The organism is Candidatus Limnocylindrales bacterium (genome assembly GCA_035626395.1).
Classification (GTDB): Bacteria; Desulfobacterota; Binatia; order UBA1149; family CAITLU01; genus DASPNH01.
On record DASPNR010000042.1, the window covers coordinates 1 to 57,671 of the forward strand.

Annotated in this window: 44 protein-coding genes (1 of these 44 running past the window's edge); 23 read left to right on the forward strand and 21 right to left on the reverse strand. The window is 68.6% G+C overall.

Translation table 11 applies throughout. The features are described 5' to 3' along the window. From VEC57_15865 to VEC57_15925, 13 genes are all read right to left on the reverse strand, one after another. The coding region (locus tag VEC57_15865) for a hypothetical protein (protein HYC00611.1) at positions 1 to 1,231 on the reverse strand (1,231 nt) is incomplete at its 3' end. A gap of 414 nt (positions 1,232 to 1,645) precedes the next feature. After that, positions 1,646 to 2,458: a hypothetical protein gene (locus tag VEC57_15870; protein ID HYC00612.1), complete on the reverse strand. Its 813-nt coding sequence runs from the start codon at positions 2,456 to 2,458 to the stop codon at positions 1,646 to 1,648. A gap of 106 nt (positions 2,459 to 2,564) precedes the next feature. Continuing rightward, a complete protein-coding gene (locus VEC57_15875) occupies positions 2,565 to 2,978 on the reverse strand; it encodes a PPOX class F420-dependent oxidoreductase (protein ID HYC00613.1) in 414 nt (137 codons plus the stop codon). Between the two features lie 166 nt (positions 2,979 to 3,144). Continuing rightward, the gene (locus VEC57_15880; protein ID HYC00614.1) at positions 3,145 to 4,080 is read right to left on the reverse strand and encodes a GTP-binding protein; all 936 of its coding nucleotides are present in this window, start codon (positions 4,078 to 4,080) and stop codon (positions 3,145 to 3,147) included. Beyond that, positions 4,071 to 4,943 (reverse strand): MBL fold metallo-hydrolase, encoded by an 873-nt coding sequence (locus tag VEC57_15885; protein HYC00615.1) that lies wholly within the window; start codon positions 4,941 to 4,943, stop codon positions 4,071 to 4,073. The genes VEC57_15880 and VEC57_15885 overlap by 10 nt, the downstream gene beginning before the upstream one ends. 120 nt (positions 4,944 to 5,063) lie before the next feature. After that, on the reverse strand, positions 5,064 to 8,981 hold the full coding sequence (locus tag VEC57_15890) for an FG-GAP-like repeat-containing protein (protein HYC00616.1): 3,918 nt from the start codon (positions 8,979 to 8,981) through the stop codon (positions 5,064 to 5,066). Positions 8,982 to 9,102: 121 nt separating this feature from the next. Next, on the reverse strand, positions 9,103 to 11,475 hold the full coding sequence (locus VEC57_15895) for a hypothetical protein (protein ID HYC00617.1): 2,373 nt from the start codon (positions 11,473 to 11,475) through the stop codon (positions 9,103 to 9,105). A gap of 168 nt (positions 11,476 to 11,643) precedes the next feature. Next, positions 11,644 to 14,277 (reverse strand): ATP-dependent helicase C-terminal domain-containing protein, encoded by a 2,634-nt coding sequence (locus VEC57_15900; protein HYC00618.1) that lies wholly within the window; start codon positions 14,275 to 14,277, stop codon positions 11,644 to 11,646. A 9-nt stretch (positions 14,278 to 14,286) separates the two neighbouring features. Continuing rightward, entirely contained in the window at positions 14,287 to 16,035 is a 1,749-nt protein-coding gene (locus tag VEC57_15905) for a DUF4153 domain-containing protein (GenBank protein HYC00619.1), read from the reverse strand. Between the two features lie 10 nt (positions 16,036 to 16,045). Next, positions 16,046 to 17,113 (reverse strand): SDR family oxidoreductase, encoded by a 1,068-nt coding sequence (locus VEC57_15910; GenBank protein ID HYC00620.1) that lies wholly within the window; start codon positions 17,111 to 17,113, stop codon positions 16,046 to 16,048. Between the two features lie 23 nt (positions 17,114 to 17,136). Beyond that, a complete protein-coding gene (locus tag VEC57_15915; GenBank protein ID HYC00621.1) occupies positions 17,137 to 18,033 on the reverse strand; it encodes an ABC transporter permease in 897 nt (298 codons plus the stop codon). A 33-nt stretch (positions 18,034 to 18,066) separates the two neighbouring features. After that, entirely contained in the window at positions 18,067 to 19,104 is a 1,038-nt protein-coding gene (locus VEC57_15920; protein HYC00622.1) for a spermidine/putrescine ABC transporter substrate-binding protein, read from the reverse strand. After that, positions 19,101 to 19,859: an ABC transporter permease gene (locus VEC57_15925; GenBank protein ID HYC00623.1), complete on the reverse strand. Its 759-nt coding sequence runs from the start codon at positions 19,857 to 19,859 to the stop codon at positions 19,101 to 19,103. The genes VEC57_15920 and VEC57_15925 overlap by 4 nt, the downstream gene beginning before the upstream one ends. Here VEC57_15925 and VEC57_15930 point away from each other — a divergent pair. Then, complete coding sequence (locus tag VEC57_15930) at positions 19,746 to 21,140, forward strand: ABC transporter ATP-binding protein (protein ID HYC00624.1); 1,395 nt, start codon at positions 19,746 to 19,748, stop codon at positions 21,138 to 21,140. The two genes, VEC57_15925 and VEC57_15930, sit on opposite strands and share 114 nt — an antisense overlap. Positions 21,141 to 21,255: 115 nt before the next feature. Here the strand turns inward: VEC57_15930 and VEC57_15935 are convergent, their stop codons facing one another. Further along, the gene (locus VEC57_15935; protein ID HYC00625.1) at positions 21,256 to 22,557 is read right to left on the reverse strand and encodes a cytochrome c peroxidase; all 1,302 of its coding nucleotides are present in this window, start codon (positions 22,555 to 22,557) and stop codon (positions 21,256 to 21,258) included. Positions 22,558 to 22,651: 94 nt separating this feature from the next. Between VEC57_15935 and VEC57_15940 the strand changes: the two genes are divergently transcribed. From VEC57_15940 to VEC57_15965, 6 genes are all read left to right on the forward strand, one after another. Next, a complete protein-coding gene (locus VEC57_15940; protein ID HYC00626.1) occupies positions 22,652 to 23,110 on the forward strand; it encodes a hypothetical protein in 459 nt (152 codons plus the stop codon). Between the two features lie 846 nt (positions 23,111 to 23,956). Further along, the gene (locus VEC57_15945) at positions 23,957 to 25,006 is read left to right on the forward strand and encodes a sulfate ABC transporter substrate-binding protein (protein ID HYC00627.1); all 1,050 of its coding nucleotides are present in this window, start codon (positions 23,957 to 23,959) and stop codon (positions 25,004 to 25,006) included. Between the two features lie 35 nt (positions 25,007 to 25,041). Next, positions 25,042 to 25,869, forward strand: a complete 828-nt coding sequence (gene cysT / locus VEC57_15950; protein ID HYC00628.1) for a sulfate ABC transporter permease subunit CysT — start codon at positions 25,042 to 25,044, stop codon at positions 25,867 to 25,869. Then, positions 25,856 to 28,093 carry a sulfate ABC transporter permease subunit CysW gene (cysW, locus tag VEC57_15955; GenBank protein ID HYC00629.1) on the forward strand — a complete coding sequence of 746 codons (2,238 nt, stop codon included), beginning with the start codon at positions 25,856 to 25,858 and terminating at the stop codon, positions 28,091 to 28,093. The genes cysT and cysW overlap by 14 nt, the downstream gene beginning before the upstream one ends. Before the next feature lie 65 nt (positions 28,094 to 28,158). After that, positions 28,159 to 29,616, forward strand: coding sequence for a porin (locus VEC57_15960; GenBank protein HYC00630.1), 1,458 nt, complete (start codon positions 28,159 to 28,161; stop codon positions 29,614 to 29,616). Positions 29,617 to 30,002: 386 nt separating this feature from the next. Further along, a complete protein-coding gene (locus VEC57_15965; protein ID HYC00631.1) occupies positions 30,003 to 31,208 on the forward strand; it encodes a hypothetical protein in 1,206 nt (401 codons plus the stop codon). Between the two features lie 79 nt (positions 31,209 to 31,287). Here the strand turns inward: VEC57_15965 and VEC57_15970 are convergent, their stop codons facing one another. Continuing rightward, complete coding sequence (locus tag VEC57_15970) at positions 31,288 to 33,486, reverse strand: amidohydrolase family protein (protein ID HYC00632.1); 2,199 nt, start codon at positions 33,484 to 33,486, stop codon at positions 31,288 to 31,290. 403 nt (positions 33,487 to 33,889) lie between these two features. Between VEC57_15970 and VEC57_15975 the strand changes: the two genes are divergently transcribed. Further along, positions 33,890 to 35,401, forward strand: a complete 1,512-nt coding sequence (locus tag VEC57_15975; GenBank protein ID HYC00633.1) for a porin — start codon at positions 33,890 to 33,892, stop codon at positions 35,399 to 35,401. 65 nt (positions 35,402 to 35,466) lie between these two features. Here the strand turns inward: VEC57_15975 and VEC57_15980 are convergent, their stop codons facing one another. From VEC57_15980 to VEC57_16005, 6 genes are all read right to left on the reverse strand, one after another. Beyond that, positions 35,467 to 38,016: a nitrilase-related carbon-nitrogen hydrolase gene (locus VEC57_15980; GenBank protein HYC00634.1), complete on the reverse strand. Its 2,550-nt coding sequence runs from the start codon at positions 38,014 to 38,016 to the stop codon at positions 35,467 to 35,469. A 71-nt stretch (positions 38,017 to 38,087) separates the two neighbouring features. After that, complete coding sequence (locus VEC57_15985; protein ID HYC00635.1) at positions 38,088 to 40,160, reverse strand: ATP-binding protein; 2,073 nt, start codon at positions 40,158 to 40,160, stop codon at positions 38,088 to 38,090. Positions 40,161 to 40,323: 163 nt separating this feature from the next. Further along, entirely contained in the window at positions 40,324 to 41,052 is a 729-nt protein-coding gene (locus VEC57_15990; GenBank protein ID HYC00636.1) for a nitroreductase family protein, read from the reverse strand. Positions 41,053 to 41,271: 219 nt separating this feature from the next. Beyond that, positions 41,272 to 42,750, reverse strand: a complete 1,479-nt coding sequence (locus VEC57_15995) for a hypothetical protein (GenBank protein HYC00637.1) — start codon at positions 42,748 to 42,750, stop codon at positions 41,272 to 41,274. Between the two features lie 25 nt (positions 42,751 to 42,775). Next, on the reverse strand, positions 42,776 to 43,246 hold the full coding sequence (locus VEC57_16000; protein HYC00638.1) for an ankyrin repeat domain-containing protein: 471 nt from the start codon (positions 43,244 to 43,246) through the stop codon (positions 42,776 to 42,778). A 217-nt stretch (positions 43,247 to 43,463) separates the two neighbouring features. Beyond that, a complete protein-coding gene (locus VEC57_16005) occupies positions 43,464 to 44,186 on the reverse strand; it encodes an alpha/beta fold hydrolase (protein ID HYC00639.1) in 723 nt (240 codons plus the stop codon). A 101-nt stretch (positions 44,187 to 44,287) separates the two neighbouring features. Here VEC57_16005 and VEC57_16010 point away from each other — a divergent pair, with 101 nt between their 5' ends. The 15 genes from VEC57_16010 to VEC57_16080 all read left to right on the forward strand — a co-directional run. Next, positions 44,288 to 45,274: a hypothetical protein gene (locus VEC57_16010; GenBank protein HYC00640.1), complete on the forward strand. Its 987-nt coding sequence runs from the start codon at positions 44,288 to 44,290 to the stop codon at positions 45,272 to 45,274. An 87-nt stretch (positions 45,275 to 45,361) separates the two neighbouring features. Then, positions 45,362 to 45,643: a pyrimidine/purine nucleoside phosphorylase gene (locus VEC57_16015; protein HYC00641.1), complete on the forward strand. Its 282-nt coding sequence runs from the start codon at positions 45,362 to 45,364 to the stop codon at positions 45,641 to 45,643. 142 nt (positions 45,644 to 45,785) lie between these two features. Continuing rightward, positions 45,786 to 46,205 (forward strand): secondary thiamine-phosphate synthase enzyme YjbQ, encoded by a 420-nt coding sequence (locus VEC57_16020; protein ID HYC00642.1) that lies wholly within the window; start codon positions 45,786 to 45,788, stop codon positions 46,203 to 46,205. Positions 46,206 to 46,243: 38 nt separating this feature from the next. Continuing rightward, entirely contained in the window at positions 46,244 to 47,452 is a 1,209-nt protein-coding gene (locus VEC57_16025) for an FAD-dependent oxidoreductase (protein HYC00643.1), read from the forward strand. An 86-nt stretch (positions 47,453 to 47,538) separates the two neighbouring features. Further along, positions 47,539 to 48,354, forward strand: a complete 816-nt coding sequence (locus VEC57_16030; GenBank protein ID HYC00644.1) for a prolipoprotein diacylglyceryl transferase — start codon at positions 47,539 to 47,541, stop codon at positions 48,352 to 48,354. Further along, on the forward strand, positions 48,351 to 48,953 hold the full coding sequence (locus VEC57_16035; protein ID HYC00645.1) for a TlpA disulfide reductase family protein: 603 nt from the start codon (positions 48,351 to 48,353) through the stop codon (positions 48,951 to 48,953). The genes VEC57_16030 and VEC57_16035 overlap by 4 nt, the downstream gene beginning before the upstream one ends. A 112-nt stretch (positions 48,954 to 49,065) precedes the next feature. Beyond that, positions 49,066 to 49,728, forward strand: coding sequence for an ABC transporter ATP-binding protein (locus VEC57_16040; protein HYC00646.1), 663 nt, complete (start codon positions 49,066 to 49,068; stop codon positions 49,726 to 49,728). Positions 49,729 to 49,734: 6 nt separating this feature from the next. Continuing rightward, the gene (locus VEC57_16045; GenBank protein HYC00647.1) at positions 49,735 to 50,613 is read left to right on the forward strand and encodes a permease-like cell division protein FtsX; all 879 of its coding nucleotides are present in this window, start codon (positions 49,735 to 49,737) and stop codon (positions 50,611 to 50,613) included. Then, positions 50,604 to 52,091, forward strand: coding sequence for a peptidoglycan DD-metalloendopeptidase family protein (locus VEC57_16050; protein ID HYC00648.1), 1,488 nt, complete (start codon positions 50,604 to 50,606; stop codon positions 52,089 to 52,091). Before VEC57_16045 ends, VEC57_16050 begins: the two co-directional genes overlap by 10 nt. A 230-nt stretch (positions 52,092 to 52,321) precedes the next feature. Beyond that, entirely contained in the window at positions 52,322 to 53,683 is a 1,362-nt protein-coding gene (locus VEC57_16055) for a S41 family peptidase (GenBank protein ID HYC00649.1), read from the forward strand. Positions 53,684 to 53,699: 16 nt separating this feature from the next. Continuing rightward, positions 53,700 to 55,070, forward strand: a complete 1,371-nt coding sequence (gene xseA, locus VEC57_16060; protein ID HYC00650.1) for an exodeoxyribonuclease VII large subunit — start codon at positions 53,700 to 53,702, stop codon at positions 55,068 to 55,070. Between the two features lie 35 nt (positions 55,071 to 55,105). Further along, the gene (locus tag VEC57_16065; GenBank protein HYC00651.1) at positions 55,106 to 55,978 is read left to right on the forward strand and encodes a M23 family metallopeptidase; all 873 of its coding nucleotides are present in this window, start codon (positions 55,106 to 55,108) and stop codon (positions 55,976 to 55,978) included. Beyond that, the gene (locus tag VEC57_16070) at positions 55,962 to 56,600 is read left to right on the forward strand and encodes a molybdenum cofactor guanylyltransferase (GenBank protein HYC00652.1); all 639 of its coding nucleotides are present in this window, start codon (positions 55,962 to 55,964) and stop codon (positions 56,598 to 56,600) included. The genes VEC57_16065 and VEC57_16070 overlap by 17 nt, the downstream gene beginning before the upstream one ends. 93 nt (positions 56,601 to 56,693) lie before the next feature. Next, positions 56,694 to 56,975: an exodeoxyribonuclease VII small subunit gene (locus tag VEC57_16075; GenBank protein HYC00653.1), complete on the forward strand. Its 282-nt coding sequence runs from the start codon at positions 56,694 to 56,696 to the stop codon at positions 56,973 to 56,975. Beyond that, positions 56,972 to 57,671, forward strand: the 5' portion of a protein-coding gene (locus VEC57_16080) for a farnesyl diphosphate synthase (protein HYC00654.1). The gene runs 302 nt beyond the window's last position; 700 of the gene's 1,002 nt are visible here — the first part of the coding sequence; its start codon is at positions 56,972 to 56,974; its stop codon lies beyond the right edge, outside the window. Before VEC57_16075 ends, VEC57_16080 begins: the two co-directional genes overlap by 4 nt.

Below are 57,671 nucleotides of genomic sequence, written 5' to 3' on the forward strand. Positions count from 1 at the left end.
CTTCGAAGGCACGCACCAGGATCTCCTCGGATCGGCGGGGGTGTTTCGCCGGCTGCGGCTGCGAGCCTGGCGGATCGCAGTGCGGCCAGCTGAGCGCTTCTGCAGCAACCGTCTCGATGACACGGGCAGGCGGCACGTCGGAGCCGCACATGCGTGAGGCCAGCTCCCGCACCGCGCGCCAGAGCTGACGGCCGAACCGGGTCATGACGATGCGGAAGCAGACGAGCGGCTCTTCGGCATCGGTGGATGGGGCGGCGGATGCGGTGGCGTCGGCGGATGCGGTGGCATCGGCGGATGCCGCGCCAGTGGATACCGCAGCGGCAGGACCGTCGCGATCCGAGCCCGTACCGGACGCGCACGCATTTGGACCCGCCCCTTCATCGCTCACGCCACTGCTCGACGCGCACGCATTTGGACCCGTCCTTTCATCGCTCACGCCACTGCTCGACGCGCACGCATTTGGACCCGTCCCTTCATCGCTCACGCCACTGCTCGACGCGCACGCATTTGGACCCGTCCCTTCACCGCTCACGCCACTGCTCGACGCGCACGCATCTGGACTCGCCGCTGCGCCGCCCGCGCCCGCATCCCCCGGCGCGCCCGCATCCCCCGGCGCGCCCGCATCCCCCGGCGCGCCCGCATCCGCATCGCCCGGCCCTGCCGCATCGCCCGGAGCGCGATCTCCGCGCCGCGCGGTCTTCGCAAGCTCCGCAAGCGCCCGCGTCGTCGACGTCAGCGCAACGCGCAGCCAGCCGCGCTCGGTCTCTGTCGTCGCAACGCCAGCGAGCGATCGCGCGTGCGTCCAGCGGATCACACCCGCCTCGAACGCCTGCTGGATCAGCGGCAGCGATGCCAGCGCCGTCACCACGCGCGCGTCCTCCTCCAGGCTGCGCCCACTGACACCGAGGCGCTCGGCGGCGTAATCGGAAAGACGCGTGAAGCCGAGCGGGCCCCACAGCTTGCGCTTGAGCAGCTCGGCGACGATCTGCGCCTGAATCAATCGGTAGCGTGAAACGAGTGCGGCGGCCGGCCCGGCTTCGCCGTCCAGCGCGATAGGGTCCGGCAGTACGCCGCGGCTGATGCGGCGAGGTCGTTCGGAGGCGGCGCGCTCACCGGGCGCCGGTTCCGGCCGCCATCCACACCTCTCGGCCGTGATGCGGGTGCCGGCCAGCGGCAGGCGCACGAAGCGGCTGGAGACGTCGTCACGAATGGCAGCGGAGACCTCGATCATCGAGGCGAACATAGTACGAAAACAATGCGGCTGGCAAGCGAGCTGAGGGCCTTTTTCATGCCGTTTCCGTCATTTTCGCGGCAGCAGGCGTTGCGATGCCGCAACGGTCGACGTCCCTCAGAAGAAGAGGGCTTGGTCAGCTTGCTCTGGCAGGCGAAGTCGTCGAGTCCGACGGCAGACGAAGGGGAAGGAGCGCCCGCGCGGCGCCAGGCATCGTGCCACCGAACACGTGGTGTCGCACGGACACTCGATGTCGCACCGGACACTCGATGTCGCACCGGACACGTGATGTCGCACCGGACACAGATCGGGCCACATCGGATGCGGGAAGGGTGAGGGTGTCGAGCCGTAAAAAAAGAAGGGCCGCTCCGTCGTCCGGAGCGGCCCTTCACGAACCGCGGCTGCTGGCGGCCTCTACTCGAACGCCGAGAACTCCACGATGCCGACGTGACCACCGTTGTTCGTCAGCGTATCGGTGTCGCCGGCTCCGGTGATCTTGGCCTTGACGCCGACGTCGATGGTTCCGGCGGTGACGAGGTCGTTGCCCGTTCCCGCGTTGATCAGCATTTTGCCTTCCCAGTCGGCGTTGGTGATCTCGATGTCGTCCTGATCGTTGCCCGTCTTCACCACCAGCTTGCCCTTGGGATCGACGTGGTGGGAATTGAGAATCGTGACGATGTCGTTGCCGTCCTTGGTGAAGATGCCGCCGCGGAACTCGACGTTGTCGAACTCGATGGTGTCCATTCCGTCGTCGGTCGTGATCTTGCTCGGCTCGGTGATCTCGGTGTCGACGAAATTGATGCTGTTGGTGCCGAGGCCCATGATGAGCTTGAGATTCTTGTTCATCACCACGTTGTTCATCGAGAGGGAATTGGTGCCGTTGCCGAACGTGATCTCGACGGTGCGCGTGATCGTGGCGTTGACGATGCTGACGGTATCGCTTCCAGACAGCATCTCGATGAAAACTTCGCGATTGGCCACGTCGGTCGTGACAGGTGCGCCCATGCCGTTGACCGTGGTGCCGTTGTTCCCCGTCACCAGGTAACGAGAGGGAGATGCCGTGCCGCTGATGGTGACGTCGTTGTCGGCCGAATCGCCGCTGATCGTCAGCTGCCCCTGGAACACGGAAACATTGACGTTCCCCGCTGCCATGGCTCCCGACGCGGTCGCAGCCACGACGGCGATGCCGGCAACTGCCTTGAAAATGAAACTCGTGCGATGAGCCATGGACGTTCCTCCCTGTCTTGAAGCCCCAAAGTGACGAAGGCGCGGCAGTCTCGCCTGGGACACGCCGGTCTGTCAAGCCGAGAAGGCTGCGAACCCGGCAAAATCATTAGGCTTCCTCGCCATCAAGGTCGATCTCCAGAATCGCCCGCGCATGGTATCGGCCGGCCAGCTTGGAGAGGCCGTCGACGATCCATTTCTGCCAACCATACTTTCGATCGAGAGCCTCATATGCTCGTGCGACGACGGCGGGATCGTCGACGACACGGCCCTTCCCCGACCACCTCGGTTCGCGGACCTCGCCTCGCCAGTTGCAGGGTGCCAGTGTCACGCGCGGATCACGCCGCAGCCTCTTGACCTTGACCGAGGCGGCTTCCGTGAACATGTAGATCCTGCCGTCGGCAACCGCGTGCCAGATCGGCACCGCCACCGGCGTGCCGTCGCGTTTGAACGTGGCCAGGCTCGAATACGGTTCCTCGGCCAGGCGCGTCAGCGCAGCGCTTTTGTCTCGTGGATCCGCCATCAGCCCTCCCCGAACGCGCACGCGCACGCGCGCGGCTCTCGCGGCGACAGTTCGTGTCGCACATTGCAGCGGTGAACCGGGTACGGCCTGCGCGCGCAGTATCCGCTCGACGGGCGCGCCCAGGACCGGAGCGTCGCTCTGCGCGGCGGCATGAAGCACGTCACGCTCAGTCTTCCGTCTCCGCTCGCTCGATCACGACCAGGCGGCCGATCAGCGCATCGGGCGGCGTGGCGATGGGCGGTGCGATGTCGATGCGGCCGGCCACGCCCTGCACGACCCGCACGCCCTGATCGGTCCGTACGAAGCCCTTGATGCGAAGAGCGTCGCGCGCACGCAGGTCCCGCTCCAGCTCGGCGGCCGTCACGCCGGCAGCAACGCTGATCTCGAACGACCGGAATCGGTCGTGCTCGTGCTCGCGCGGCTCGAGCGGCTGGCGGTGCCGGCCATGCGACCATGGCGCGGTCTCTTCGGTGACCCGCTCGGCCGCGTCGGCCTCCTGGACTTCGGGCGGAAACAGCAGCAGGGGATCGACCTGGCCGTGCGACGCGTGAATCACCGGCACGTCCGGCGCCAGCTCGCGCAGCACGCGCTCAACCCGCGCGACATCATCCGCATCGACCAGATCGAGCTTGCTCAGGATCAGCAGGTCGGCCGAGCAGACCTGGTCGGCGAACGTGCCGTCGAGGTCGCGGCCCGATGCCACCTGTTCGGCGCTCACGACACACACCGCAATCTCGTCCGATACCCACTGCCGCACCGGATCGCGCCAGAAGTTGAGCAGCGTGTCGTACGGGAGAGCCAGGCCGGACGTCTCCACGATCACCCGCTGCGGATGCACGCGCTCCCACAGCATCTGCAGCGTGCGCAGAAGATCGTCCGAGAGACGGCAGCAGACGCAGCCGCCAGACAGCTCGACGTATTCGGCGCCGGCGCCGGCCAGCAGCGCCTCGTCGATGCCGAGCTCGCCGAACTCATTCGAGACCACCGCCGTGCGAATGCCGTCGCGCTGTCCCGCTTCCAGAAGCCGCCGGACGAGGGTCGTCTTGCCGGCGCCGAGGAAGCCGGAGACGACCAGGGCCTGCGCGCGGTCGCTCACGGCCACGCCAGGATCGAGAAGCCCTCGCCGCCGGGATAGCGGGCGACCAGCCCGCCGAGCCACCAGACGCGGCTGCCCTGCACGCGCTTCTCGATGATCGCCGTCAGCGCCTCTTCCAGCGTCACCAGCGCATCGCGCGGCAGGGCGGCGCCGATGTGCGCGCACAACACCGTGCGGATCTCGGGCACTTCGAGCAGCTTGCGCGTGGAGTCGCGATACGCGACCAGGTCGGAGCCGGGAAGGAACGCGTACAGCTCGCCGGGATAGACGTGATCGCCGACGAAGGCCTGGCCGCGGTCGCGATCGATGAGCGCGATGGCGTCGGGCGCATGCCCCGGAATGTGCATGACTTCGAGGACGCGGCCGCCGATATCGATCTTTTCGCCCGGCCGCCACCATTCGGTGACGTAGAAGCTCCCCAGCATCGGGAGCAGCGAGCTGGCCAGCTGGGGATAATAGCGGTTCTCGTCGATGCGCTCGCGCAGCTCGGGCAGGTCGGCCATGGCTACGTGGTCGAAGGCCGCATGGCTGCCGATGTGGTCGTAGTGCACGTGCGACGCGACTGCCGTCAGCGGTTTTCTCGTCACGTTGCCGGCGATGAATCGGATGTCGCGCGTGCCCGAGCCGCTGTCGAAGAGGATCGCGCGCTTCTCGCCCTTGAGCACGTAGGCGATGTTCTTCTGCCAGTACTGCGGCTCCGAGATCGCGAAGGTGGCATCGTCGATGCGCAGGACCTCGAAGTAGCCATCGGTGGCCACCACCGCCTCGGCCTTCTGCTGCGCCGGAGCGAGCGTGACGGCCAGGACCAGGAGGCACAGCGCGAGCGCGAGCGGCCGCATGAGGTGGGCGCCAGGATTCCCGTATCGCACGCGATGCCTTCTAGGCGGAACCAGAGGACAGGTACAATTTTGACGCGCGCGACCGACCGTGTCGGGCGCGACGGGTACGAGAGGCGGGCACGCCTCCTCGTACCTGTCCGCACGGCCCGGCTACGGCGTGCGCAGATGGCGCTGCAGGATGCGGCGGTACGCCACCGGCGTCTCTGCATGGTCGTTGCCGATGTCGACGCCGACCGTGATCGTGCGATCGTCCGTCCCGTGGAACTCGGACAGATCGAGGTTCCTGCCCCTGACCACGATGCGAACCGAGCCGTCCGCGCTGCGACGCAGCACCATCCTGGTCATGCCGGCGGGCAGCGATCCGGCGCCGTCGGAATCGCTGAAGCGCCACGCGTTGTCGCCGCGCTGCTCGATCGCGCCGGGCGGCAGCGTGAAGCGCTCGTCGTCGAGAGTCAGCGAGAAGCCTTCGCTGTCGGGATCGATGCCGTCGCCCTCCGCCGAAGGCGTCAGCACGGCCTTCATGGTCAGCGCATCGCGCCCCGTCTCCTGCGGACGCAGGCTCAGATTGCTCCTGAGGACGGCCAGCGCGCCTTCATCCAGCTCGGTTGCCACCGTGCCCTGCGGCTCCTCGTAGTTGCCGGTGTTGCGCAGGTCGTGGCGCTTCTTCGGCCACTGCGTCGCCGCGTTCACCGGCGCCGTCGTCTCCCACACGAACAGGTTGCCTTCGCGCACCGAGGCTACGACTTCGGCCAGTCCGTCGCCGTCGATGTCGCCGACCGCCGGATTGGCGACGTGCCAGCCACCGGTGAACTTCGGCCAGCCAAGCGGCGCCGTGCCGGCGCCGTCGAACGCCTGCACGAAGTATCCGGCGCTGCCCATGATCACCTCGGGCAGCGGCGTGCCTCCCACGTCGGCGATCGAAGGCCCGGTCAGGAACTGCAGATCGTCCTGGTGCTGCGGGAACGCCGGCTCGAACGCGCCGGTCTGCGCGTTCCATGCCGCGATGTGGTCCTCGGCGCTGACCTGCTGCTCGGGCAGCGCCACGGCGAGCAGGCGGGCCAGGCCGCCGGCAGGCGCGGCGAACGACAGCGCGCCGGTTCCGTTCAGGTCGCCGAACGCGCCTTCGCCGAGGTTTGGAAACGAGGGCGTGTCGGCACTGTTCGCCGGCGGGTAGCCTTCGGTCGCCATGACGTTGTAGTTGCCCTGCGAGTCTGTGCCGTAGAACGAGGTGCCGTCGTGGCGCAGCAGATAGGCGGGGCCGGCCGCCGAGAAGATGCCGACTTCGAGCTTGCCGTCGCCATCGACGTCGGCAAGCGCCGGCGATCCGTGCACGCCTTCGCCGACGTTGGGAAGCAGCTCGGGCAGCAGCATCGTGATCCTGGCCGGCCAGCCCGGCAGGAACGGCGACGGCGCGTGCGCCGAGCCGTCCTTGTGAATCGCATAGACGCGGCTGTTGCCGGGGCTGATCAGACCCGACTGCGCGATCGCCTGCGACGTCGCACTGGTGAACGCGACGTTCGGCGTCTCGTCGTAGCACTCGTTGGTGCCCACGACGATGTCCAGACTGCCGTCGCCGTCGATGTCGCCGACGGCGGGCGAGGAGATGATCTTGCTGCCGCGGAACGCGCCCGGCAGCGGCACGACCTTGTGCGTGTTCGGATCGACCGATGCCATGCGCGAGGCATCGACGACCAGCAGCGGGAACCCGTTTCGCAAGGCGCCGGCGTGATCCCACACGTAGACGTGGCGGTCGTTGGCCGCTGCGATGACGTCGAGCGTGCCGTCGGCGTCGAGGTCGGCCAGCACCGGCGAGCCGATGAAGGCGACGTCGACGGTGTTGGACGGATCCAGCACCGCGCTGCTCGAGTAGACGGGATTGACCGAGACGGGGAATCCGCCGCGGCGCTGGCCGAGGCGGTTCCACGCGTAGAGCTTGCCCTCGAGGTCGGCGGCAACGACGTCGAGCTGACCGTCGCCGTCCAGATCACCGATGGCCACGCTCGCCAGGATCGGGCCGTAGACGGGCGCGCTGATCGCGCCGCTGGCGAAGCCGGCCGAACCGATGTTGAGCGGCAACGGATCGGCGGTCACCGGCCAGCCCGGCAGCTCGCTGCCGTCGGCGCGCAGCGCGTGCACGTAGCCGTCGGACGTGGCCACGACGATCTCGCGGGCGCCGTCGCCATCCAGATCCGCGATCGCGGGTGAGGACGCGCCGTCGCCGATGGCGACGGGGAAGCCGGCCTTCAGATCCTCGTCGTGATGCACGAAGATCGTACGGCGGTCTTCGCCGAGAAGTCCGCCCGGCTCATCGAGGACCTGCACGCGGATGGTGTACGTGAACTCGTCGTAGTCCGACGACAGATCCGGGAGCTGCGCCAGGCGCCGCGAGATCTGCTCGGGCGTGGGCGCCGGGATCTGCTCGGGCGTGATCGTGGCGAGCACGCCTTCGAGCGGCGAGCTCCTGGTGGCGCCGTAGGAAACGATGTCGACGAAGTCGCTCTCGCGCGGCTGCACGCCATAGCCGATCTGCACGCGGTAGGAGTAGCGCTGCGCCCGCTCGGCCGCCACGCGCCCGACCACCGGAAAGGCGCCGTCGCGCTCGGCGTCGATGTAGGAGAACCACACCGGCGAATCGATCTCCGCCTCGGGTGGAATGACGCCGGCGAGAATGTCCTCGACGGCGCTGCGCGCATTGACGCGGCCGTAGCCGGTGAACTGATCGAACCCCGCCTGCGTGGCGTAACGGACCGTGTCGGGGAAGCCGACGACGCGGTTGTTCTCGAAGTCGATGTCGTCGGCCGTGCGCGTGAACAGCTGGCGGATTTCGTTGGCCGTCAGCGGGTAGTCCAGCGTGCCGGCGTCGACCGCGTCGCGGCCCGCCGATACCAGCAGCCCGGCCACGCCGGAGCTGCGTCCCACGGCTTCGGACGAGCACGACGTGGATGGCACGGCCACCGAGATGTTGCCGCCGAAGTTGGTGCAGCCGTTGAAGTAGAGCCAGGAGTCCGGGAAGACGCCGTCCTGCCCGAAGTTGCGGATCGAGTTGGTGACGATCGTGTGGACGTAGTTGGACGGGTAGTTGTGATGCCAGGCGTCCTCGTCGGCCGCCGACGCCATCACCGGCACGTTGTTCCGGTACGCGTACGTGACCGCTTCCTGGCCGAGGCGCGTGTTGTTGTAGGTGCCGAGCGCCTCCTGAACCACTGCCGCGCCCGTATCGACGGCGAAGATCACCGCCTGCGCGAAGCCGTTGACGTCGGCGACGAAGCTGTCGCCCACGCGCAGCGGCATCGACATGCAGTTGGGGCACGCGCCGGCGTCGCCGCCGTTGTCGGCTTCGGCTGCCGAGTCCCGCGACTCGCCGGTGCCGTGGCCGTACTGCACGTCGTCGTACGGGTCGTTGTCGTACTGGAAGAAGTCCCAGCCGCTGATGTTGTCGACGTAGCCGTCGGCATCGTCGTCGACGCCGTCGGAGAACAGGTTGATGAGGTCCTGTGGGTCGGTGGCGCCGTTGCCGTTGGTGTCGATGACGGCGGCGTCGCCGTCGTAGTCGGGCATGTTGAAGACGCCGTCGCCGTTGCAGTCGCGCGGATCGGTCGGCGGAGCGCCGCTGCACGGCCCGGCCGGTGCGGGCAGCTCGCCGCGGTTGATGTACCACTTGCGGCGAAGATCGGAGACCGCGCCGCCGTCGTTCCACTCGATGCCGGAGTCCAGCACCGCGATCACGACGTCGGAGCGGCCGGTGGTGCTGCGCCACGCGGTGTCGACGCTCATGCCGCTGACGCCGAAGAACTCGTTCGGGTTGGCGAGCACGGCCGGATCCGTCGTGCACGCTGCCGTGCTGCCGTACTTCCAGTTCAGGCCGCCGCAGCTTGCGGGGCCGCCGAGCTCATTCGGCAGCGGCGTGCACGCCAGCGGCATGCCCGCGTTGTCGCAGCGGTTGGCATCGGCGGGGTAGGGGAACAGCGCGTGTGCGGACGGCGCCGTCACGAGGACCGCCAGGAAGGCAGCGCCCGCCGCGACGGCGTGCAAGGCTCGTCGGCTCTCCATGTACTCGGCTGTGGTCATGATCCCTCCTCGAGGTGCGGCGATCCTTCTGCCGCCCTGGTCGCTCGCGTGCGGCGTGCGCCGCTTCGTCTGTTGCGGCCGCGTTCGCACGGGCCGCGAAAGGCGCGACGTCGCCGCCGCTTCACTCGATCCGGCAGCCGCCTCCCTTCATGTCGCCGCTCTGCTGGCCGGCGACGTGGTAGCGCGAGCACCAGATGTCGGAGAGGTGGACGTGGCTCATCTTCAGGCGCTCCTCGGCGCTGAAGCAGTCGGCGCCGCCGGTGCACTCGGCATAGTCGGTATAGCGGCCAACGCTCTGAATGACGTTGCCGGAGACGTTGGCCATGCGGCGGCGGATGTTGCCGTTGAGGTACAGGTCGAACCACGCCAGCGTGTAGTGGTACTCGACGTCCTCGTCCCAGATCGGCGTGTAGGCGTACGGCACCTTGGACCAGTCCAGGTGCGTTCCCGCCTCCGTCATCACGATCTGGCGATCGTGCGCGACGAAATCGACGTTGCCGTCCAGGTCGCGATCGCCGCCGAGCCGGTCGTAACGGCGCTCCATGTCGGGGCAGCGGTTGTCGTCGCTCGGCGGCTGGATGAAGCCGTTGTCGTTGTCGCCGGATTGAAGCTGGATCGGAACGTTGCCGATGGTTCCGGTGGCATCGAAGTGCGACCACGCCACGACCGCGCGCGCTCGCACCGGATAGGCCGCCTCCGTCGACTGCTGATAGGCGATGGCCGCGGTGGCGCCCGCCGAGTGGCCGGCAAGCCCCAGCACGTAGCTCTCGAGATGGTCGGGGCCGCCGGGCGCCTGGTTGACGATCACCATCGGATCGACGCGGATCAGATGACGCAGCGGGTTGGCCGCGCTCGCCAGGAAGTTCATCGCCGCGCCGATGTCGCGCGAGAAGCCGCCGCCGACGCTGCCGCCGACGCCGCTGGCGATTCCGCTGTCGCCGTTGGGGAACCTTCCTTCCGACAGCCCTTGTCCGGAGACGTCGAACGTCATCGCCACGTAGCCCTGCTCGGCCAGGCGCTGGCCGGCCCAGTAGTACATGCGCTGCGAGCCCATGAAGCCGTCGCTGATGGCCACGGCGGGATAGGTCTTCGCGCTGCTGCTCGTGCACGTGACCGCGTCGGTGACGCCGTCGCACGTGGCCGCGCTGCCGCTGCAGGTGACGTCGGGCGGCAGGAAGATCGTCGCGTGCAGGTTGTTGCCGCTCTCGTCGGGGAAGATCACCTCGACACTGTGACCGGCGGTGTACTTGCCGTAGTCGGGCACGCCGCTCCACGGCCACACGCCGAGACATGCCTGCTGCGATCCGATCTCGGGATGGGAGGCGCAATAGGCCGAGCAGTCGGCGAGGTTCTGCGCGATCAGCACGTTGAGGGCGGCGTGGTAGGTCGGGTCCGTCTGGCGGTTGGTGCGGCCCCAGGAGTCGCCGAGCGTGTCGGAGAAGATCGTCTGGTTGGTGCAGAGGCTGTCGTCGTTGACCGGCGTGCTGGCTGCATCGGCCGGATTCGAGCATGCGGCCAGCTCGACGTTGTTGGCGAAGCCGTCGCCGTCGGCGTCGCCGTAGGGCGCGATGACGTCGGTGAGGCCGTCGAGCGTCGGCAGCGTGGTCGTGGTGGTGCTCGACGTGGTCGTCGTATCCGTCGTCGTCGTGGCGCCGGCGGTCGTCGTGGTGGTGTCGAGCGTCGTCGTGGTGCTCGTGGTGGTGGTGGGCTCGGGCCGCGGATGCTGCGCATCGAGCATGGAGCGCGCGATCGCGTCGTGCATGGTGACGATGCAGTCGCCGAGGTCGCTGCTGTCGAAGGGCGCGCCGTCGCCGTCGTCGCAGGCGCCGGGGAAGCCGAGGGCGGCGAGATCGCCGCCGCCGCAGCTCCTGTCCAGCGCGGCCGCGAGCTCGGCGGCCGCGGCGCTCAGCGCCTCGTCGGTAGCCGCATCGCCGGTGGCGTCGCCTTCGCTGCGGCAGTCGGCGTCGGTGCCCGATGCCAGGCACGTCTGGCGAGCTGCCAGGTTGTCGGTGAGGAAGGCCTGTCCGCTCCTGCTCACCGTCTTCTGGCACGCGGCCGCAGCGCCTCCGGCAGGCTCGGCGGCGCCGGGAAACTCGACATCGATCGCGGCATCGATCGCCGCTTCGTGCGTGAACGCGATGCACTTTGCCACATCGGCAGAGGTGAAAGGCGCGGCGTCGTCGTCGCATTCGGCGGGGAAGCCGAGCGAGGCAAGGTCGGCGTCGGTGCACGAGGAAGCGAGACGCGATGCGAGCGCGGCGCGCGCCTTCTCGATGCTCCTGTCGCGCTTGTCGGCGTTGCACTCGCGGCCGGTGGCCTGACGCAGCTCGCACGCCGCGGTCGCCTTGTGGACCCGGGCCTGGAACGGAAGGGCGCTGCGGTCGATGGCTTCCGAGCAGCTCATGGCTGCGGCGGCCGGGGCCAGCGCGCCGGGACCACCGATTGCAAGGAGAAGGAAGGAGAACGCGCAGAGCAGCAAGGGTTCGCGTCGCATGGGGTTCCTCCGCCCGAGCGGAGCTCCGCCTGAAAAGCCTGCGTTACCGCGAGCTTGGAGAAGCCCAGGTTGGACAGTCGTAGGCTCGGCGTGCCGCCTCCAGCACGCGCTGCCTTTCGCCCTTAGTCAGCGGCCTTTTTACATGCCCGTCAATATGGGTCGGCGAAATTACTCGGGTGGGCGCCGCGGCCGCCTCTGCGGCTGCGCCGTCAGTGGGTCCTCGGGCCACGCATGTTTGGAGTATCGCGCGCGAAGCTGCTTGCGCACCTCCGCGTAGGTGTTGCGCCAGAAGCTGGCAAGGTCGTCGGTGACCTGTTGCGGCCGGCCATTGGGCGCCAGCAGATGGACCAGGACCGGCACGCGGCCAGCGGCTATGCGCGGCGTCTCGCGCATGCCGAACATCTCCTGGATGCGTGCGGCCAGAACAGGCGGACGCCCCGCTTCATAGAGCAGACGGATGCTGCTGCCGCTGGGAATCTCGATCCGCTCGGGCGCATGGCGGTCGAGCAGGCGGCGCTGCTCGTAGGTCAGCCGCGCCTGCAGCGCCTCGAGCAGCGGCGCCTTGCGCATCTCTTCGAACGATCGGCAGCCGGCGGCCAGCTCACGCGCGACCTCCGACAGCATTGCTTCGTCGCAGGCCGGCAGATCGAGCTCGGGCATCCACTGCGCCAGCGATCGCACGCGCGCCAGGTACTGCTCGACGTTCCCGTCGTCGAGCGCGAGAGCGCGGCGCGGTGCCGCGGCGGCACGCTCGGCGAGAACCGCAGCGGCCGGCTCGCGCGGCGCCAGCACCGTCTTCTCCTCCAGAACCAGGTCGCGATACATGCGGCGCTGCCGGCCCACGACGCGCTGCGCCTGTTCGTCGAACTCCACGACCACGCTCGCCGCGGTCTGCGGCAGCCACTCGGCCTCGATCGCGGATGCCTGCCGCACCAGCGCTTCGGAACGCTCGCCGCGCCGTCCGGCGTCGATGTCGATGCACACGAACAGCTCGGCGGTGTGGACGAGGCTGTCGCCCGCAAGGCGCACGCCGCGGCCACCGGCCATGACGGCGCGGTCGCTGCCGCGCTCGCGGCGCCGCGCGACGCGGTCGCGGTAGGCGGCGAGTAGTGCGCGCAGGAAAGCTTCCTCGGAGGGCATGGTGCGGCGCGTGGCATCGCTGTCGCCGCCGGCGCCGCGCGAAGAACGGCCGCCGTCGACACGGGCAACGGCTGCCGGCACGCCGTCATCGCGCACTGCCGCCGCCGCAGGCGCGTGCATCGCGCGGTGCAGATCGCGGGCGACTCGCAGCACGCTGCGCGCGGCACCGAGGTTCAGCTCCGGCCACGCGGCCGAAGCCGGCGCGGCGGCGAAGCCTTCGAGCAGGAGCACGCGCTCGAGCAGATCCGATTCCCACGCGGTCGTCGCCGGCAGCGGCAGGGCTTCCCGCGCGCGTCGCAGCGGATCGCGCTCGCTCAGGATCGCTGCGGCGATCGACGCCCGGTGCAGGCATCCCAGCCGCTGCGCCTCGATCAGGAGACGGGCGATGCGCGGCGGCAGCGGCAGAGCCGCCATCGTTCGACCGATAGCCGTCAGACCCTGCTCGTCCAGAGCGTCGAGGTCACGCAGCAACGCTTCGGCCGAATCGAGCGCGGCCGGCGGCGGAGGCTCCAGCCACGGAAAGCTCCGAACGTCGCGCTCGCCCCACGCGCGCAGTTCGAGGACGGCGCGAGAGAGGTCGACGCGCGCGATCTCCGGCTCTTCGGCCGGCCGCAGCGCGCGGTCCTCGTGCGCGCTCCACAGCCGCACGCACAGCCCCGGCGCGGTGCGCCCCGCGCGTCCGGCGCGCTGATCGGCCGACGCCTTCGAAATGCGCGTGACCTCGAGCCGGTCCAATCCGACGCCCGCATCGAAGCGAAGCACGCGTGCCAGACCGCTGTCGACGACGGCCGTGATGTTTTCGATCGTGACCGAAGACTCGGCGACGTTGGTTGCCAGCACCACCTTGCGCCAGCCGCTGCGCCGCAGCACCGCATCCTGCTCTTCGGCAGGCAGATCGCCATACAGCTCCATCACCGCCAGCGATTCGCGCTCCGCCAGCGGCGCCAGCGCCGACGCCGCGCGGCGGATCTCCGCCAGGCCCGGCAGGAACACGAGCACGTCGCCGGATGTCTCGCCGAGCACCGCACGCACGGAGGCCGCCACCGCCTGGTGCAGCTCGCGCTGCGCGGGCGCCGGCTCGTGGCGGATGTCGATGGGGAAGCTGCGCCCGGCGCTGTCGATGGTGGCGGCATTGCCCAGGAATCCTGCCAGCGGCGCGAGGTCGAGGGTTGCCGACATCGCAAGCAGGTGCAGATCCGCCCTCGCCTCGCGCTGCGCCTTGCGGGCCATCGCCAGCGCCAGGTCGGCGTCGAGGCTGCGCTCATGGATCTCGTCGAACATCACGGCGCCGACGCCGTCGAGGAACGGATCCTCCTGGATGCGCCGCAGAAAGATGCCGTAGGTCATGACCACGATGCGCGTGCGCGCAGTCGTCCGGTTGTCGAACCGCACCTGATAGCCGACCTCGTCGCCGCCGAGCGCAGCGCCGCGCTCGATGGCGATACGGCGTGCGGCGGCGCGCGCCGCCACCCGGCGGGGTTCCAGCAGCAGAACGCTGCCACGGGCGACGCCGAAATCGGCCAGCGCCGGCGCGACTCGTGTCGTCTTGCCGGCGCCGGTTGGCGCGCGCAGGACCAGGTTGGGCGAACGGCGTAGGGCCTCGACGATCCGCGGCAGCACCTCGTCGATGGGCAGGAGCTCGAGATCCGAAGGTCGCGCCACGGGCGCCGCTCACTCCGGATGCAGAAGGTAGCGGCGCTCGCCCACCATCAGATCTCCGAACAGCGGCTCGACCACGCGCAGCTTTCCCTCGCGCACCGAGCGCGCCCATCCCTCCAGGTCCAACGGCATGTCGGAGCGGGAATGGCGCAGCCCGAACGTGCCGAGGCGTTTCCAGGCCTCGCCGCCGTCCTTTCTGAACACCTGCATCGAGTGCATGGCGGTGGAGGATACGACCAGCGCCTCCAGCTTTCCGTCCAGATCGACGTCGCCGTCGATGACATAGCAAGGTTGATCGTCCGTGCAGCGGATGCGCTCGTCGGCGACGTACTCGCGCTGCAGCACCGGCTCCAGGCCGTCCGGCCACGGCGACTCGGGCGGCACGCGCCAGAAGACGCGCGCCTCGCCGACCGCACCCTCCACGCGCTGCCACTCCCAGTAGCTGCTCACCTGCAATGCCTGCGCGACTCTTGCACGTCCCGTGTCGGTAGCGGCGGCCTCGGCAAGGTCCTGCAGCGCTGCATTGCCGCGCTGGCCCAGGGAAAATCGCAAAGCCGCATAGTCGAACCTGTCTTCGGTCACCCGGCCGCCGGAAAGGCGCGCGAGCTGGTTGCCCAGGCTGAGCGCGAGCGGATCGAGCAGCGGCGTATGCAGCGCCAGGCCGACGACGATGACCACCGCCGACATGCCGACGTTGGCACCGCGAAGTCGCGGCAGCCACGGCTGGCCGCGCGCGATGACCGCAGCCGCATAGGAGATCGAGTACATCGACAGCACGAACAGAAGCGCGGCGGCGAAGACGCGGTCGGGTGTCAGGCCGTATTCGTCGATCCGCAGCCACAGCGCATGACCAGCGATGGCGGCGAGAACCGTCAGCAGCAGCGTTGCCGTCTCGACGAGAACGCGCAGCGGCGCCGAGTAGGGCGGCTGCTGCGAGCCGTCGAGGTAGACGCCGTTGAGCAGCAGGATGTACACCGCGATCCATGCCTGCAGCAGCGTGGCCGTGCGCTGGGTCGCGAACAGAAGGTCCAGGCCGGTGAAGCACAATGTGGTCAGGAATCCGATCGTGACGAGCGCCGCCAGCGGCAGGATCGCCCGCAGCAGCGCCTGCGTGATGCCACGAAGGGAGTCGAGCAGACGCTCGTTCTCGCGCGCAGCCGCCAGCCCATAGCCGAGCGCGGCGCCGGTGACGGTGAAGAGAAAGACCTTCTCGTGAAAGAGATCGCCGAAGACCTTGATGCCGAGCAGACGGAAGAGGCCCGCCCACAGCTCGAGGACCAGCCACAGCACGCCAACGTGAAGCTGCGCCAGCGCGACGATGAACGCGTTGCTCCAGGCGTGACGGTAGAGGTCGGAATAGGCGAACCGGGCCACGCCCGTGCGCTGCCATATCTGCAGGTACGGGCCGCTGACGTACAGAAGGATCGCCAGCACGAACAGCCAGCTGATCACCAGCGTCTCGTCGCCTTGCGCAAGGACGGTGCCGGTCGGCGGCAGTCCCGAGGCGACAGAGAACGTCACCGCTGCGGCAACGCCACCGACAACGGCCGACGTCGCGGCGAGGCGGCCGAAGGCCTGGCCCGTCCACGCCATGTGCATCACCAGCGATGCAACGCCGATGAATGCGCAGGCCGCGGCGAACCCCGCCGCCGCCATGACTTGCTGCGGCCAGCTCTCGAAGAGCAGCCAGAGCGCCAGCCCCTGGACGGCACCCGCCGCCGCCAACCACCGCCGCCCGCCCGCCACGAACGCAATCGCCAAGCGCTATCCTCTATCCGGCAAGGCCAACGAGCCGCCGGCTCTCCTCGCTCAATTTCCTTGCCAGCTCCGCATCGCGCGCGTGCGGGTTCGGCGAGGGCATCGGCCAGCCGCCGCCGCGGTTCCTCTTGTCGGGATACAGGATGCTGTTCTGGCTGTAGTACTCGCCGCTGTGGCGAGGCACGTCGTCGTCGAGCAGGCAGTGCAGCGTCGTCTGCGCGCCGTCCTCCGCCGACATCATCGTGAGCAGACCGCTGAACGGCTTGAGCAGCACGTTCTGCACCCACGTCGGCGCCGTGTGCTTGATCAGATTCGAGCGGATCCAGCCGGGATGCACCGAAACCGCCGTCACTCCCGTTCCCTCCAGGCGCCGGGACAGATCGAGCGCGTGCAGGACGTTGGCCAGCTTCGACTGGGAATACGCCTCCACGCCGTCATACTTGCGCTTCTGATAGTTGAGATCGTCGAGGAAGATCTCGCCGCCCTTGCCGCTCCGGGGAACGTGCGCGACGCTGGATACGCATACGATGCGCGAGGGGGCGCTGCCCTTGAGCACGTCGAGCAGCAGCTCGGTCAGCAGGAAGTGCCCGAGGTGGTTGGTGCCGAACTGGGTCTCGAAGCCGTCGGCGGTGCGGCCTTCGGGGCAGTTCATGACGCCGGCGTTGTTGACCAGACCATCGAGCCGCGAATGCCTGGCCACAAACGCCTTCGCGAACGCGCGCACCGAGGCCAGGCTTCCAAGGTCGAGCTCCATCACTTCCACCGAGCCCGCCGCGCCGGCCAGCGGCCTGACGGCTTCCTCGCCGGCAGCCACGCGCCGGCAGGCGGCCACGACGTGCGCGCCCTGGCGCACGAGCTGGCTGGTCGTCGCGAGCCCTGCGCCGGAGTTGGCGCCGGTGACGATGTAGGTACGTCCTTTCAGGTTCTTCGCGAACAGCTTCGGGTCGCATCGCAGTGTCGGGTACATGGCGGCCTCCACGTCATCGGCTGTGAGGCGAAGAGCGTATTCGACGGACGCGGCGTTGGAAAGGCGCGGCCGCAGCCTGCGATCCGAGATGGCGGCGGGCGCCGACGTCATCATCGCCTGCAGCAACGCGATCGTACTCAGGGCGCGGCTTCGCGCGCCCGCCCCCGCCGCTCCCCCAGGACCATCGCCGCGACGAACGCCGCCATCAGCACCGTTCCCAGCGCCGCGCCGAAGGGCCAGTTGCGCGCGCCGCCCTTGAACTGGTTCTCGATCACGTTGCCGATCATGTCCGCGCTGCCGCCGCCAAGAATGTCGTTGACCGCGTAGAGCCCGAGTGCGGGAACGAATACGAGCAGGACGCCGGCGCCGATGCCTGGACCGGTCAGCGGCAGGATCACGCGCGCGAAAGTGCGCAGCGGCCGCGCGCCGAGGTCGAACGCGGCATCGACCAGAGCGCGGTCGAGCCTTTCCACCGACGTGTAGATCGGCAGGATCATGAACGGCAGGAATGTGTAGACGAGGCCGACGAGTACGGCGCCCGGCGTGTAGAGCAGCTCCAGCGGTGCCTCGATGACCCCGAGCTGCACGAGAGCGGCATTGAGCACGCCTTCGCTCTTGAGGATCGTCACCCACGCATGGGTCCGGATGAGGAAACTCGTCCAGAACGGGATCATCACCAGCATGAGCAGAAGACGTTGGCGCTGCGGCGCAGCCTGCCCGATGAAGAATGCGGTGGGGTAGGCGAGGATCAGGCAGGCGAGCGTGGTCAGCCCGGCGTAGAGCACCGAGCGTGCGAGGATGCGCAGATACAGCGGACTGAAGACCGCGGCGTAGTTGTCGAGCGTGAAGCGGAAGACGACGCCGCCGAGGCTCCCGCGCTCGCAGAAGCCGTAGACGAGCATGATGAGCGCCGGCGCAACGACGAACGCGGCGATCCACAGAAGAAGCGGGGAGACCAGCAGCCAGGCCCGCGGCCCAGGCGTGTGCTGGCGCGGGGCAGCGACGCCGGCGAAGGTCGTCAGCTCCTGCCGCACCTCAAGCCTCGCTGCCGCACATCGCCGGCATCTTCAGATGCCGGCCTTGATGTCCGTGACGAGCTCATCGATCTGCGCGGCCATCTCGCCTATGTCGCGGAACGTCTCGAGCTTGGGATCACCGGGCGGGTAGCTCGCCGGATTGGCCCGCTGCTCCTCCGACAGAAGCTCGCGCGCCTTCAGGTTCGGGTTGGTGTACGGGAATTCGTCGGAGATGAGCTTGCCGACCTCGGGCCGCAGCGCGTAGTTCATGAACGCCATCGCGCCCTCCGGGTTGGCCGCGTCCTTCGGGATCGCCAGGCTGTCGAGAAACTGATGCGCGCCTTCGGAGGGAAGCACGTAGCGGAACTTCGGGTCCTCCTGGTACAGCAGCGCCGCCTCGCCAGACCAGACGATTCCGAGATCGACGTCGCCGTTGAGCAGCGCGGTCTTGGGACTGTCGCCGTCGTAGACCTTCACCAGCGGCAGCCACTTCTCGAGCACCGGCCGCACCGCCGCCAGTGTCTGCGGCGTTACGTCGTTGGCTCCCTTGCCGAGCGATGCCAGCGCCCAGCTGACGATCTCACGCGTGTCGTCGACGATGACGATGCGGCCGCGATGCTTCTCCTGGAAGAGATCGCCGTAGCCGCGGATCGGCTCGCGCACCTTCTCGGTGTTGACGACGATGCCGACCGAGCCGGCCATCCACGGCACCGAGAGCTTCTGCTCCGGGTCGTGCGGCAGGTTCCTGTATTGCGCGCCGATGTTGGCGATGTTCGGCACCTTGCTCCAGTCGACCGGCAGCAGCGCGCGCTCCTTCGCCAGCGCTTCGACCACGTACTCGGACGGCTGGATGAGGTCGTACTTCTGGGCGCCCGAGACGAGCTTGGCCAGCATCTCCTCGTTGGAGGAGTAGGTCTCGTAGTTGACCCGGATCCCCGTCTCCCGCGTGAACCCGTCGATCACCGCCTGCGGCACGTATTCCGACCACGCGAACAGATTGATCTCGCCCGTCGGCGTTCCGCCGCCAGTGCATGCCGTCATGGAGATGCACGCGGCGAGAGATGCGATGACGGCTTTTCCTCTGCTCATGGCTGCTCCTGGGCTCGAACGGCTCGGTCGCGGTCTCGGCGACGAAGAAGCTCGGTGGCGACAGCGAACCCGGCGGTGACGACGATGAAGACGGTGGAGATCGCGTTCAGGCTCGGATCGAGGCCCTTCCGGACGCGGCCGAAGATCTCCAGAGGCAGCGTGCGCGTTCCGGCACTGGCGGTGAAGTAGGTGACGATCAGCTCATCGAGCGACAGCGAGAACGACATCAGCACCCCCGCGGCCAGCGCCGGCGTCAGATAGGGCAGCAGGATGCGGCGAAATGCGATCGATGGCGTGGCGCCCAGATCCAGCGCCGCTTCCTCGAGCGCGGGATCGAGACCGGCAAGACGCGCCTGCACGGCCACCAGCACGAACGGAAAACAGAAGGTGACGTGCGAGATGACGATCGTGGCGAAGCCCAGCTCGAGCCGCAGCGCCACGAACAGGATCAGCAGGCTGACGCCCATGATCACTTCCGGCACCAGCATCGGGACGTAGATGAGCGTCTGCCACAGCCGCCGGGCCGGAAAGCGGTAGCGGTAGAGCATCCACGCGCCGGCCGTGCCGAGCGCGACCGACAGCAGAGTCGAGAAGCCGGCGACGATCAGGCTGTTGACGAGCGCGCGCGCGAGCGCCGTGTCGTGCAGCAGCCCCTCGTACCAGCGCAGCGTGAAGCCCTCCCACAGGATGTTGAGCCGCGACGTGTTGAAGGAGAAAACGATGAGGATGGCGATGGGCGCGTACAGGAAGACCATCGTCGCCATGGTCCATGCGCCAAGAGCCGTCTTCACTGCTTTCATGGCCGCGCCGGCACCTTGCCACCGGCGAGGCCTTCTGCCAAAAGCGCCAAGACCTCAGCGGCCATGAACGAACAGCCGCCGCCACATCGCGAGCGACATGCGGCCATGCCCGCGAGCCCACATCACGCGCCCGCCATCTCGCTCCGCGACGTCACCAAACGCTTCGGCTCCACCACCGTCGTCCGCGACGTGACGTTCGACGTCGAGCGCGGCGAGCTCTTCTCGCTGCTGGGGCCGTCAGGCTGCGGCAAGACGACGCTGCTGCGTCTGATCGCCGGGTTCGACGACGTCAGCAGCGGCAGCGTCATGCTGGGCGGTCGCGACGTCTCCGCCGACCCGCCGTACCGCCGCGACGTCAACACGGTCTTCCAGCAGTACGCGCTCTTCCCGCACCTCGACGTGTTCGAGAACGTGGCGTTCGGCCCGCGTGCCAGAGGCATGGCCGATGCCGAAGTACGGACGCGCGTCGAGGAGATCCTTGCCGTCGTGCGAATGGCGGAGCTGGCGCGTCGGCGCCCGCATCAACTCTCGGGCGGACAGCGGCAGCGCGCGGCGCTGGCGCGCGCGCTCGTCAACCGGCCGAGCGCCCTGCTGCTGGATGAGCCGCTCGGCGCGCTCGATCTGCAGCTGCGGCAGGCCATGCAGCTCGAACTGCGGCGCATCCAGCGCGAAACCGGCATTGCCTTCCTCTTCGTCACCCACGACCAGGAGGAGGCGATGGCACTGTCGGACCGGATGGCCGTGATGAACCAAGGTTGCATCGAACAGACCGGTACGCCGCAGGAGGTGTACGATGCGCCGGCGACGGCCTTCGCCGCGCGGTTTCTCGGGGCAGCGAATCTGCTGCCGGTGCGGGTGGTCTCCGGGGACGGTACGACGGCAATCGTGGAGCTGGAGGATGCTCTCACGATCCCGGTCAACGCGGCCGCCGAAGCGGTCGCCACGGAGGAAAGGGCGCAAGCCCGTGCGCAAGTCACCGCGTTGCTGATGGTGCGGCCGGAGCGCGTCGGCATCGCCATGACGCGTGAAGCCGTTCCCGCACGGCATTGCGCCGCGGCAGTGACGGTCACGGATACGATGTTTCAAGGCGCAGTGCTGCGCTGCGTGACTCGCGACCGTCGCGGTCGGGAGATCGTCGCCGTCCTCGGTGCGGGCGGCGATGCAAGCAAGCTGCGGCGGGGCCTGGCCGCATTCGCGCACTGGCACATCGCCGCGGCTCGACTTCTCGCGTCGTAGCGACCGGCGCCTCCGGCCGCGCGGCTCAGGAACCTGCGCGCTCGGCTCGATTCCATTTGCATATACGACGACGGCTGCCGCCGCGGCTCACCAATTCGCCGCGACCGTTCGCGCGTCAGGGGAACTCCGGCAACGGCGTATTGCGAAACGGGGAGCGCGTCCCCGGCGGCACCAGCGGATCGTTTCCCCACTCCGGGTAGCCGTCGGTCAGAGTTTCCAGGAACGCCACCAGCGCGTCTTCTTCCGCCGGCGTCAGGCCGAGCGATCCGAGCTCGGTGACGTTGACGTTCTGCGAGATCTCGGGCGGCGGCCAGCCGGTCTTGCCGAAACCGGGACGGTTGTTGTCGGCGACCGTGCCGAGCGTGTCGCGCGTGTTGTAGAAGTGGACGATCTGCTCGAGCGTGGCGAAGACGCCGTTGTGTCCGTAGGGCGGCGTGATCGCGATGTTGCGCAGGCTCATCACCTTGTGCTTGCCGCGCTCGAGCCCCTCCGGATCCACCTCCGCGATGTCGGCGCGGCCGCCGAGGCCCGCGTCGGGAGCGGGATCGCCTGGAATGTTCACGTTGCGCGGAAGCCCGAGGTTGTCGTAGCGGAAGTCGGTGAAAAGCGGCGGGAACAGGCTGCCGTCGCTGGCGGTGCCGGGAGTGCTCGGATGGCAGGCCGAGCAGTTGCCCTTGCTGCCAAGCTCGAACACCTCCAGGCCTTCGGCCTCCTGCGCCGTCAGCTCGGTCATGCCCGCAAGGTAGAAGTCGAACTTGGATGTGAAGCGCGCGAAGCGGCGGCTCTTCTCGAATGCGGCGATCGCACGTGTCATTCGATCGTAAGCGTCGTCGACGCCGCCCGGCGCGGTCGCTTCCGCCGGCGCAAGCTCCTGCTGCGGGATCGTCGAGAGGTCGATCCCGTAGACGGCCTCGAAGCGCTCCACATAGCCGTTGTTCTGCGCCAGCCGCGTGACGACGGCCCACTTGCTCGGCATCGCCATCTCGGCCGGATTCAGGAACGGCGCCGCTGCCTGCTCGGCAAGGGTGCTGGCGCGCCCGTTCCAGAACTGGCCGCCGACGTACGTCTGCTGATCCTCGTTCCAGTGGAAGGCGGGGCTGAAGGCGGCGTAGCCGGCGCTCGGGCTGTTGAGCGTGCCAAAGCGTCCCGCCACCGAGCCCCTGGAGACTGCGCTGCCGGTTCGCACGTTGGCGCCATCCACGAACCCCGGCGCCGGCAGGCGCATGCCGTCTTCGTTGCGTACCTTGCCGAGCCGGTGACAGCTCGCGCACGCCTGGTTGCGCCCGACCGACAGATCACGGTCCTTGTAGAGGAGGCGGCCTAGGCGCTGCTCTTCGTCCAGGCGAACGCCCGCCGCGGCCGCGGCAGGCAGAAGCAGCAGGAGAACGAGCGTGGCTGACCTGGACCGGTGAGGCATGTGCGCGCTGCCGCGACACTAGCAGGCGGCCGGGCTGAAACCGAGAGGTCTGATGAACGACGCGCTCCGGCCCCACCCGTGATAGTCTGCGGCCATGCGATGGATCGACGCATTGGCGGGTGCTGCAGCCTCGGCGTCTCTTGCTGCACTCCTCGGCTGCACGACCCCGCCCACGAGCGAACAGGCGCGCGAAGAGGCGGCAGCAATGCTCGAGCAGGCCGCAGCCGCCGTCGCCTCCGGCCTGGTCGTCTCCGAGCGCAGCGATCGCGACGAGATCGTGGATTGCGCATGGCTGCCGGGATGGCCGACATCGGAGCGTGCCTGGGAGATGTGGCGGCGGTACGAGCTCGGCGGCGGCGACCGCGGCGCACGCGTGCAGCGTCTTCTCGATTTTGCCGCGTCCCGAAAGGGCCGCGTGATCTATCATCAGGACGACCCTCGCGGCGGACGAGGCGCACGCGTCGATATCGACGGACTCGACGTCTTCGCGACTGCGACGCAGCAGCTCGAGGTCAAGGTGCGCAGCCGTTGCTTCGTGGCGAAGTCTCCCTGACGGACTCGTCAGCGTTGCGATGCCGCTCGCGCTCTTCGCCGGTAACGATCACCAGCCTTGGATCCACCGGCGGATCGCAGCGCGCTGGTGAAAAAAACCGAATGAATGCTTGACTGCCGCCACCTCGGCCGGCATAACCGCCCGCGATGAAGGCGTTCGGCGCGACCGGCATGTGTTGTTGTCAGGCCCGGGGAACCTCCCGCGGTCGAGGTCGCGCTGTATCCAGGCTCTCATAACGAGACACTGGTTCACGCCGCGAGGCTCGAAAGGCCCGGGAGGACGCATCCTCCCGGGCCTTTTTCGTTTCGGGCTTCGCATCATCGATCGGCAGCAAACGACGCGGCCAGGGCCGCCAAGAGAGAGAGAAGGAACATGATCGGCACAACCCAACGCAGTCCCGGCACCGGCGCATCGGCACGCGACGCCGGCCGTCCGGAGCGGCCTGGCGCCGCACCGGCCGCTCGTCTGGAAGCGGCCGCCGCTGCGCGCGGCGTCGCTTTGCGCAATCGCGTAGCCGGCATTTCGCACCGCGCCACCGGCGCAACGTTCATTGGTCGTCGGACGGCCGCCGTCGCCTCCACGCTACCTTCCTATGCGGCGCTTCGCGCCTATGGCCCCATCGTCGTTTCCATGTCGATGGGCTGTCTTTGTTGTCGCTAGACACGCTCCGCGGCCCTCGCGCCGCACAGCCACCCTATTCTTCGAAAACCTGATTTCGCGACGCCGGGCCCTCCCGGCGCCGCATGAACACCGGCCGGCGGCCTGACCCGACGGCCCAGTCAACGTCGCCGGCAGGCGCACGTCCGCAACACGTGCGTCCGCTCGGCGGCGCGAGGAGATGCAACAATGAAGCCTGTACCGTTCACGAGTAAGACGCGCGCCGTTCTCGGCCGTCATTTTGCCCTCACCGCCATCGCCGCCGGCCTCGTGCTGACCGGCGCCTCCTGGTCCTCGCTGGCGCGCGCCGAAGAGAAGGAGATGCTCAACGTCTCCTACGATCCGACGCGCGAGCTGTGGAAGGAGATCAACTCCGCGTTCATCCCGCAGGCCGAGAAGGACTTCGGCGTCACGCTCGACGTCAAGCAGTCCCACGGCGGCTCCTCCTCGCAGGCGCGCGCCGTCAACGACGGCCTCGGCGCCGACGTGGTCACGCTGGCGATGTGGCCGGACACCGATGCGATCCGCAGGACCGGCCTCATCGACGCCGGCTGGGAGAACGAGTTCCCGCATCGCTCGCTGCCGTACGTGTCGACGATCGTGTTCGTGGTGCGCAAGGGCAACCCCAAGGGCATCAAGGACTGGAACGACATCGTTCAGCCCGGCGTGGAGATCATCACGCCCAACCCCAAGACCTCCGGCAACGGAAAGCTGAGCTTCCTGGCCGCCTGGGGCGCGGTGATCAAGCGCGGCGGAAGCGAGGACGACGCCAAGACGTTCGTGACCAGGCTCTACAAGCAGGCGCCGGTGCTCGACACCGGTGCGCGCGGCGCGACGACGACGTTCGCGCAGAAGGGCATCGGCGACGTGCAGCTGGCGTGGGAGAACGAGGCGTACCTGGCCACGGAAGAGTCCGGAGGCGAGCTCGAGATCGTCTATCCGTCGATCAGCATACTCGCGGAGCCGCACGTGGCGGTGGTGGATCGCAACGCCGACCGCCACGGCACGCGCAAGATTGCCGAGGCCTACCTGGGCTTTCTCTACACGCCGCGTGGCCAGGAGATCATCGCCAGGCACCACTACCGTCCGACCACGGAAGGTGCGGCGGCGCTGGCGGCGAAGTTTCCGCCGGTCTCGCTCTTTCCGGTGACCGACATCGTCGAGAGCTTCGATGCGGCCAACGACAAGTTCTTCAACGAAGGCAAGATCTTCGACCAGATCTACACGAGCGGCCGCTGAAGGTTTCGAACCACTCGGATCGTTGGAGGAGCACCATGATCGCAACCAATCATCGCATCCTGCCTGGCTTCCGGCTCAGCGTCGGCTACACGATGACGTACCTGAGCCTGCTGGTCCTGATTCCGCTCGCGGCGTGTCTGCTCAAGGCCGGCTCGCTGCCCTGGGAGGAGTTCCTCGGCGCAGTCTGGACGCCTCGCGCACGCGCGGCGTACGGACTTACCGTCGGCGCATCGCTCGTCGCCGCGATCGCCAACATCCCGCTTGGCGTGCTGGTGGCCTGGGTGCTGGTTCGCTACCGCTTCCCCGGCAAGCGCTTCGTCGATGCCCTCGTCGATCTGCCGTTCGCGCTGCCCACTGCCGTAGCCGGCCTCGTCTACTCGAGCCTGTACGTGCAGAAGGGCTGGCTCGGTCAATACCTGGTTCCGATGGGCATTCACGGCTCGTACTCGCGCCTTGCCGTCGTGCTGGTCCTTCTCTTCATCGGTCTGCCGTTCGTCGTGCGAACGGTGCAGCCGATCCTCGAGGACTTCGACGCCGAGATGGAGGAGGCCGCGGCCTGTCTCGGAGCTTCGCGGCCACAGACGTTCGCGCGCGTGATCGCGCCGACGCTCCTGCCGGCCATCACCACGGGTTTCGCTCTCGCCTTCGCGCGAGGGCTCGGGGAGTACGGCTCGGTCGTCTTCGTCTCGGGCAACATCCCGTTGAAGACGGAGATCGCTCCGATCCTGATCGTCTCGGCTCTGGAGAGCTTCCGCTACGGCGAGGCCGCGGCCATCGCCGTCGTGCTGATGACGATCTCCCTGTCCCTGCTGGTGCTGATCAACCTGATGGAACGATGGAGCAAGCGTCATGGCTACGTTTGAGCGCACAGCGCCGCAAGGCGCGTACGATGGCAACCAAAGAAGAGCGCAGCAGGACTCGGCACTGGTGCGATATCCGTTGATCGCGGCGGCGCTGGTGCTGCTCGCATGGCTGATCGTCATTCCGGTCGTCAACGTCTTCTACGAGGCGCTGAAGAACGGTCCTGCGACATACTGGGACACGCTCGTCGGCGACCCCGACACGCTGGCGGCGATCAAGCTGACGCTGACGGTGGCGCCGGTAGCGGTGCTGCTCAACATTCTGTTCGGCATCGCCGCGGCGTGGGCCATTGCACGCTTCCGCTTTCGCGGACGTGCGCTGCTGACGTCAATGATCGATTTGCCGTTCGCGATCTCTCCGGTGGTGGCCGGCCTGATCTTCGTGCTGCTCTTCGGGCTGCAGGGGTATTTCGGCGAGTGGCTGCGCGAACACGACATCAAGATCCTGTTCGCGACGCCCGGGCTGATCATCGTCACTTCCTTCGTGACGCTGCCGTTCGTGGCACGTGAGCTGATCCCGCTGATGGAAGCGATCGGCGACGAGGAAGAGACGGCCGCCGTCTCTCTCGGTGCCCGCGCCTGGCAGCTCTTCTGGCGGGTGACGCTGCCGAACATCAAGTGGGGCCTGCTGTACGGAACGATCCTGTGCAACGCCCGCGCGATGGGCGAGTTCGGCGCTGTCTATGTCGTTTCGGGCCGCGTCACCGGGCAGACCGACACGCTTCCGCTGCGCGTCGAGAAGCTGTTTCAGGAGTACGACCAGCCGGCCTCCTTCGTGGTCGCTTCGCTGCTGTGCTCGCTGGCGCTGGTGACGCTGGGTGCCAAGACGTTCCTCGAATGGCGCACGCGCCGCGAGCTGGCAGCGCGCCTGGAGGTTCCCGAAGACGATGTCGTCAGCGAGGGGATGGCGCCGGGGTTGGTGCCGGCGCTGGCCGGCGTGGCCGGCGGCGTGATGCCTTCCTTCACTGCGCTGCCGCTTCGCGTCGGCGGCGGACATGCTCCCACGACGGCTCTTCGCACTGTGGCCGGCGGCGGCGGCGGCGGTAGTGCAAGCGGCGGCGGCGGTAGTGCAAGCGGCGGCGGCGGCGGCGCAAGCGGCAGTGGCAGTGCAGGCGGCGGCGGCGCAAGCGGCGGCGGCGCAAGCGGCGGCGAGGAAGCGCACGCGGGCGTTGGCATCTCGGTGCGCGGCGTCACCAAACGCTTCGGCAACTTCACGGCGCTGAGCAACATCAACCTGGACGTCCCCGACGGGACCCTGCTGGCGCTGCTCGGGCCCTCGGGCTCGGGCAAGACGACGCTGCTGCGCATCATTGCGGGCCTGGAGCTGGCCGACGAGGGGACGATCTACTATCGCGACGAGGACGCGACCGACAAGTCGCCGCGTAACCGCAACGTCGGCTTCGTCTTCCAGCACTACGCGCTGTTCCGGCACATGTCCGTGTTCGAGAACGTCGCCTTCGGCCTGCGGGTGCGCAAATGGCCGGAGGACCGGATCCGGAAGCGCGTGCGCGAGCTGCTCGACCTGGTGCAGCTGGCCAGCCTCGAGAAGCAGTCGCCGGCGCAGCTGTCGGGCGGGCAGCGTCAGCGCATAGCGCTTGCGCGTGCACTCGCGCCCGATCCCAAGCTGCTGCTGCTGGACGAGCCGTTCGGCGCCTTGGATGCGCGCGTGCGGACGGAGCTTCGCACGTGGCTGCGCAAGCTCCATCACGAGATCGGGCTAACGAGCGTCCTGGTTACGCACGACCAGGAAGAGGCGTTCGAGGTGGCCGACCGCGTGGTCGTGATGAACCACGGACGGATCGAGCAGGCCGGGACGGCGGGCGAGATCTTCGAGCACCCGGCGAACTCGTTCGTCCTGGACTTCCTCGGCAACGTCAACGTCTTCCACGGCCGCGTCGAAGCGGGACGTGCACACGTGGGAGGTCTCGAGCTGTCCTATCCCGACTATCCGCACGAGGTGTCGCGACCGGCCAAGGCGTACGTGCGGCCGCACGAGCTCGAAATCGACCGCATCCCGCGCGGAGGCTCGTGTCTGCGCGGTACCCTGACGCGCGTCGGACGCAGCGGCGCCGTCATCAAGGCCGAAGTGCTGTCGGAGGAGTTCGGGATCCCGCTGGCCGTTGAGGTCGCGCAGGACCGGTGGAACGAGCTGGCGCTCGAGCAGGGCACCACCGTCTACGTCTTCCCCAAACGTCTTCGGGTGTTCGTCCACGACTACCAGATCTGAGGATCAACCGTCAGTGCCGAACGCAGCGGCGTTCGGGCACCTGACCGAGAAGAAAGGATAATGCCATGTTCCCGCAGAATCGTTTCATTTCCCGCCGCCGCGGCGCGGCCGCCACCGCTGTCGCCGCAAGCGTGCTGATAGCAGGCATGCTTGCGCCGCCGGCCGCGTCCGCCGGCTCTGCCACGGCCAGCGAGGCCGACGAAGTTCGCGAGCTTCGCGAGCGCGTCGAGCAGCTCGAGAAGTTGCTCCAACAGGTCCAGAAGGACACGCGCACGCTCGAAGTCGCCGAAGAGGTTCGCACCAAGGCCAAGCCCAATGCGGGCTACAAGGACGGCTTCTTCCTCAACTCGGACGACGGCAGGTACAAGCTCAAAGTCGGCGGCTACGGCCATCTCGACAGCCGCTGGGCGCTCGATCACCACAGCCGCGACATCACCGACGGCTTCAGCATCCGCCGTGCGCGGCTCGACATCCGGGGAACGCTGGCCGAGCGCTTCGAGTTCCGGCTGATGCCGGACTTCGCCGGCAGCACGCTGGTGCTGCAGGACGCGTACGTGGACGGGAAGCTCGCGCTTCCGGTGATCCTGCGCGTGGGCAAGATGAAGACGCCGTTCGGCATCGAGCGTCTGCAATCGGCCACCGCTCTGCAGTTCATGGAGCGCGCGCTGACCGACAATCTGGTGCCCAATCGCGATCTCGGCGTCCAGTTCCATGGCGACGTTGCTCAGGGCGTGTTGAGCTACCAGGCCGGCGTCTTCAACGGCGTCGTCGACGGCGGCAGCACCGACGTCAACGTCAACGATGCCGTCGACTTCGTCGGGCGCGTGTTCTCCCAGCCCTTTCGCAACACCGCGTGGACGTTCGGGCAGGGCGTGGGCCTGGGCATTGCGGGAAGCTGGGGCGAGCATCAGGGCAGCGCCACCAATCCGCAGCTGCCGCAGTTCCGTACTTCCAGCCGCTCGGCGTTCTTCCGCTATCGCAGCGACGACACCGCCACGGCCGGCGTGGACGAGACGACGTTCGCCGACGGGGCGCACTGGCGCCTCTCGCCGCAGGCCTGCTACTACTACGGGGCGTTCAGCGCGCTCGGCGAGTACGTCTTGTCGTCGCAGAAGCTGAAGAACGCGTCGGCTGCCGCAACGACGCAGAACGAAGCCTGGCAGGCGCGCGTCGGCTACGTGCTGACGGGCGAGGACGCTTCCTACAAGGGCGTAGTGCCGGAGAATCCGTTCAACTTCGGCAACGGCGGCTGGGGCGCATGGGAGCTCGCGGTCCGCGCGGCGGCGCTCGACGTCGACGACGACACGTTCCGTCGCGGCTTTGCGAGCCACAGCCAGGCGGCGACGGAGGCGCAGTCGTACACGCTGGCGCTCAACTGGTACGTCAACAGGAACATCGCCGTCTACTTCAACTACGAACATTCCGAGTTCAAGGCGGGCCGCAGCGCCACCGCACCGCGTGTGGCGCCCCAAAACCGCAACGACGAAGACGTGTTCCTGACCAGGGTGCAGTTCGTGTTCTGATCTCGCGGGTCTCTTTCGCGCGGCAACGGCGGCCCGTGCCGTGACGGCGTGATGTCACGCCGCGTGTACGGGCACGTCGTTGGCCGTGCGGCCTGGCCTCGTGAGAGCTCCTCTCAGCAGCGTGAGGCGACGGGAGCAGGTGCCCCGAAGCGGCGTGCCTTCGTCCGCACCGTCTTGACAGGCGGCGACACGCGGCATCATACCGGCTCCATGGTGTGCAGCTGGCACACCATCGACGTCCGAAGCGGCGTGCATGGCCGCAGGACCCTGATCAGCGAACAAAGCGGGGGGCGCTGCGTACGCGACGCCTGTGATGCGGGCCGAAGATGGTCTCATTCAATCTTCTGTCGCCGGCGACAGTACAAACTCAAAAAAGGACGGAACCAATGAAACGGATCGGTACGTTGCTGACGTGCGGTTGCGCAGGCCTTCTTGCGCTCGCGCTCGTGCCATCGACGGCGGGCGCGCAACTCGACCATCTGGTCTGCTACAAGGCTGTCGACAAACTCCAAGTGGCCGTCGCCTTCGACCTTTTCGCGGAGCTGCAGCCGGAGTTTTCGGCGAAGGGATGTCGAATCGTCAAGGTCGACGACTTCTGCGTCCCTGCAACGAAGGTCAACGTGGAGCCGGCCGAAGCGGACGAGCGGGCCGACATCGTGGGCCCGCCGCTGCACGTCGATTACATCGGCTACCTCGTCAAGTGCGAGCAGCAGGGCGCGCCGACGAGCAAGATCGTCGTCGACCAGTTCGGCAATCATCGCCAGCGCCGTTACAGGATCCAGAAGGTCTACATTCCGGCGAAAAAGGGTCCGCCCCCATGCGGAACCGTCGACGGCAAGCAGTGTGGAGGCGTTTGTCCCGAATCCTCCGATCAATGCCGCATCGTCGCCGACGGCACGTGCCGGTGCGCGCCCGCGATCAATGACGTCTGCGGCGGCAAGCCGGACAAGCAGGGATTCTGCGGTGGCCCCTGTCCCGACCCTGACAAGCCCCAGTGCCAGGTGGTCGTCACCGCGGCGGGCGACAAGGCGTGCGAATGCGGCCCACCGCCTCCGCCGATCTGCGGCATCAACACCGCCACCGGAACCTGCGGCGGCGAATGTCCGAACAAGGCGGACAAATGCGTCTTCACCAGCGCCAACGAGTGCCGCTGCGTACCTGCCTCGACGCCATGCGGGCTCATCGCCGGAACGGACACGTGCGGCGGCGACTGCCCTATTGCCGGAGACGTCTGCGCGCGGGATGCCAACGATCAATGCCGCTGCGGCGCGCCCGATCCGATGCCATGTCAGCAGAATCCGTTCACTGGCGCGTGCGGCGGCGAGTGTCCGACCGGTCAGGAATGCCTGCTCGATGCCAACGGCACGTGCAGCTGCGGCCCGACGCCGTGCGGAAGCGACGCCAACGGCCAGTGCGGCGGCGCCTGCCCCGACCCGGACGCTCAGACGTGCAAGGTAGACTCCAGCGGCGCATGCAACTGCGACCCGCCGTCGTGCGGCGTCATGAACGACCAGTGCGGCGGTCTGTGCCCGCCGAATCGGGAGTGCCGGCCGGTGAACATCGCAAACGAGTTCCGTTGCGCATGCCAATGAGACCCTGAGCTTGCGCGGATGCAGTTCCTCTGCGCGTCGTCGGGCCCCGAGCGCATGCAGCGCTCGGGGCCGCCGACGCTCAGCAGCCGGCTGACAGCGGGCACAGGTCGCAGGCGTCGCCCTCTCCGTCGCCGTCGGCGTCCCGCTGCACTCCATCGTCGACCGGCATCACGGGGTTGAAAACCTGCACGCAGTTGTCGCTTCCGTCGGAGATGCCGTCGCCGTCGACGTCGCCGAGGACGGTGGAGCCGTCGTAGACGCTCGAGCCGTTGACGCTGACCGAACGTGAGGGCGTGCAGGTGGGCTCGTCCGGCGGCACGCCGCACGCGAAGGCCGGATAGATGGCTCCGACGGCGGCGCTCAGCTGCGCCAGAGTCATGCCCGTTTCCGACATCATGCACACGCGCTTTTCCTGCCCGCACACGTCCAGCGCATCGCAGCCAGAAGCCAGCGCGTTGACAACGGAGCTGTCGCCATAGAGTGCCGTGCCCGAACGCAGCACGAGCAGGACATCCTTGGGCTCGGCATCGACGACCGCGTCGTAGCCATCGCCTGCATCCGACGAGAAGATGGAGATGTCGGCCTCCCTGCCGATGCGAAGCGACCCCACCACGTCGTTCACACCGGCTGCTGCGGCGGCCGAGATCGTCGCCATTTCCCAGAGATCGCGGCTGGAGAAGTACGAGTCGAGATAAACGTCGTTGTAGTCGGCGGCGCAGCGCAGCTCGCGCAGCATGTTCATCGAACCGCTGGGGGTCCAGTCGGTGCCGAGGGCAACCTGCACGCCCAGGCGCTTCATGACCTGCGGCTGCGCGGTGTTGCCGTACAGGCGGATGTTGGAGCGCGGCGACCAGATCAGCGCCGTGCCCTGCGCGGCCATGAGCGCTGCCGAGTCGGCATCCACGGCAAGCGCGTGGATGAACGCGCTTTGCGGCTCCAGCACGTCCTCGGCCGAGCCCTCGTCGGTGGACAGACAGGAGAACTCGTTGGCGGCGAACGCATCGATGCCCTCGGCGACGTGCGCCGCGTAGGCGTCCTCGGATGCGATCGATGCGTCGTCGACGATGGAGGGATAGCCGTCGCAGCCGCTGGCAACCTGCGGGCCACTGTTGTCGCCGAGCGGAAACGTGTCGTATTCGACGCTGTCCTGCTCGAGGCCGCCTTGGTTGGTCAGCGAGTCGAGATTGCGCAGCAGACCGGCAGCGCCATTGCTGCCGCCGACGATCGACGTGGCGCCGCCGAGCAGATGGCGCAGCTCGCCCCAGCGAATCTGATTGATGCTGGCGCCACCGGGCGTGCTGATCTGCGTGTGTCCGTTCAGACCGAGCCGCCAGTCGTGACGGTGCTCGTAGCGCTCGCCGGTGTCGGCCGCCGGAGAATTGTGCGCGAAGCCGAGATGCTCGTGCGGATTGACGAGAGCGGGCGAGATTGCAGCTCCCGGACAGCTGACGCGCGTTGCACCGGGCGCCTGGTCCGCACAGTCGCAGCCGACGCAGGCGATGAGCCCGGTCGCATCGACGAGCACCTGGCCTCCGCGATAGACCACCAGCGGCGCCAGCACGTCGCCCAGCAGCAGTGTGCTGTCGTCGCCTGCTGTGACCTCGCATGGTCCCGAGGGCGGTTCGGGCAGATCGGCACAGGCGACATCGGAGCCCGCAGCGGGAATGGCCGCGCATGCCGGGTCGGCAACTCCGCCCTTGCAGCTGAGCTTCGCCCCGCTGCCGGTTTCCTTCCACTTGCAGGTCTGGGCGGTGGCGCAGTGGCAGATCTCCTCGCCGCCGTTGGCGATGCAGACGGCCACGGAGACACCGGCGGTGGGCGCGCCTTCCCCCGCTACATCGAGCGACTGCCCGACCTCACCGGTCGCCGACGCGGCAAGCTTGATCAGCGAGCCGGTGCGTACCTGCAGCGAACGGACGCGCGTCGGCCCGTCGGGCGCGTCGCGGTTGAGAAAGCGCGCGGAGGTCGCATCGTTGGAGATCCAGCCGAAGACATTGTTGAACGCGCCCGCGGGCACCTCGAAGCTGGTCGAAGCACCGTCGTAGGCGACGTAGGTCGCGGAGGCGATGGTGGCCGGCTCGGGCGCATCGCCCTTGTCGATTGCCCCGTCCGCCAGCATGAGCTTGAGCTTGCCGGCGCCGCCGCCCTGGTCGGTGATGGAGAGTTTCTTGGGAAGCACGCCAACGAAGACCGGCTCTGCCAGAGCCGTCGCCAGCGACAGTGGAACCGAAAGCGCCACCGCGATCAGCCACGGGAACAGCGAACTCGAACGTGCCATGCTGGCCTCCTGCAACGCTGCCGCGCATTTATCACGGCGATATCGCTTCGCGCCACAAGTGCGGAGCTTTTTTTCGCGAGTCGCCGCGGCCGCTTGCTCAGCTTCCGCTCCGAGTATCCCTCGGTGCTTTCGCGGCCTTTCGAGAACAAGTGGCTGAACCTGGCGATCGCTTGGGAGCTGGTGCTGCTCGGCCTCGTCATCTACGTGCCGCTGCTGCAGCAGCCGTTCGCAACCTACGCAGGGCCAGAGCACCTGCGCGCGTTCGGAGCTCCATTGTCCGATCTGCGCGCGGCGCACGTACCGCCGCACATCGGCGGCATTTCGGACGCGCGGACGCAACATGTATGTGCTGGCAAAAGCCGGTGCCGTTGCCATGCCACCGGCTGGAAAGGAAGGACAGCGCATGACGAAGAACGTACGCCGCACCGACGTTGCCCGCGCCGCCATTGCAGCCTCGCTCCTCGTGACGCTGCTGGCGCCCGCCGCCACGCATGCCGAAGATGCTTCGCAGGCCGAAGAGATACGCGCCCTCCGGCAGCGGGTGGAGCAGCTCGAGAAGGCGCTGCTGGAGCTGCAAAGGGACCGTGAACGTCCCGCGACCGATGCGACCACGTCTTCCGATGCGGCAGCCGGAGGCGCGGCGGACGAAGGCGCGGGCGAGGCCTCGGCTGCTAGCCAGAAGAAATCCGCGACGCACAAGACGGCGGCCGCCGAGGACAAACCCAACGTCACCGCCGGCTACAAGGACGGCTTCTTCCTGGGCACCGGCGACGGCGGGTACAAGCTGCAGATCGGCGGCTACGGTCAGGTCGACAGCCGCTGGGCCCTCGACCACCACGGCCGCGACATCAACGACGGCTTCTTCATCCGCCGCGCACGCATCGACGTCCGGGGCACGCTGGCCGAGCACTGGGACTTCCGCATCCGGCCTGACTTTGCCGGCAGCAGCCTGACGCTGCTGGAGACGTACGTCGATACGAAGTTCTCGCCGGCGGCGGTGCTGCGCATCGGCAAGACGACCACGCCCTTCGGCCTCGAGCGGCTGCAGTCGGGCTCGCACCTACCGATCATGGAGCGCTCGCTCGCCGACAACCTCGTGCCCAACCGCGACATCGGCGCGCACTTCTTCGGCGACGTCGCCGACGAGGTCTTCAGCTACCAGGCCGGCGTCTTCAACGGTGCGCCCGACGGCGGCAGCGCCGAAGCCAACTTCAACGACGGCGTCGACGTCGTCGCGCGCGTGTTCGCGCACCCTTGGAAGGCAACGCCGGTGGAAGCCCTGCACGGCTTCGGCCTCGGTCTGGCCGGCACCTACGGCGAGCACCAGGGCACGACGAGCAGTCCGCAGCTGCCGCAGTTTCGCACTTCCAGCCGTTCGGCCTTCTTCCGGTATCGCAGCGACGACGCCACCTTCGCCGACGGCACGCACTGGCGCGTCTCGCCGCAGGCTTATTATTATTTCGGCCCCTTCGGCGCGATGGGCGAGTACGTCCATTCGTCACAGGAGCTGCGTCGCGGCGCCGTTCACGGCACCACCGCCAACGATGCGTGGCAGGCGCGCGTCAGTTACGTGCTGACGGGAGAGGACGCATCCTACAAGGCCGTCGTTCCCGCCCAACCGTTCGACTTCGGCCGCGGCGGCTGGGGTGCGTGGGAAATCGCTGCGCGCATCTCCAGCCTCGACGTCGATGACGATGCGTTCCGCCTCGGCTTCGCCGACCCCGAGGCCGCTGCCACCCAAGCCGACGCCTACACGCTGGCGCTGAACTGGTACCTCAACAAGAACGTCGCGTTCTACCTCGACTACGAGCACAGCGAGTTCAAAGGCGGGCGCGGCGCAATTGCACCGCGCGTCGCCCCTGCCAACCGGCGCGATGAAGACGTCTTCCTGACGCGCATGCAGTTCGTGTTCTGAGGAGCAGCCAAGAAGTGTCGCTCGCGCAGATCGACACCCTCACGTCGAACGTCGTGACCAGCTCGTCATCGTAGATCGGCAAGGTCGCCGCTGGCGACGCGGATCTGCTCCGTGCCGGATCGGTCATCTTCCCAGGCGACGCTCCATGCAAGGCGATCGTACGCCTGAATGACCGGCAATCTGGCTGCAGTCGCGTTCGGATCGTCATCGACGCGCTTCACGATCCTCGCCTCGCCACGCGACCGCAGTCGCGCGATCAGAACGTCCGGATCGCCTGCGCGGTCGTCCTGCCATGCGGCCAGCAGGCGGGAGCCGGCAAAGGCGAGCGAGGGCCGCGCCTGACGCGTGCCTTGCGGCGCCGCGGCATCGACCACCGCGGTGCGCACGGCTCCTCGCCGGCTGATGGTGGCTGCATGCACGCGCGAGCCGCCGTCGCCGTCGCTCTGGCTCCAGGCCACGGCAAACCGGCCGCGCAAGCTGGCGGCGACCGCCGGCTGCCACTGGTCCGTCGGCGACGGTGCCAGCGGCGCCGCCGCCTCGAAGGTCATGCCGCCGTCGAGTGACAGCGCGGTGTAGATCCGCGCGATGCCGTCGCGGTGATCCTGCCAGGCCACGAGCACGCGGCCGTCGCCGGCGGCGGCGACCGCCGGTGCGAACTGCTCGCTTTCGACGTCGCCGGTGCCGTCGACGAAGACGTCGGGACCGAAGGTCGCGCCGTCGCTGGAGCGCGCGCACACGATTCCGGCATCGGTGCGCATGCCGCGAACGTCGGCCCAGCACACGATCACCGATCCGTCGGCGAATGCGGCGACGGTGGGGTCACGGTGGATGTTCTCGGCCGGGAAGCCTTCGGCGCTGCTCGGCGAGCCGTCGACGCGGCTGCTGGCCGGCCAGGTCGCGCCGCCGTTGCTGCTGCGCGCGCCGTAGATGTCCCAGGACTGGTTGCGGAAATCGGACCACACCATCTGCAGCGAGCCGTCGGCGACCGCCGCGATGCGCGCGTCGTACTGATTGTCCTGCTGATCGAACTCGCGGAAAACGGCGTCGCCGGCGCGCACGGCTGGCGTCCACGTCGCGCCGGCGTCGTTGGAGCGCGCGAAGTAGGGCTGCTCGTGCCCGTCGCGCAGGTCCGTCCACGCAAGCTGCAACGCGCCGTCGGCGTTGACGGCCAGCGACGGCGACCACTGCGCCGCGCTCGTCGGCGACACCGCAACCGATGCAATGCCGAGGCCGTCTACGGGCGCGCCGCGAACGCCGCGATCGGGCAGCGTGATGTCGGCCACGACGAAGCCTGCGGCCTGTCCGTTCTCGAGCGCATCGCCCGAGCCCGGCGCAAGACGCGCGCCCTGCTCGTCGAGAAACTCGCGCCGCGCTGTGATGTCGTCGAGCATCACGCCCGGCGGCGGATCCGGGAACACCCACGGCGCGCGCGCCTCGATCCCGGGCTGCGGCGCGCGGCCGAGCAGATACTGCGTGGCGAGCTCATCGAAGACGGCGTCGCGCGTGATGGTGGCGGTGCCGTCGAAGTAGAGGTCCCCGAGGTTGCCGGTAAGGTTCGACAGCGCGCCCCACTGCGTCTCGGCCTGCCACTGCACCATCGACCAGATCGCGCGCGCCATCGCATCCGGCGGCCAGTCCGGAAGACCGCCACCGTGCCCGGCCCACGCTCCCGCTTCGGGCTGAAGGAAGACGTCCATGCCGTCGATCTCCAGGCGCTCGACGACGTCGGGCATCCACGCATCCTTGCTGGTGAGGATCCCGAGCCGCGCAAAGCCGGTGTCGATCGCGCGGGCGTTGGCCGGCGACTCCGAGCTCAGCGTCAGGCCCACCGCCTGCTCGCGCTCGATCGGCACGAGGTAGACCTTCTTCTGCTCGCCGTAGAGGACGTTGGCGGGATCGGCCGCGCCGTCGGGATCGAGCTGCGCCTGCGGCGAGATCACGACCGCGTTGTTCCATGCCTGGCAGCTCGCTTCGTAGGCGTAGCCGCTGTCGACCTCGTCGGGATCTGCCAGCGCGGCAACTGTCAGCGGATCGCGCGTGACGGTGACGTCGGCGGTGTTCAGGCCCGCGACGATCCACACGCCGTGCTGCGCCGCCATCGCCGCCAGCTTCTCCATCAGAGCGCGCCAGGCGGTGTCGGTCAGCGCCAGGATCAGCGCGCGCGCGGGCGTGATGCCCGGGCACTTGTTCTGGTAGTAGGCAATCGGCGTCGAGTAGCCGGGGCCGAGCGAGGCGATCGCCGCTGCCGAACTGTCGGGCTGTCCGGACGCGGCTGCCTCGCGCGCCGCCTCGCCGCGCGGGCCGACGAACCAGGCCATGAGCCCCGTGTTCTCGGGAAGGAAGAGAAGGCGCGGCGCGGGGCCGCAGCAAATTTCGGAGGCCGCGGCAAGGATCTGCGTCTCGAGGTTGGCGTGGTAGGCGGCGTAGCTGACGGTGTCTTCGGGGCGCTGCTTGTAGTCGTACGCGATCAGGCGAAACGCGCGCGGCCCGCTGTCCAGCGCCGCGGCCGGCGACGGCGAGGTCAGCACCGCCAGCGCGGCGATGGCCGAGGCGGCAGCCGTGCCTGCAGCGCGAGTGAATGGATGGGTGAGGGGACGTCGAGCCGTTCTTGTCACGATCAGGCGAGGTTAAGCCCGCCTGCGCCGAGGCAGCAAGACCGGCCGCGGCAAAATCGGCCGCGACTCCGCTACAGCAGCGAGCTGATCGTCGAGAGAAGCGCGGCCGGCTCCACCGGCTTGGGAACGTGGCACTGAAAGCCGCACTCCAGGGCTCGCTGCCGGTCTTCGGGCCGTGCGTACGCAGACAGCGCAACGGCCGGAATGATCTGGCCGTCGGCGCGCAGCTCGCGCATCAGCTCGTAGCCATTCTTTTCGGGCAGTCCGATGTCGCTGACGAAGACGTCGAAGCGGCGCGACCGCAGATGACGAAGCGCCTCGTCAGCGTCACGCGCGCAGGTGACGTCGGCGCCGCAGTCGGTGAGGAGGCGGCGCACGACGTCGAGCGTATCGGCTTCGTCATCGAGCACGAGCGTGGAGATGCCGGCCAGCTTCGGGAACGCGATTCGCGCCGTCTTGGCGGCGGGATCGGCTGCGGGAGCGCGCACCACCATTCCGTCGTACGCGACCGCCTGCTGGGCCAGCGGAAGCTGGACGGTGAAGCACGCACCCTTGCCGGCGCCGTCGCTTTGCACGGCCACTCGCCCGTCGTGCATCTCGACGAGCTGCTTGACGATGGAGAGGCCGATGCCGAGGCCGCCGTGCTCGCGGGTGATCGAGGAGTTGGCCTGACGGAAGCGGTCGAACACGTGAGGGAGGAAGTCCTCGGCAATCCCTTGCCCGGTGTCGGCGACGGTGAGCGTGGCGCGCGTGTCGCTGCAGTCGAGGCGCACGCGGACGGTTCCGCCTTCGGGCGTGAACTTCACCGCGTTGACCAGCAGGTTCCACACCACCTGCTGGAGCCGCGTGGGATCGCCGATCAGCGACTGCTCCTGGCGCGCCAGGTCGCATTCGATCTGCACGTTCTTCCTTTCCGCCAGCGGGCGGACCACCTGAATGGCCGCCTCCACCACCGCCGGCAGCTCCACCGCCTGCATGTGCAGGTGCATCTTGCCCGAGACGATGCGGCTCATGTCGAGGAGGTCCTCGATGAGCTGCGACTGGTGACGGGCATTGCGCTCGATGACCTCGATGCCTTTAGCCAGCGTGTCGTGGTCACCCGGCTTCTGTCCGAGCAGAAAGGACCAGCCCAGGATGGCGCTGAGCGGAGTGCGAAGCTCGTGCGAGAGCGTGGCGAGAAATTCGTCCTTGAGTCTGGCGGAGCGCTCCATCTCCACGCGCGCGTGGCGCTCGCCCTCGAGCAGCAGCTCGCGCTCCTGCTCCGCCTGCAGGCGCTGAAGGCTGACGTCGTTCAGAGCGCGCCCGTTGCGTGCCGCCGTCGCCACCAGAAGCACCGTCAGCGCGACCGCCAGCACGGCAAAGCCGAAGGGAGCATCGAAGAGGCCATGCTGCATCGCCTGGACGCACAGCCAGCCGAGCATTGCCGGCGCGACGAGCGCCGGAACGACGAGCCGGCGCAGAAACACGCCGCCCGGAAGAGGCGACGTGAACGTTCGCACCGGGCCTTCATCCGGCCGCGCGCACAGCACGCCGACGGCCTGGACGAACAGCGCCAGCGCCGTCTGGCGCGAGATGCCGGTGTAGTGCGCAACGGCGTAGAGCTGGGCCGCGCCGTGCAGGTTGCCGACCACGCTGAGCAGCGCGATCACGGTGACGGTGAAAGCGAGCGCGGCGCGGGTGAGGGCAGCGCCGCTCCAGCTCGAATGCAGCAGCAGCAATGCCGTGCCAAGCAGCGTAAAGCTCATCGACGCCGGCGGGCCCATGCGGCCGGGGCTGACGGTGGCGGCCTGCCCAGCCGGCTCGGCGGCGATGAGCTGATCGATGCCGAGGTCCCAGCCAACGACGTGCTCGCTCAGCGTCAACGCGCCGATGGTAAGGACGACCGCCGCAGCGACGGAGCCGACGCCGCGGCGCAACGAGCTGACGCGCGCGGGCAGAAGAAGCAGCAACGACAGCCCCGACAGACCCAGCGCGAGCGCCGCGTTGGCCTTCATGCGGATGCCGTCGAAGGTCAGGTCGGAGAGACGCTCGATTCCGAGAAGCCAGCCGACCAGCACGACCGAGCCGAGGACGAGGTTGGCGAGCGCCGCCGCGCGCGCGGCCGTTCGGTACGACTGGTCGCTTCCGCGAAGCGCGGCGTGCACGAAGGCTGTGGGATCCGTGGATGGCGTGCCACGGCTTTACCGGCGTGACGCGGGGCGTGCAACACTGCGCTGCTTCCATTCCCGCCGGCCGCATCGCCAGCGGCCAGCGGGTCCCTGCTTACCCGCCGTAGCGGTCCCACGAGATGGGCGCGCGGCTCGCTGTTCAGCCGCCGTAGCGGTCCCAGGAGATGACGTCGCGCGGGCTCGGCCGGCGCACGGGTCCGAACTTTCCCTTCGGGTATCCCACCGGGACGATCGCCGCCAGGGTCACCGAGCCGGGCAGCCCGAGCACCGCCTCGAACTGCCCCGGCACGAAAAAGTGCTGCGTCGTCAGCACCGCGCCAAGGCCGAGAGCGCGCGCCGCGAGCAGCAGGTTCTGCACCGCCGGATAAGCGGTGGAGCCGTCGGCCATGCCGCCGATTCGCATGCCCGCGGCCGCGAATTTCACGGCGCCGCCGACGCCGAAGTGCGAGACGACCTTTTGAATGGTGGCCGGTGAGGCCAGCGCCTTGGCCAGCTGCTCGTCGCGCGCGACGCAGACGCAGATCAGCGCCGGCACGTCGGGAAGGCTTTCGAGAAGATCGGTGCCGGCCTTGGTTCCCTTTGCGCGATCTTCGGGTGACTCGCCAGGCCGAAGGTCCGCCTTCGCAAACGTCTCCTGGTAGAAACCCCAGGTCTTTCGCCAGATCGCCTGGATGCGCTGCTTCTGCGCGCGGTCGCGGACGATGACGAACCGCCAGTTCTGCGCGTTGCTGCCGCTCGGCGCGTGCAGCGCAGCCTCCACGAGCTGCTCGAGAATCTCCTGCGGCACGGGATCGGGCTTGAGCCGCCGCATCGCGCGGCACGTGTACATGATCTCGAAGAGCCTGGCGTCGGACGTCGGAATGGGCATCGCGGCGGTACCTCCGGAGCAGCGCGTAGCAGGGATGGGTGGGGGAGGCGAGGGCCGGTTTTCTTGCGGCGATGGTGCTGGGGCACCGCGCGGGCGTAGGTGGTTTCCGTCCCTTTGTCGTTGGACGAGGGTTCGCGCCTGCTCGTGCGGATGGCGGGCGCGGACCTCCTCGCCGGTATTTCCCGCCGGGCTGCGCCGTCGCCGCGGTTGCGTCCTCGGCTACTTCGCCAGGGCGAAGTCTGCAACGCGCGGCGCATCCCGCCGCACGAAGACGCGCAGCCCGTGCCGCTCCAGCGCCGGGATCGCTGCGGCAGCGTACTGCCGCTGAAAGCTCGGCGGCCCCGGCAGCGATTGGCCGCGCACGATCACGTCGGGGAGCCTGCCATCGATGACGGGAGTGAAGGCCTTTTTGTCGATATATCGTCCCAGGTCGTCGCCGAAGTACGACAGCGGGTGGTAGTTGGTAACATGCGCCAGGCCGAGCAGGTGCGCGGCTCCTAGAACCCACACGCTGCCCATCTCGTTCATGATGCTGATGACGCTGGCCGCCTGGCGCTGATCGGCCAGCGTGATCTGGTTCTTGCGCCCGTGCACGGTGCCGGTCATCCGTGTGAGCAGCAGCAGTGCCGCGATCGCCACCACAAGCTCCGCTCGCACGGCCGCGTACGTTGATCCGACCATCCCACCCAGCGCATGCAACACCCGTGCGGTTGCCAGCCCGGCGGCAATCGCGAAGTAAGGGACGAGCAGAAAGCGATCCGGCGCGCCCTGCCGCTCGTAGACTGTAAACGCGAGCGATACGGCGGCGGCCGCAGCGAGCGCGTTGATCGTCAACGCGGTCGACCGCTCCGCTGCCCAGACGTCTTGCCGGCGCCACCGTGCCACGACCCGGTCCGCAAGCAGCCAAGCCAGTGTCAGCACCGGGAGTCCGCGCAGGGTCGGCGGGGCGCCCGGACCAAAGACGATGAACCAGAACGATCCTGCGAGCTCGGTCTTGTGTCCGGCCCCGCCCATGGGCAGCACCACGGTCTGGAAGAGCTGCGCCGCCAGCGCGCCGTGCCAGGCGAAATAGGCCTCATACGCCATCACCACGACCGCGCTGCCTACTGCGAAGCTGCGTGCAGCCGCCATCGGCGCGCTCCATCGCAAACACGCGACGGCCATCGTCACGTAGACGAGCGCTGCGATCTGCCAGCACAGAACCGCGGCGGCGGCAGCGGCGCCGGCCAGGCCGAAGCGGCCGCGGAGAAAGAACAGGTGCGCCCACGCCAGCGCCGCCATCAATGGAATCTTGGGATTGAAGCCCACCGCGGTGTGGTAGAGGACGCCGTTGGCCGTCAGGAGAGCAAGGACCGCCAGCGCGGCGGCCAGCGCGCTGCCGGTGATCTCCAGGACCAACGCGGCAACCGCGACCGCAGCCAGCGCAAGCGTGACTGTGCTGCCGAGACGGCCGGCAATGACGTCGTCGGCGCCGAGCATGCGACCGGCAGCGATCGAAGCTGCGAACGTCAAGGTTCCCAGCTGCGTCTTGACGTCGGGCGCCGAAACGTGCGGCGCCACTCCCGAAGCGGCACGCTCGGCCAGGTAGAAATACAGTCGGTTGTCGTCATCGATGCGGCGCTCCATCAACTGGTGGCGCAGGCACGCAACGACCGTTACGGCGCAGATGACGAGGAGCAGCACGCGGCGAGCAGTCATGAGGAAGGCGCCTGCTGGTCCGATCTCATCGGACGCGTCCGCCGCCCTTTTTCGCACCGGTCGCAGCCATGGCCGCCGCATGCGAACACCGCTGCGATGCCTCTCGTAGCAGCTCCGCACCAGCCACGAATCCGAACGCTTCAGCCACGCCGGCGGCGTCGGAGCCGAGTGCATTCCTGGCACACGGGTCTGCACCCTTCTCGAGCAGCAGCCGGGTAAGCACCAGCCCGTTGCGCGCGGCAGCCAGCATCAAGGGCGTGTTGCCGGCTGTGGTCGCAACGTTGATGTCGGCGGTGTCGAGCGCTCGTGCCGTTGCGTCGCGGTTGCCGTCGAGCAGTCCCGCCAGCAGCGGCGAACTCCGCCGATTCGCGTCGCGGGCGGCAGCGGCACGCTGTCGTTGGCGGCGGAGAGACGAGACGCCCGGAAACAGAAGCCTCTCGATGCGCTTGGCGCCGGCCTTGGAGCGCTGGGAGGGACCGTCGCAGGCAGCGAGCACGAGAGCGCACGTCAACAAGACCGCGGCGGCGCGGCGCCACCTGCAGCCAGAGGTCGAGGAGAGTAGGAATTTCGTCAGCACGCGCCGTGAGCGACGGTCTTTCTCATCCGCCCGATCGTGTCCAGCCTACGCGCGGCCTCATCCCGTCACGTCAGTGCGCGGCCGTGCATCACGCCATCGTGAGGCCGGTGTGTCCCCTGCCACAGTGGGAGCAGCTCTAGGCCGCCGCACAAGCCGCGGCCTCGTCGCGAGCCCGCGCCAGCCGATCGGCGATGATCGTGTAGACGTCTGCGCAGATCCCGAGCCCGAGGTGCGTGGTCAGCACCTCGATGTGCTCGATGCCCTGGCTGCGCTCGTCGATGCACGCCTTCCAGGCCACGATCCCGTCGAACTTCGAATAGATCGCCGTGATCGGCACGCACAGCGGCCGCTCGTAGCGCGCATCGACTTCGGCCTCGACGGCGTCGAGATCGAAGCCGCGCGCCTTGTATCGCCGCGCCACCGCCGTGTACTTGGGCCCGCCGATGACCGGGCTTCCCAGCGTGATCACGCTACGCACCAGCTCGGGATTCTCACGCGCCGCCTCGCGCGCGATGAAGCCGCCGAGGCTCCAGCCCACCAGATGCACGCGCTCGCCCGACTCATCGTGCATCTTCTCGATGAGCGAGAGCACGCGCGGCATCGTTCGCGGAACGTCGCCTCGGTTCATGCCGAGGCCCCAGCCGCGGACGCTGTAGCCGAGGAAGCGAAGGTAGGTCTGCAGCAGCAGCGTCGACGTGTCGCTGGCGCCGTAGCCGGGCAGCACGAGCACGGGCTCGCCGTGGCCGCGCGGAGCGGTGGCCAGCCATGGGAGGCGAAGCAGCATCCGCGGAAACTCGAGGCCGCTGAAGGCTTCACCGAGGAGGAGCAGGGGAGAGGGAGGGTGGATGTCGCGGGCCATCCTGGAAGATTTGGCCTGGAAAACGCAGTGCGTCCAGAACGCCTGTGTGGCGCATCGGCGGGTATTTCGTCCGCGGTGGCGAAATTGGGTAGGGTCCGCGCATGTCGCTCACACTCGAAGAGATCACCCGCTTCGGAATTCGGGAGAAGGACGACCTGCTGCACGCGTGGAGCCAGGAGTACGAATGGTGGAACGAATCGTACTTCTTCGACTGGTTCGACCGTGATGGGTCCAACGCCGGGCATTGCCGCATCGGGCTGCACCCGGCGCAGAAGCGCCTGTGGTTCTGGCTCTACCTATATAATGGAGAGGAGTGGGTGGTGGTCGAGGAGACGCGCCTGCCGCTCGATCGCTGGAACGGGGACGCTCTGTCGTACCAGGACCCATGGGGGCTCTCGTTCTCCTACACGATCGAGCAGCCGCTTCGATCCGGGCACCTTCGCTGCGCCGGCTTCGGGCGAGTCGTCAGCGGCCGCCGTGCCGGACAAATGATGGAAGTCGCCGTCGATCTTGCGGTGACGACCACGGGCGCGGCGCACTCGGTCGGTGAGAGCAAGGTTGCCGGCCACAGCGCCGAAGGCCTCTCCGCCAACCGTTTCGAGCAGCCGATCGCCGTGTCCGGCACGTATCGCATAGGGCACGACGAGCGCCGGCTCGATGGCATTGGCGAACGTGATCATTCCTGGGGCCCGCGGTGGTGGTCGATGGAGTGGCGCTTCCTCATCCTCAGCGGCGCCGACTTCCGACTGCAGGCCGTGCAGGTCACGATCCCCGACGTCACCGAGATGCAGGTCGGCTACCTGGCGCGCGAGCGGACCAGGAACGTCGATACCGTCGTCTACGACTTCGTCTTCGACGACGATCATCCCACGCGGGCCGTCAGCGGAAGCTTTGCCGTCACCGCCGAGGACGGTGAGGAGATGAAGGGAACGATCGAGCCGATCAGCGGCGCCGAGATCGACATCTCGCACTGCTTCGTGCCGCCGCGCCGCTCGATCTACCGGCGAGCTCTGGTACGCGCGCAGATCGAAGGCGTGTCCGAGCCCGCGATCGGATGGCTGGAGAGCAATCGCTTTCCGGCGGCGTAGCAGCAAGCGGGCGCAGTAGCGGCGAGCAGGCGCGAAGGCTTCAGCCGGTACGCTGGCCCTCGTGCCCGGCGACCGCTAATAGGCGGCATGCTGAAGCACAACACGTATTTCGAGGGGCAGGTCCAGAGCATCGGGTTCGAACGCAACGGCATGGCCGCAACCGCCGGCGTCATCGACGCCGGCTCGTTCCACTTCGGCACCGGCAAGGCCGAACGCATGACGATCGTATCGGGCGAGCTGTGGGTGACGCTGCCGGGGCAGAGCGAGCGGCCCTACGCTGCCGGTACGAGTTTCGAGGTGCCGGCAAACAGCGGCTTCGACGTGCGCGCGACGGCGCCGATCGCGTATCTCTGCGAGTTCCTGGGCTGACGGCACTGGCAGGCATGAGCGGATGGACTGGCCGCGGCAGCGTGGCCAGTGCGACACATCCCTCGCTGTCCGCGGTGCCGATGAGAGCGCCGGCGATCCGCCTTCTGGCGCACGCGAAGCTTCACGGCTAGCCTTCCGCGGCATGCGTCAGGCCTTCGGCTCCATCGACGTCGCCACCCACGGCGCCGGGCTCTACGAGATCACGGCGAAGGTGACGGCGTGGCTCGAGGATCAGGAGATCGAGCAGGGCCTGCTGACCGTGTACATACGCCACACCAGCGCCTCGCTGCTCATCCAGGAGAACGCCGATCCCGACGTGCGTGCCGACCTCGACTCGTTCCTCCGGCGCATCGCGCCCGAGGATCCTCGCCTGTACCGTCACAACGCCGAAGGCCCCGACGACATGCCCGCCCACATCCGCGCCGCACTGACGGCGACGCAGCTCAGCATCCCGGTGCACGAGAGCGACCTTCGTTTGGGCACGTGGCAGGGCATCTACGTCTTCGAGCACCGCCACGGCCGATTTCATCGCAGCGTCGATCTGCACGTGATCGGCGAGTAGTCGTGGGCACGGCGCGTGGCGCGAGCGAGCACGTGAAAATGTCGCAGGACTCGCGAACGTTCGTCGTCGTCGGCGCATCCCTTGCCGGCCTGCGCGCGTGCGAGGCACTTCGCGAGGAAGGCTTCGAGGGGCGGCTCGTTCTCATCGGCGCCGAGCCGCATGCACCCTACGACAGGCCGCCGCTGTCCAAGGAGATCCTGCGCGGGCAGTGGGATCCCGAGAAGACGGCGCTTCGCAAGAGCGGACTCGACGACCTGCGCCTCGACCTGCGGCTCGGCCGCACGGCCATGCATCTGAACGCCGGCCAGCACACGCTGGCGCTCGACGATGGGGAGACGATCGCGTTCGACGGCCTCGTCCTCGCCACCGGCGCGCGCGTGCGGCGCCTCGAGGAGACGCCGCCGCTTGCCGGCATCCACTACCTTCGCACTCTCGACGATGCGCTCGCGCTTCGCGACGAGCTGCTCGCGGGCCCACGCGTGGCAATCCTCGGCGCCGGCTTCATCGGCTGCGAGGTGGCGTCGTCGTGCCGCGCACGCGGCCTCGACGTCACGCTCATCGAGCCTCTTGCGGCACCGATGGTGCGCGCGCTCGGTCGCGCGCTTGGCGGCCTTGCGGCGCGGCTGCACACCGACAACGGCGTCAAGCTTCGCTGCGCAACGCGAGTGGTCGCAATCGAAGGCGCCGATCGTGTCGAGCGCCTGCAGCTCAGCGACGGACGCACCATCGCGGCGGACGTGCTCGTGATCGGCGTGGGAGTGCAGCCGCAGACGCAGTGGCTGGAAGGCTCGGGCCTCGAGGTCGAGGACGGCGTCGTCTGCGACGACCGCTGCGCCACGGCGGTCGACGGCATCGTCGCGGCCGGCGACGTCGCACGTTGGCACAGCGCGCGTGCAGGACGTCTGGTGCGCATCGAGCACTGGACCAACGCCGCCGCGCAGGGCCGTGCCGCGGCGCTGCGTCTTCTCAAGGGCGCAGACGCCGTCGAGCCCTACGCGCCCGTTCCTTACGTCTGGAGCGACCAGTTCGGCACCAAGCTGCAGATCGCCGGGCACGCGCTGCCCGACGACGAGCTGCACGTGGTCGACGGCTCGTTCGAAGAGTACCGCTTCGTTGCCATCTTCGGCCGCAGCGGCCGACTTACCGGCGTGGCCGGCATGGGCCGTCCGCGCGTGGTCGCGCATTACCAGGCGCTTCTCGAAGCCGGCGCAAGCATGGCCGAGGCGCTGGCGTCCCGGCCGTCGTAACGACTCCTCGCAACCGCAGCGCCGGACGCGACCCATTGCGTGTGCGACCCGCGACTCTCCCGAGTGCGCGACGCACCGCGCGAGAGTTGGAATCGATCGCTGATCCCTTAGTATCGGCGCCGGTGTATCCGATCATCTTCCAGCTCGGGCCCATCACCATCTACAGCTTCGGCGTGATGATGGCGTTGGGGTTCTACTTCGGCTCGCTCGTCTCGGTGAAGGAGTTCGAACGCCGCGGCGGTGACGGCGACAAGCTGTGGAACGTCCTGCTGTGGACGTTCCTTGCCGGCCTTGTCAGCTCGCGCGTGCTGTCGATCTTCAACGACCCTGCTGCGTTCTTCCGCGCGCCGCTGAGCGAGATCTTCGCCGGCGCCGGCTTCGTCTGGTACGGCGGATTCCTCGGCGGCGCGCTGGCTGCGTATGTGCTCGGACGTCGCTACGACATGTCGTTCATCACGCTGGCCGATTGCACGGCGCCGGGCCTGGCCATCGGGCAGGCGCTCGGGCGCATCGGCTGTCACGTCGCCGGCGACGGCGATTGGGGAACGGTCACCGACGTCCCGTGGGGCGTGGCCTACACCGACGCGATCGTGCCGTGGCCGCATCCGCCCGGCGTGCTCGTGCATCCGACGCCGCTGTACGAGGCGGCGGCCTATTCGCTCCTGTTCGCGTTCCTGTGGCGCTACCGGCACCGCAACCCGGCGCCGGGCACGATGTTCGCCATCTATCTGATCGGCAACGGGCTGTTCCGGTTCTGGGTCGAGTTCATCCGGGTCGAGCCGCATCTGGCCTTCGGCCTGACGCAGGCGCAGGTCGTGGGCCTGGTGCTGGCGGTCGTCGGCGCCGGAATCCTGGTGCGCCAGCGCGGCGCGGCGCCGATGCCGCGCAAGGCGACGGCATGAAAACGCCCCTGGCCACGGGCAGGCGAAGCGGCGACTCGCGGGGCGACGGACGGCCCGCGCTGCAGCCCCGGCGCCTGAGGCCGCGGTTGCTGTGGGCAGCACTGCTGGCGGCCATCGTGGCGGTCGGCGGTTGCCAGGGCGGCGGCGGCGGCAAGGCGAGCGAGGGCGATCTGGCTCCCGACTTCATCCTCCAGTCGCTCGACGGCAAGGTGCGAAAGCTTTCGGCCTATCGCGGTCAGGTCGTGCTGGTGAACCTGTGGGCCACCTGGTGTCCGCCCTGCATCGAGGAGATGCCGCTGCTCAATCGCATCGCCGACCTGTATCGCGACAAGGGCCTGGTGGTGCTCGGCGTGGCCGGCGACGACGACGTTTCGCGTGTTCATGATTTCGTTGAAAGAACGCCGCTGAAATTCGAGATTCTGCTCGATCCCGACGGTGCCATCGGAACGCAGTATGGTATAACGGGCTACCCCGAGACGTTCTTCGTCGATCGCGAAGGACGGATTCGAGACAAGATCATCGGACGCATTCCGGCGCAGGGCGCCGGGCCGGCGCCCGACTTCACGGCGCGTCTCGACAAGCTCTTGGTGGGTGGTTAGCCAGGCAGCGGCCCCTGCGAGCAGCGCCAGCGCGCGGCGAAGCAGGACGGGCCGGGTGGTGGAGTGGAGGGGCAGCGGAGCTGCCAGGGCCGACATGATTCGAGTGCACGGTGTGTCCAAGTCCTATGGCGGTCGCCAGGTCCTGCGCGACGTCAGCTTCCAGGTTCGTGAGGGCGAGTTCGCCGCGCTGACCGGGCCGAGCGGCTCGGGCAAGACGACACTGTTTCGCCTGCTCATCGGCGAGCTGAAGGCCGACAGCGGCGGAGTCATCGTCAACGGCCGCAACCTTTCCCGCCTCGATGCCTCGGGCATCGCCGAGCTGCGCCGCGAGCTCGGCCTGGTCTTCGAGGAGCCGCGTCTGATCGAGCGGCTCACGGTCATCGACAACATCGCGTTGTCGGCGGAAGTGGCCGGCCGCACGCGCAATGAAGCCAGCCGGATGGCCGAGGAGGCGCTCGAGCGCGTCGGCCTCGACGATGCCGCCCGCTGCTTCCCGCGCGACCTTTGCGCCGGCGAGCGCCAGCGAGTCAGCCTGGCGCGAGCGCTGGTCAACAGGCCGCCGATCATTCTTGCCGACGAGCCCACGCTCGGCCTCGACCCCGATCAGTCGCTGTACGTGCTGAAGATCCTGACGCAGGCTTGCCGCGAAGACGGCACCAGCGTGCTGATGGCCACGCACGACATGGAAGCGCTCAGTGTCCTGCGCGGACGCGTGTTCGTGATGAGCCGCGGCCGGCTGCTCGACGAGGAAGGCCTCGAGGCCGCCTGCGCGTAGACGGCCTTGGAGTACTATTTCCGGCGCGCCCTCGACGGCATCCGCGCATCGCCCGCCGCTTCCGGCGTGGCGCTGGCCAGCATCGCCGCCAGCGTTCTGTTCGCCGGCGCGGTGCTGCTCGTCAGCTCCAATGCCTACCGCATGGTCGCGCGCTGGGCCGCCTCCGGCATCGACGTCTCGATCTACTTCACCCAGCAGGCCGGCGAGGCCGACATCGTCGCGACCAAGACGCGCATCGGCGATGACCCCACCGTCATCGAGGCGCGCTACATCAGCCCGGACGAAGGCTGGCAGTTCCTCGCCGACAACCTCGACCGCAGCGCCGAGCTGCTGGCGGGGCTGGAGCCGTCGGTGCTTCCTGCCTCCATCGAGATCAAGCTCGAGCGCTCGCTGAGCGACGAGGAGCTGGCGGCAAAGATCGAGCAGTGGCGCGCGTTTCCCGGGGTTTCCGACGTGCAGTCCACGAGGTCGATTGCCTCGGGCGGAAGCGCGCTCGACATCGTGCGCTGGGTGGCGTGGGCGCTGGGCGCGCTGACGCTTCTGGTCTCGGTGATCATCGTTGCCACCACCTTCCAGCTCGCCGCCTACACGCGCCGCGACGAGATGAACGTGCTGCGACTGGTCGGCGCCGTGGGCCCGGGGTACTGGGGACCGGTGGTGCTGGCCGGCATCCTCGAAGGCATCGTCGGCGCTTTGCTGGCGCTCGGCGTGCTGGCCCTGGTCTTCCAGGGCGTCTCCATGCCCATCGAAGGCGAGCTTCCTGCGCTCACCGACGTGCTCTCCTTCCTGTCGCCTCGCCAGTGTCTGACGCTGACCCTGTGGGGCGCTGCCCTCGGCGGCGCCGGAAGCGCGGTCGGCATGTGGAGAGTGTCGCAGTGGCGCTGAGCCGATCGCAGCGAGCGCATTGCGGCGCCGGCCGTCGCGCGCCCGCGGCCTCCGCGAGCTGGCTGCCTCCCGCGGCGGCGGCGGCGGCGACCGGCGGCGGATGGCGGCGAGGCGTCGCCGTCATCGCGATTGCCGTGGCACTGGCCGCGCCGGTTGCCGCGCCGGCCGAGGACATGACCGAGCGCGCACGGCAGATCCGCGAGCAGCTCCTGGCCAAGAAGCGCGAGCGCGAGGAGCAGGACCGGCGCGCGGCGCTGCTCGGGCGCATGGTGGTCGAGGCGAAGCAGCGGCTTTCCAAGGTCGATGCGGAGATCCAGAACGCCGAGCACCGGCGCGCCAAGGCAGCGGCCGACATCGAGCAGGCGATCGCGCGCCTGGCCGAGCTCGACGGCGTCGTCGGCCGCGAGCGCGCCGCGCATCGGGCGCGCATTGCCGGCATGTATCGCGCCGCACGCATCGGCGCCGGCGCGGCCGGCTGGACCGGTGCAACCACGGAGAACGTCCGTCTGGCGCGCTACCTGGTCACGGCGGCGGCAGCCCGACAGGAAAAGGTCTCGCGCGTCGAGATCGAGCGCGGCAGTCACCTGGCGGCGCTGGATCGTGCGCGCGCCGAGCAGGAGACGGCCGCGGCGACGCTGAGCGCGCTGCAGAGCGAACGCTTCGGTCTGGAGAGCGAGGTCGCCCGCGCCGAGGCCGACGCCGAGCAGTTTGCCGCGCAGGCCAGGACCGCCGCGGCGGGACTGTCGGAGCTCGAAGCTTCGGCGAGAACGCTCGAGAAGGAGCTTGCGGCTGCGGCGCCGAAGCAGGCGCCGCCGCCGAAAACGCCCGCGGCGGCACCTCGCCAACGACCTGACACCGCACTGGCCAAGTCCCTGCCACCGAAAGACTCTGGGCTACCGCGAGCGCCGGCCGCTGCGGGCGCCGACGTCGAAGCGGGGCAGCCGCCAGCCGGTGCGACCGCCAGCGCCAATGCGGGGCCGTACGCCGCCGAGCAGCCGCCGGCGCAGGCCGAGCCGCAACCGGCGGCGTCGCCGGAGAAACGGCCGGGCCTGCTCTCGCGCCTGTTTCGCGGCGGCAGCGCCGACGCCGACAAGTTCGCTGCCCGCAAGGGCCAGCTGGCAGCGCCGGTGGGCGGCAAGGTCGTCGCCAACTACGGCCAGCAGCACAAGAGCGGCAACAAGTACCGGGGCGTCATCGTTCGCAGCAAGGGTGGGGCGCCGGTCCGCACCGTTGCAGAAGGACAGGTGATCTTTTCGGGAACGCTCTCGGGAATGGGCAATACCGTGATCGTCAGCCACGGCGGCCGCTACCACTCCGTGTACGCGCGCCTCGGTTCCGTTCGTTTCAAGGAGGGCGATCGCATCGGCGCAGGCGACATCGTCGGCAACATGCCCGGCGACGACCCCGACCTGCACTTCGAGCTCCGCGACGCCGGCCAGGCCGTCGATCCGCTGCCGTGGGTGAAAGGCCTGAACTGACGACCCGGCCCGAAGCTCGCGCCGTGTGATGCGAGGCGCGATCCGGTAGCGAATCTCCCGTCGGGCTTCTCGTGTGCGTGCCGCCGGCTCGGCGCCGGCAGCACGCGAGGCCCGACCCGGTACCGCATCTGCAATCGCGCGCGACGTGATTTCCTGAAGAATGCGTGAACGCACGATCGGGGCGGCGCAAGCGTCGTTGTTCCCCCGAGGTGCTTTGGTATAGTTGGCGCGTGCTGCAGCCAAAAAAGCCGCGAAAGCTCATCCTCACCACCATCGTTGCCGGCGCCTTCACTGCGGGGATCCTCTCATCGTCCGCCCTGCGCGCCGCACCTGAGGCCAAGGACACGTACGAGAGCCTGGAAACCTTCGCCAGCATCATGGCGATCGTCCAGAAGCACTACGTCGACGAGGTCGCGACCAAGGAGCTGATCGACGGCGCCATCAAGGGCATGATCTCCTCGCTGGACCCGCACAGCGCCTACCTGACCCCCGAAGGATACAAGGAGCTGCAGATCGAGACGCGCGGCGAGTTCGGCGGTCTCGGCATCGAGCTGACGGTCCGCGACAACATCCTGACCATCGTCACTCCCATCGAAGGCACGCCCGCCTTCCGCGCCGGCATCAAGCCCGGCGACCAGATCGTCAAGATCGGCGAAGACCTGACGATGGAGATGGGCCTTCAGGAAGCCGTCGAGAAGATGCGCGGCAAGCCCGGCACCAGCGTTCACCTTTCGCTCAAGCGCAAGGGAGTCAACGATCTCATCGACGTCGAGCTGGTGCGCGAGGTCATCCACATCCGCAGCGTGCGCGGCGCGCGCACCATCGAAGGCGGCCGCTTCGCGTACGTGCGTCTGACCGGATTCCAGGAGGGCTCGGCGCAGGAGTTGAGCGAGGCGCTCGACAAGCTCGACAAGGAGCACAAGGGCGGCGTCGCCGGCATCGTGCTCGACCTGCGCTACAACCCCGGCGGGCTTCTGACGCAGGCGGTGGAGATTTCCGATCTCTTCCTCGATGCCGGCTTGATCGTCCGCACCGACGGGCGCGTCGAGTCGCAGGCGCACAAGTTCTTCGCGCAGGCCGACGGAACGCGCCGGCCCGTGCCGATGGTCATCATGGTCAATGAAGGATCGGCCAGCGCGTCCGAGATCGTCGCCGGCGCGCTGCAGGATCATCACCGCGCCATCGTCATCGGCACCAAGAGCTTCGGCAAGGGATCGGTGCAGACGATCCTGCCGCTGACCGACAGTTCGGCGCTGCGTCTGACGACGGCGCGCTACTACACGCCTTCGGGCCGCTCGATTCAGGACTCGGGCATCGAGCCCGACGTCGTCGTCGAGGCGCCCAAGCCCGAAACGGTCAGCAGCAAGGACGGCAAGAAGGAAGATCTCCCGCTCAACCCGTACGACGAGTTCGACATGGAGAAGGATCCGCAGCTCAAGAAGGCGGTGGACATGCTCAAGTCGTGGGAGGGCGACATCCAGAAGGTCGGCGGCGTGGCCGGCTTCCATCTGGAGCGTCTGGCCAAGACCGAGAAGGCGCCGTCTTCGCCGTCGTCGGCCGCCGGCAAGAGCGCGGCCAAGCGCGCGCACTGATCCCCGGATCGCTGCATTGAGCATCGCGCTCTCCGACACCGAGGAGGAAGCGCCTCTTTCCGTCACCGAGCTGGTGGGGCTGATCGGAGGAACGCTCGAGCGCGACTTCTCGCACCTGCTGGTGCTCGGCGAGATCACCAGCTTCAGCAAGGCCTCCAGCGGCCACTGCTACTTCACCCTGGCCGACGACCGCTCCTGCATCGAGTGCGTGATGTGGCGCGGCGACGTGTTCCGCCTGGCGTTCCGCCCGGAGGTCGGCGACGAGATCGTCTGCCGCGGCCGCATGGGCGTGTTCGGCCGCCAGGGAAAGATGCAGCTCTACATCACGGCGATGAAGCCGGTCGGTGCCGGCGCTGCGCAGAAGGCGTTCGAACAGCTTCGCGCGCGCCTGCATGCCGAGGGCATCTTCGACGCGGCCACCAAGCGGCCGCTGCCGTTTCTTCCGCGCACCATCGGCCTGGTCACCTCGCGCCGCGGCGCCGCGGTGCACGACATCCTGACCACGCTGCAGCGGCGATTCCCCGGCGTGCACGTGGTGCTTTCGGCCGCCACCGTCCAAGGCGCCACGGCACCGCGGCAGATCGTGGCCGCGCTGTCGCGGCTGGCAGAGTACGGGCGATGCGACGTCGTCATCGTCGGCCGCGGCGGCGGCGCCAGCGAAGATCTGGCGGCGTTCAACGACGAAGCGGTGGTGCGCGCGGTCAAGGCGTTCCCGGTGCCGGTGGTGTCGGCGGTCGGTCACGAGATCGACGTGTCGCTGTGCGACCTGGCCGCCGATCTGCGCGCGGCCACGCCCACGGCTGCTGCCGAGGCGGTGGTGCCGGTGCGAGCCGATCTCGAGCTCGACGTCTCCACCGCCGAGCATCGCCTTCGCGCATGCATGCGCCGCAAGCTCGAGGGCCTGCGCCACCGTGTCGATGCGGTGGGCGGACGCCTGCGCCATCCGGCAGTGCGCATCGCGCAGGTCCGTCAGAGCGCCGACCGCCTGGCCGCACGAATGGAGCGGGCGATGCGCAGCAACCACGCGCAGGCCGCCGCCGGCCTGGCCGAGCTGACCGCGGCGCTGGCGCATGCCGCGTCCGACCGCGTCGACGCGGCCAGCCACAGGACGCGTGCTCTTGCCGCCGCTCTGGAGCGAGCGATGCGCTCGCGCAGCGGCGACGAGTCGCGCCGCCTGACCGAGCTCGGCTCGAAGCTCGACGCACTGAGCCCGCTTGCGGTGCTCGCCCGCGGCTATAGCCTCGCCTCCCACGCCGACGGCACGCTGGTGCGAGGCGCCGGCGAGATCACGGTGGGCGAGACGCTGCAGCTGCGCTTCCATCGCGGCCGCGCCGCGGCGCAGGTGCTGTCGCGCGAAGACGACAAGGACGGGGACGAGAGCCAATGATGCGGCTGATGATGCTTGGTGTTGCCTCGATGCTGATGACCGCTTCGCTCGCTGCGGCCGAGCCGGCCTACCTGCCCTACTACGTGGTGATGGATCCGCCCATCGTCTATCCGGGCGCGGTGGTTCGTCTGCAGGTGCGCGCACCGAGGGACGCCAGCACCGGCACCGTCACCATCGCGGGTCGCCGCTTCCAAGGCGAGATCGCCAACGGCGTCTTCACCGGCTTCTTCGCCGTCGACATCGACACGCTGCCTGGCCCCTACGAGCTGCGCTACGACATCGGCTCGCGCAGCGGCACTCGCGTAGTGACGGTGCGTGCGCGCCGCTTTGACGACGCAGGGCTGTGGAAGGGCGGGATCTCGCGAGAGGATCAGGCCGTCGAGGAGCTGACCGTTCGCAACATCGCGCTGCTGGCGCTGTGGAGCCGCACGAACCTGACGCGCTTGTGGAACGGCGGCTTTCGCACGCCCGTGGGCGGCGGAAACATCCATACGCCCTTTGGCGTGCGCAGGACCGACGACGAGCGCGTGGGCGCTCCGCACACTGCCGTCGATCTGGTCGGCGGCTCCGGCGAGACCGTCGTCGCTTCGAACTGGGGAACCGTGGCGCTGGTCGGACAGGCACCCAACGGAAAATTCGTCGCCATCGACCATGGCCTGGGCCTCTACACGTTCTACTCGGGCCTTGGTGAGGTCGCGGTGGAGCAGGGGCGCTCCGTCAATGGCGGGACCGCCATCGGACGCATGCCCCAGGAACGATCGGTGCTGCACTTCGGCGCGCGCCTGGGCGGAGCGCACGTCGATCCCATCACGCTGCCGGGCATCGACCTGAAGGTCCCGGATCTGCCCGCGGAAGCGCGCCGCCAGCCGAAGGAAGAGCGCTTCCGCACCAGTGACTACGACTACTGAGCCTTCCGCGCGTTCTCGGATCGACGCGCTGCTGATCGCCGGCGGCCGCTCGCGCCGCTTCGGCGCCGACAAGCGCCACGCGCTGCTCGGCACACGCACGCTGGCCGAGATCGCGCTAGCCAAGCTGCGCGCGGTGGCCGACGGCGACGTGTTCGTGGCCGGGGCCGGGGCGCTCGTGCGGCCGGCGCCTGTGATCTTCGTCGAGGACGCCCAGCGCGGGCGAGGGCCCCTTGCCGGCATCGCCGGCGGCCTGCTGCGTGCGAGCTTCGGCGTGATCGTGATGCCCTGCGATGCGCCGTTCGTGCACGTGGACACGCTGGCGACGCTGGCGCGGCTGGGACGCCGCAGCGGGCGTGCCGCCGTGCTGCGCGGCGCGCGCGGCTGGGAGCCGCTCGTGGCCTTCTATCCGAAGTCGGTTTTGCCGGCGCTGCTCGGTGCGCTAAGGGAGGGACTGCTGGCTCCGCACCGGCTGCTCGCGCGGCTCGGCGCGCTCGCGGTCTCGGCCCCGTCGGCGGCCGAGACCTGGAACATCAACCGCGCCGGCGATTTCGAGCACGCGCTGCGCCGGCTCGCGCTCGCTGCCGTCGTGGCGAGGCCGGACGTGGCGACGACCGAGGCGTGAGACGTCGAGCGGCGCAGCGTTGCGGCGGCTTGCGGCGCATGGACCGCGCGAGGTTTTGGCGATCCGACGCCGATCGATTTCGTAACTGACGAGATGGCGACGCACGAGAAGAAGGAGCACGAGACCGGCTTCGAGGAGGCGATGGCCGAGCTCGAGGAGGTCGTGCGCAAGCTCGAGGCCGGAGACATCGCGCTCGAGGAATCGCTGCGCGCATTCGAGCGCGGCGTCTCGCTCGTGCGCCTGCTGCACGAGCGACTCGACGGCGTGCAGGCGCGCATCGAGGAGCTGACGCGCGCATCCGGTGAAGAGGCGCGACAGAGCGGCGCCAGGCTGGTGCTGCGACCGTTCGAAGACGAAGGCGAGGACGAGTCGTGAGCGCGCCGGCGGCGCCGCCGGCCGCCATCGCACGGCTGACGCGGCTGCTCGAAGACGTGCTCGACGAAGCGGTGCCCGCATTGCCCGCCGGCGACGCCGCCGCGCGCAGCGGCGAGCAGAACGCCGGCCACGCCGCTGCCGCCGCCTCCGCCGAAACCTTCGGCGTCGCGCGCCTCGCCGAGTCGATGCGCTACTCGCTTCGCACGCCGGGCAAGCGCATCCGACCGCTCCTGTTCCTGGCCACCGCCGAGGCGCTCGGCGCCGACGCCGCTGCGTTGGTGCGGTTCGCCGCCGGCCTCGAGATGATTCACGCCTACTCGCTCATCCACGACGATCTGCCCGCGATGGACGACGACGACCTGCGGCGCGGCCTGCCCACCAATCACGTCCTGTTCGGCGACGGCATGGCGATCCTGGCCGGCGACGCGCTGCTTACCGAAGCGTTCCTCATGATGGCCGCGCCGGTGGCGGATCCGGTGCTGCAGCTGCGCGTCATCGGGGAGGTCGCGCGCGCGGCCGGCCGCGAAGGGATGGTCGGAGGGCAGGCGGCGGATCTGATGGCCGAAGGCATCGCCGGGGATGCGGCGCTGCTCCAGGCCATCCACAAGCGCAAGACCGGCGCGCTGCTTCGCTGCTCGGTGCGCGCGGCGGCGATGCTTGCGGGCGCCGTCGATGCGGAGCTGGAGGCGCTGACGG

Bases quoted from the DNA above. Each gene is read 5' to 3' on its own strand.
- VEC57_15925 (HYC00623.1), bottom strand. From the start codon at position 19,859: ATGGTCTTCCTGTACGCGCCCATCGCCATCCTCATCGTTTTCTCCTTC.
- VEC57_15870 (HYC00612.1), bottom strand. From the start codon at position 2,458: ATGGCTCATCGCACGAGTTTCATTTTCAAGGCAGTTGCCGGCATCGCC.
- VEC57_15875 (HYC00613.1), bottom strand. From the start codon at position 2,978: ATGGCGGATCCACGAGACAAAAGCGCTGCGCTGACGCGCCTGGCCGAG.
- VEC57_15945 (HYC00627.1), top strand. From the start codon at position 23,957: ATGAAGCCTGTACCGTTCACGAGTAAGACGCGCGCCGTTCTCGGCCGT.
- VEC57_15960 (HYC00630.1), top strand. From the start codon at position 28,159: ATGTTCCCGCAGAATCGTTTCATTTCCCGCCGCCGCGGCGCGGCCGCC.
- VEC57_15890 (HYC00616.1), bottom strand. From the start codon at position 8,981: ATGACCACAGCCGAGTACATGGAGAGCCGACGAGCCTTGCACGCCGTC.
- cysT (HYC00628.1), top strand. From the start codon at position 25,042: ATGATCGCAACCAATCATCGCATCCTGCCTGGCTTCCGGCTCAGCGTC.
- VEC57_15995 (HYC00637.1), bottom strand. From the start codon at position 42,750: ATGACTGCTCGCCGCGTGCTGCTCCTCGTCATCTGCGCCGTAACGGTC.
- VEC57_15910 (HYC00620.1), bottom strand. From the start codon at position 17,113: ATGATGACGTCGGCGCCCGCCGCCATCTCGGATCGCAGGCTGCGGCCG.
- VEC57_16005 (HYC00639.1), bottom strand. From the start codon at position 44,186: ATGGCCCGCGACATCCACCCTCCCTCTCCCCTGCTCCTCCTCGGTGAA.
- VEC57_16035 (HYC00645.1), top strand. From the start codon at position 48,351: ATGAAAACGCCCCTGGCCACGGGCAGGCGAAGCGGCGACTCGCGGGGC.
- VEC57_15970 (HYC00632.1), bottom strand. From the start codon at position 33,486: ATGGCACGTTCGAGTTCGCTGTTCCCGTGGCTGATCGCGGTGGCGCTT.
- VEC57_16075 (HYC00653.1), top strand. From the start codon at position 56,694: ATGGCGACGCACGAGAAGAAGGAGCACGAGACCGGCTTCGAGGAGGCG.
- VEC57_15895 (HYC00617.1), bottom strand. From the start codon at position 11,475: ATGCGACGCGAACCCTTGCTGCTCTGCGCGTTCTCCTTCCTTCTCCTT.
- VEC57_15940 (HYC00626.1), top strand. From the start codon at position 22,652: ATGCGATGGATCGACGCATTGGCGGGTGCTGCAGCCTCGGCGTCTCTT.
- VEC57_16025 (HYC00643.1), top strand. From the start codon at position 46,244: ATGTCGCAGGACTCGCGAACGTTCGTCGTCGTCGGCGCATCCCTTGCC.
- VEC57_15990 (HYC00636.1), bottom strand. From the start codon at position 41,052: ATGCCCATTCCGACGTCCGACGCCAGGCTCTTCGAGATCATGTACACG.
- VEC57_15965 (HYC00631.1), top strand. From the start codon at position 30,003: ATGAAACGGATCGGTACGTTGCTGACGTGCGGTTGCGCAGGCCTTCTT.
- VEC57_15935 (HYC00625.1), bottom strand. From the start codon at position 22,557: ATGCCTCACCGGTCCAGGTCAGCCACGCTCGTTCTCCTGCTGCTTCTG.
- VEC57_16010 (HYC00640.1), top strand. From the start codon at position 44,288: ATGTCGCTCACACTCGAAGAGATCACCCGCTTCGGAATTCGGGAGAAG.
- cysW (HYC00629.1), top strand. From the start codon at position 25,856: ATGGCTACGTTTGAGCGCACAGCGCCGCAAGGCGCGTACGATGGCAAC.
- VEC57_16065 (HYC00651.1), top strand. From the start codon at position 55,106: ATGACCGCTTCGCTCGCTGCGGCCGAGCCGGCCTACCTGCCCTACTAC.
- VEC57_15920 (HYC00622.1), bottom strand. From the start codon at position 19,104: ATGAGCAGAGGAAAAGCCGTCATCGCATCTCTCGCCGCGTGCATCTCC.
- VEC57_15975 (HYC00633.1), top strand. From the start codon at position 33,890: ATGACGAAGAACGTACGCCGCACCGACGTTGCCCGCGCCGCCATTGCA.
- VEC57_16015 (HYC00641.1), top strand. From the start codon at position 45,362: ATGCTGAAGCACAACACGTATTTCGAGGGGCAGGTCCAGAGCATCGGG.
- VEC57_16020 (HYC00642.1), top strand. From the start codon at position 45,786: ATGCGTCAGGCCTTCGGCTCCATCGACGTCGCCACCCACGGCGCCGGG.